Raw genomic sequence first — 56,569 nt, 5'->3', positions numbered from 1 at the left:
GCAATTACCTGCTGAATGTAGGCCCTACTGCGGAAGGGGAATTTCCCCAGGAAAGCATTCATGCGCTAAAGGAAATCGGCGCCTGGATGAAGGTAAACGGTGAAGCCATTTACGGCACCCAAAGCAGCCCGCTGCCGCCCCTGGCCTGGGGACGCTGCACCCGCAAAGAAGGAAAGAACGGCACTATATTGTACCTCTCCGTATTTGACTGGCCGGCCAATGGAAAGCTAACCGTACCCGGCGTGGAAGGCAAGGTAAAAAGTGCGCGCCTGCTGGTCGGGAATGTTTTGTTGAAGACTATGATGGGTAAGGACGGGCTGGTAATAGATCTGCCGGCGGAAGCGCCGGAGAAGATTGCATCGGTGGTAAAGGTGGAGGTGGAGTGAGGGAGGTGGAATGCTTTGGATCTTAAAGAGCAGGGGTTAGAGCGGCTAAACAATTTTTGTCTTTTCCTTATTTGTTCAATAAATTTGAATGTTCACTGCTGGTGAACATGCTTAAAAAATGAACATATCGGAAAAAAATATTGTTGCTGACATACTAACGCGGTTGCAAAACATAGCCGGGATCGAGGGTATCTATAGGAGCGGGGAACCAACTCGTAACAGAGAAATTGACGGAGAGATAGATTTTCTATTTAGGGATAGTAGCTTTCATGTTTTTGTTGAGATCAAAAAAGAGCTCAAACCTTACCATTTGCCAAAAATACAGGAATATGCCAAGAAATATAAACCATTCATGGTAGTGGCCGAACACATTTATCCAGCGCAGAAAAAAATATTGAAAGAAAACGGCATTGGCTACCTAGATGGAGCAGGTAATATTTTTTTGGAACAAGCCGACGGTATTCTTTGGCTAGAGGGTAATAAGCCGGTGAAAGAGCACAGGCCTGTAACTAATAGAGCCTTTACAAAAGCAGGATTAACACTGGTTTTTCATTTTCTATTATATGAAGAAACGCTGAATTTGCCATATCGTTCCCTGGCACTGGCGGCAAATGTTTCGCTGGGGAATATTAAGAACATCATTGAAGGATTAAAAGAAGCAGGATTTATCCTACAGGTTGGGAAAGGGAAAAAAGTGCTTCAGAATAAAAGGGCACTACTGCACAGATGGATAACCGCTTATCAGGAAACGCTAAAGCCTACACTTCATTTGGGTAATTTTAATTTTTGGGAACAAGAACGTTCCAGACATTGGGAATCACTAATTAAAGAAAGTGGCCTAATGGTTTGGGGCGGGGAGGCCGCGGCAAAACTACTTATTAACCACCTGGAGCCGGAATTTCTCACATTATATATAGAGAGTGACAACAGGACACCGAAAGGGGATTGGATGCTGATACCCAATAAAAATGGACGATTGAAATTGTATAAGAAATTCTGGACCGATACAAACTGGGATTTCAAAAAATTGACCCCGCCTTTATTAATTTATGCAGACCTTATGATAACAGGAGACCCCAGGTGTATAGAAGCAGCGATGATTATTTATGATAAATTTTTGAAGGATGAATTTGATCAACGTTAGAGAGGAGGAGCTTAAAGACATATTTGATGTATTGGAAGAAGTGTTTAGAGAATTGAAGATCGACTATTATTTAATCGGAGCTGTCGCCCGGGATATCTGGTATTCGCGAGGCAACAAACAGTTCAGAAGAACGAAAGATGTTGACTTTGCGGTAATGGTTGGCAGTCAGAGGGAATATGAGGTGTTAAGGGGTTATCTAAAGATGCATAAAGGATTTATAGGTACCAGGGAAAATTCATTTGTACTGATCTCATCCACAGGTATCCAGGTGGATATTTTACCCTTTGGTGATATTGCTGGCGACACTGCTGTTAGAATTGAGGGAATGGGCCTTACCAATATTCAGGTAGACGGATTCGTTGAAGTATACAAGTCTGGTATAGCGGGCGTTGAGCTGACAACAGGACACCACTTTAAAGTGGCAACCTTGCCGGCTATTATATTATTAAAGTTGATCGCTTTTGATGACCGTCCGGAAATACGATTTAAGGATGCACGTGATATAGCCAATATTCTTGAACATTATTTCGAATTACAGGCTGATTTTATCTATGGTAACCATCTGGATCTATTTGACGACAACAGACCGAGCTTCAACGCTCCGGATCTATCTGAAATTTCCGGAATTGTTATTGGACGGGAGATAAAACGAATCACAGCAGGTAATGAACAGCTTCAGGCACGACTGGTCAAGATACTGCAAACCCAGATTGGAGAGGCGGAGAACAGCTCCTTTGTCAGGAATATGGTAGCAGAAACAGGAAGTACTGTCGAAGAAGCATTAGAGCGGTTAAACAGCTTGCTGACTGGTATGGATTTTTGACCCCTCCGGCGGCCTCCTATGCCACCATGACGCCAGCAACGATCCCGTAATATTCATCACCGGCCCGAAAATAGCCGGCGCCAGGCCTACCGTAGCAATCCGCCCCATTTCCCTGGCGATGGCGGAGGCCAGGCCCCCGTTCTGCATACCCACTTCTATGGCAATGGTACGGCAATCCTGCTCTTTCATGCGTATAAGGCGGCAAAACCAGTATCCCAACGTATATCCCGCCAGGTTATGGATAAGCCCAGCCAGCACCAGCAGCACGCCCACGTTCAGCAGGCTGCTGCGCCCATGGGCGGTAATGATCACGATAATGAAAGCAATAGCGGCCATAGACAGCCTGGGCATCAGCCGGTCCAGCCAGTTAATCCGGCCGCTCAGGAAATGGTTGAACACCAGCCCCCCGGCTACGGGTATCAACACCATTTTCGTGATATCCCACATCATTTGCTGCACGCTGATCTCGATATAATTACCGGCCAGCCACTGCATCAGCAGCGGCGTTACAAAAGGAGCCAGCAGGGTGGATACGGCCGTTAGCGTAACGGACAGTGCCAGGTTGGCTTTGGCCAGGTAGGAGATCACGTTGGAGGCCATGCCGCAGGGAGCGGAACCGATCAGTATCACCCCCGCGCTGATCTCCGGCGGCAGGTGCAGCACCGTAGCCAGCGCCAGCCCTACCAGCGGCATAATGGTAAACTGGCAGGCCAGCCCTACAAACACCCCGGCGGGCATTTTCACCACGCCATAAAAATCACGCAGGCTCATGGAAGTGCCCATACCGAACATGATCACCTGTATGAGCGGGGTAATGAGCACGGAAAGGTCCCGGCCATTGGGCCTGGTAAAGGGTTGCGGGTAATAAAGGGCGGCCGTTACGGCGGCAAAGATCATAGTCGTATATACATATCCTTTAGTGGCGGTATAACGGCTGAAGAACAGCGCCAGCGCCGCCCAGAAAGCGATCATGTAGGGACCGGCCTGCGAGATCCTGCCGGTACAAAAGAGTATGATATTAACGATCAGCAACAGGCCGGACGCTATGCCCGCCGCCAGCCCAGGTTTATTGGATACTGACATGTGGAATTTCTTTTTTTTTAGCTTTACCAGGTCCTTCCCTGCAGGTACTGGTCCAGTGCCTGGCGGTTCAGTTGTATGGGACCGGGATGCTGCTGCAGCCATTGCAGGAAATCTTCTTTTATCTGGTCCGTCCACTGGTTGTCAATCTCACCGGGCGTGTATTTCCCGGATTTGAGCATGGCATGGCCAAACTGGTCCTTCATACCAATGAAGATGGCCGTATTGATCACCTTTTCCGCCATGTGGGCCGGTATGAACAGGATGCCCTCCTTTTGCGCCAGCACCAGGTCGCCGGGCAGCACTATGGCCTTGCCTATACGAATGGGCGTATTCAGCCCGGTCAGCACCACGTTCCTGAGGTAGGAAGGGTCCCAGTCCCGCACAAAGGCATTAAAGCCGGGTATATCTTCCAGGCCTTCCAAGTCGCGGGCGGAGGCGTCAAACACTACGCCGTTGCCGCTCCGGGTATAGATCGCATTGCCCAGGTTGTCGCCTATCAGCGTGCCTTCCGCTATTTTGCCGAAGCCATCCGCCACGTATACATCGCCGCGGGTCAGTTGCTGTATGGGCCAGGAATTGGTATTCCCCTTAAACCCCTTTGCATGGCCTCTTTCCAGGATATGCTGCGCTATGTCCGGGCGGGAGGGCATGTATTGCGCTGTTACCGCGCGGCCTACAATAGGCGTATCCGGGTGCAGGATCTTCCAGTTGCCTTCAAACTGGCAGTGGTAGCCTTCATTATCCAGTATGGTCCATGCTTCCTCGATACCGATGTGCCGGGCCTTCTCCACCAGGCTGTCCGGTATTTTAGGCCGCCCGTCTGCAAAGCGCTCTCCTTTCCAGGCGGAAGTAAGAAAGATCAGCTCTTCTTTAGGAATGGTTTGTGCCGGCAGCAGCAAGGGCAGGCAGGCCAATAACAATAGCAATAACGTAAAAGGATGTATGTTCTTCATTGCAGTCAATCAGGTTGTATCAGTTAATGGAATGGGTAAGCCCCTGGTAGGGCCTGCTGGCCAGGCCGTTCAGGTCGTATACGATTTCCCCCGCACGCAGGGTCAGTTCGCATTCCAGCTTCTCCTTGCCCTCCACGCGGGAGCCGGCGGCATCTATAAAACCAAAGCTTCCTTTTACCACGCGCAGGATCGCCACATCCGCCACGGCGCCTGCGGACAGGTGCCCCAGCTCCTCGCGCCGAATAGCCCGGGCGGGTTCCCAGGTGGATGCCCTGATCACCTCCGCCAGCCGCATGCCCATGCTCAGGAACTTGGACATCACGTTCAGCATGTCTTTCATACCGCCATTCATGCTGTGTGTATGGATATCCGTGCTGATGGTGGAAGGATAGAAACCGGCCTTCAATGCCGGCACGGCCTGCGAAAAGGAAAAGCTGGAACCGCCATGCCCTACGTCAAAAATGATCCCCTTTTTGCGGGCGGCGGGTGCAAAAGGCTCCAGCACGCCATTTTTTACCACCGCCATGCGGCCTCTCAACTGCGCATAGGTATGCGTAAAAATATCGCCGGGGCGCAGGTGCTGCATGAACAGGGTTTCCAGGGAAAGCGGCGGGCGCTGCTCCCCGAAGTCCACCATTACCGGCACGCCGGCTATCTTACCGGCTTCCACGGCGCGGTCTACCGGTGTCCAGTCCGCGCCTACATAGTGGGCCAGCTTGATGCCTACCAGGTATTCCTTGTTATGCAGGATCGTGAGCGCGGTCATTTTCGGGTCCATATCCGGCAGGTTCTGCTCATACACGCCGCCGCGCATGCCTTCCCCTACAATGTTCAGGAAAGCCAGCACCCGCGTTTGCGAGTGCTGGATGGTCTGTGTTTTAAACCGCTCAAAGCTCTTCCAGCCGGCGCTGCCGGCATCCACTACCGTGGTAACACCGCAGCGGAAAGTAAAGCCGTCCGGTGCAATGGCGGTATAGCTGTTGCTGAGATAACGGTTCTCCTCCGTACCCGCAAAATTGTGGGTATGGATATCTATCAGTCCGGGCATTACGTACAGGCCGTCCGCCTGTATCACCTTCGCTGCCTTTGCGGGATCAATGCCGGGCGCCACTGCGGCAATGGTATCGCCGGCAATGGCCACATCCATGACGCGGTCAATATTATTCTTAGGATCGATGACGTGACCGCCTTTGATCAGCAGGCGGTATTGCTGGGCCAGGCACAGGCCGGGCCCCAGCAGTAACCACACAAAAAGCAGGCTTCCGTTTATCGCCGTTCGTTTCATCATTGCATACTTGTTTACAAAGCACATTACACGTTGGATAGCGCTTCCTTCAAGCGCGCCGCCACTATCTTTTCCTGTCCGGGCACCATCATCCAGGTAGTGATGCTGATGGCATGCGGCTTCCCTTCCGGGCTGCCGGCCACCTCGATGGAAGGCGTACCCTTGCGTAGCTTCTCCTGCAGCGCTGCTGCGCTCAGGGGCAGCTTTGCCGGGTCCCAGGACACATGCAGGGTGGGAATGTGGTTGGCGATGGGCGGCACTTTCGTTGCTGTGTGCACACCCGGTACCGATGCGGCGGCATTGCCGATGAGGGCTACCTGCGCTTCCCACTGCTTCCATTCCTTTGCATGATCTTTCTGCAGGTAAAGCTCCAGCGCTACCAGCATGCCCAGTATCTCTTCCTTATTCACCTTCATGCCGCGGCCCACGGTATTGCCCCTGGGCGGCATGCTGAGCCGGGCGGCTTTGATGTACTTTTCTTTTCCCAGCAGCAGCCCGGCGCTCTGTGGCCCGCGGATGCCTTTACCACCGGAAAAGCAGACCATGTCGTAGCCCATGGCGGTGTACTTCCACAGGTTCTCTACCGGCGGCACATCAGCCGCGCAGTCTATCATGGCGGGTAAGCGGTGCGCTTTGGCTACCTGCAGGAATTCTTCTACCTGTACCTGTCCGTCAAAATTGTTGGCGTTCACAAAAAAGAGCATGGCCGTCTGGTCGTTGATCGCCTTTTCCAGCTCCGCTTTGGTCTCTACCAGGATCACTTTCACGCCGGTGTTCTTCAGGGCATGCGCATAGGGAATATCATGCGCTTTCTGCATCACCACTTCCGTTTTCATGCCGGTGCCGGCCAGGTGCGGCACCAGTTCGGCTTTCTTCTCGTCCATGCCGGTAAGCACGCCGGTAAGTCCCAGGGTAATGGCAGATGCAGCGCCGGAGGTCACTACGGCATATTCGCATTTCGCCAGGGAAGCGATGCGCTGCCCCACCTTATCCTGCAGGTCGTCCAGTATCACATACTCTTTGGAAGCATATTGTATGGCGGACAGCACTTCCGGCAGCATCAGGGAGCCGGTCATGGAAGTGTAGGTGCCTGCAGCATTAATGAAGGTGCGGATGCCCAGGTCCCTGAAATAGTCTTTGGCCGGGGCCGCTGCTGCGTCCAGGAAGGGCAGCAGGTTGGTAGTACCTGCCAGTCCACCCAATAGGGGGACGGCAGAAAAATTCTTTATTAAATTTCTCCGTGAGATCATAATATGAAGTATGAAGTAAGAAATAAGAGGTCAAATTGCAGCGATGCAATCCATCTCCACCAGCGAGTCGCCCGGCACGCCGCCATATACGGCTACCGTGGTGCGCACGGGGGGCTTGCTGCCGAAACGGCCGCGGAATACTTCGTTCATGGCTTTATAGTCATTCAGGTCGTGCAGGAACACGCTTACCTTTAATACTTTGTCCATAGAGCTGCCGGCCTTTTTCAACTGCGCTTCCATTTCTTTCAGCACATGATCCGTATGCGCTTTGATGTCGCCTTCAAAATGCGCGCCGATACCAGCCAGGAAAATAAGGTTGCCGTGCCGGGTAACACTGGAAAAAAGCGGCACTTCCTGGTCATACACCACTCCCTGCACCTGCTTGTCTGCGCCGGCAGGGGCGGCTGCTTTGGCCACTGCGCTAAAACCAACAACGCCTGCCAGGGAGGTAAAAAGCTTTTTGAGTACGTTTCTTCTTTCGTTTATCATACATTATCAATTTGAAAAATTATTTATCCCACCACACACGTGTCGTAAAATCATTCGGGCCCTGCCGCTGCAAAGCCGCCTGCAGGTTGGCGCTGTTCACGCTTTCTTCCGAAGGCGGGTAGATGAGGCGGCGGGGAATAACACCGTTGGTAATATTACCGGGCACGTTCACCGGTGTCAGTACCGGGTAGCCGCTACGGCGCCAGTCTGACCAGGCTTCCTGCTCATCCAGCAGCAGGGTCACCCATAGCTGGGTATGTATCTGCTCCATCTGCTGCTCAAAGGTGCCGGCGCTGTTGAAAGCATGGGCGGCCAGGTACGCACTGATCCGCTCACTGCTGATAACGCCCCCGCTCCCGAACAGGGACCAGTTGCGCATGGATGCGCTGATGCCGTCCTGGTAAGCGGTGGCCGCATCGCCGGCATACCAGCCCCGGATGGCCGCTTCCGCCAGCAGCAGGTTCACCTCGCCGGCGCTCATGACAATGTAGGGCGCGGATTTCAGCAGCACGGTATTCGGGTTCGGCTCGGAGTAGGTCACAAAGTCCGCCGGCTTGCCCAGCAGCCCGTTGGGCATGCCCTTCTGCAGGGCGGCCGAGGTATCTGCCTTGCCGCTTACCCACACTACGGATATCACGCCCAGCCGGGGATCATTGTTATTCTTCAGGTAGTCAATAAAGGTCTTTGCATATTTACCGCCCTCCGTATTGCCATCGCCGTTAGCCACGGCAAAGTTATTGGCCAGCATATCGTAGGAGGCGGGGTTCTGGTTGTAGGTTTGCGGCCCGTCGGCATATTTCATGTAGGCGCGGTCTGCATCCTCCATGATCACACCGCCGGCAATGGCTTTCTGCACCCAGGTTTGAGCCTGTGCGGCATCCACTTTGCTGAGGCGCATGCCCAGCCGCAGCATCAGGGAGTACGCAAATTTCTTCCAGCGGGCAACATCGCCATTATAAATGAAATCCCCTGCGCCAAAAGTAGGCTGTCCTTCACTAAAGGCGGCAGCAGCTTCCTCCAGCTCCCTGAGCATGTCCGCGTAGATGGCGGATTGCTGGTCGTAGGCCGGCGTAAAATTATTGTCCGTATATCCATTCACGGCATCGGTATAGGGCACATCTCCAAAGAGGTCCGTAATGCGGTGCATAATATATACGCGCCAGATGCGGGCGATGGACAGCTTGTTTACATTCGTTGCCGGCTCCTCCTGCAGGGCGTTGATCACGGTGGCGATCTCGTTCACGGCGCCGGGGTAGGTGTTCTCAAAGAATGCGTAGGGATAGGTGCCCTGCTGCCAGTAATATTTATCGCCCAGGCCCGGTACATCCTTGTAGGTGGCGTAGTGTTGTATGGCCCCGCCGGCGCACACCATGCTGGTGGAATACCAGGTGGTAATGGTGGTGCCATAGCCGCCGCTCACGCCGTCCAGCAACGCTTTGCTGAACATATATTCCGGTTCCACGGCAGGGGACGCATCGGGGTTGACGTTCATTTCTTCAAACCCTTTGTCACAGGCGGATAATGCCAGCAGGCCCGTTACAGCAACGCATATCAGTTTATGAAAGCTCTTTAACATAGTTCATTTTTGATGTAAGCGTAAATAGATCAGAATTTCACCATCAGGTTAAAGCCGTAGCTCCTGGTGCGCGGCACGCCAAATGCTTCAAAGCCCTGCGCATTGCCGTTGGTATAGCTGGACTCCGGATCAAAATTGTCGGTCTGTTTATATAGTATCGCCAGGTTGCGCGCCACAAAGGACAGCGAAGCGGATTCCATTTTCAGCTTCCAGATATGGTCCAGCGGCAACTGGTAGCTCAGTATCACCTGGCGCAGCTTTACAAAGCTGCCATCCTGCACAAACAGGTCCGTATAATTTTTCAGGTTGTCATAATACAGGCGCAGGTCGGATACGGGGATGGTGTGCGGGTAAGGATTGCCGTCCGCATCCACGCCATCCAGGCTCAGGCCCGCTTCCCTGCCGGGCAGCGTTTGCTTGTGCAGGCCGAACCGGGTGGCATATACGTCCATAGTAGAGAATACCTTGTTACCAAACTTGCCGTCCACCAGCAGCTCCAGCGACAGGCGCTTGTAATTGAAGGTGTTGGTAAGGCCCATGGTCAGCGGCGGCACGCCCTGCCCCAGCTCCACCAGCTCGCTCTTCAGCGGGTAGCCGTTGGAACCGTAGATCACCTGGCCCTTTTCATTGCGCTGCATGGTATAGCCTTTAATGATGCCGTAAGGGCGGCCCACCGTGTTGTGCACAAAAGCCCAGGAGCCCACGCTGGCGGCCATCTGTATGGTGTTCAGTCCTTCTGCCAGCCTTACCACTTCATTCTTGTTATAGGCCACGTTGTAGCTGACGTCCCAGGAAAAGCTGCCGCGCTTTACCGGGGTGCCGGTCAGCAACAGCTCCACGCCCCTGTTATTCAGCTCCCCTACATTCAGCAGGGCGTCATTATAGCCGGAGGCGCGGGAAATGGCCGTGCGCACAATATCATTCGTGGTTTTCCGGTTGTAGAAAGTAAGGTCTATGCCCAGGCGGTTGTTCAGGAACTGCGCTTCCAGGCCGGCCTCGTAGGTGGTGGAAGTCAGCGGCTTCAGGTTGGAATTGGTCACCAGGTTCACATCCTGCGAGGTGGTTACCTGCTGCACCGGCTGCCCCAGGTGGCCGCCCTGTACACTGCTGTAGGTCTGGTTCAGGATGTAAGGGTCCGGGGTGGCGCCGCCCACCTGCGCCCAGGAAGCGCGCAGCTTGGCATAACTAACCCAGGCGGGCAGTTGCACGGCGTCGGACAGGATAAAGCTGGTACCGATGGCCGGGTAAAATATGCTGTTGTTCTGCGGGCTGAGGGTGGAGAACCAGTCCTCGCGCCCGGTGAGGGTCAGGAAGATGATGGACTTATAATCCAGGTCGATAGACCCGAACACGGAATTGGTGCCGGTACGGTTGCGTATAGGCCTGGTAGTGACCGTGGCCAGGTTGGTGTAACTGTAAAAGAACGGTATCACGAACTGGGAACCGTCTATGTCCGTTTCATCGCTGTTGTACCGGCGCCGGTTAGCCCCTGCCAGTACGTTCAGCCCTACGTTATTGAACAGCCGGCCATTGTAGTTCACGGTAAGCATGGCATTGGTTTCCGCCACGGATACTTTTTTACTGCTGTAGGAACCGGCGGCGCCCAGCGTATATACGGTACCGGTAGGAATGATGCCCACAAAATCATAGTTAAAGAAATCGCGGCTCACGGTGCCTTTTACGAACAGGTTCTTCAGCACATCGTATTTAATGCTGGCCTGGCCGATGAAGCGGTTCTTGGTATCATTGTTCTGGAACCGGTTCACCACAAAATAGGCGTTGGAAGCATAGGGCGTTTCGTTCCACTGTGTTTCCCTGCCGGCGGAGTCGTATCCAGGCGCCATTTGCCGGATGTCCACGGTATTGGCTACCATGTACACCGCCCAGTTCGGGTTACCGGGCGCATCGCCGGCGCTGGGCCTGTTTGTTGCATTCTCCACGTTATATTGCGCCACCGCCTCAATGCTGATCTTCTTGCCCAGCCAGGCATTCACTCTCAGGTTGGCGATCTTCTTGTTCAGGGAAGAGTTAGGCAAAATGCTTTTGCTGTCTGTATTGGACAGGGAAAAGCGGTAATTAATACTTTCGGAGCCGCCGGTAAAGGCAATGGTATTGATGAAGGTGGTGCCCGTTTCGTAGAAGTTTTTGATATTGTCTTTCTGGGGGGAGTAAGGATGCATAAGGCCGTCAAATGCAATGTAGGGCTGGCCATCCATGGGGGGGCCGAAAGAACGGCGCCCCCAGTCGATAGCCTGCTGCTGCGTGGCCGGCTTTACACCCCCGTCGCCCTGCCCGTATTCATACTGCCAGTCGGGGATCACCGCAGGGGTTTCCAGTGTCAACGTAGTGTTGTAGTCCACCCCTATGCCCTTTCTTGCTTTTCCTTTTTTGGTGGTGATGAGTATAACGCCGTTGGCGGCACGGGAGCCGTACAGGGCCGCCGCAGGTCCCCCTTTCAATACGCTGATGGTCTCAATATCGTCCGGGTTGATGCCGGCAATGCCGTCGCCCCGGTCCACGTTCAGCCCGCCGCCGCCCGTGGTAGGACTGCCGCCGGGACTGGTGTTGTCAATAGGCATACCATTCACTACGTACAGGGGCTGGTTGTCGCCGTTCAGGGAGCCGTTGCCGCGGATGATCACACGGCTGGAACTGCCCGGGCCGCTGGCCAGGCTGGTAGCGTTCACGCCGGCTACCTTGCCGCTGAGCGCATTGGCCACGTTGATCTCCCTGGCGCGGGTAAACTCGCTGCCGCTTACTTCCGTTACCGCAAAGGGTACCGCCTTTTTCTCTTTTCGTATGCCCAATGCCGTTACTACCACTTCCGACAGCGATTTGTTGGCATCCTCCAGTTGCACCAGTACGGGCGCGTCCGGGTCGGAGATGATAACCTCCTGTTGCCTGAACCCGATGGAGGATATGACCAGCACCAGGGGACCGGCTTTGCCGCCATCCCTGATGGTGAGCTCAAAGTTCCCGTCGCCGTCCGCCATGGTAGCGGTAGAGGGGTCTCCTTTAAGGTACACTGTGGCGCCGGGTATGGCGCTGCTGTCCTTCGAGGACACCACCCTTCCCTTTATCTTGTCCGCCATCCGTAAAAAGCTGACGAGGTTGGAAATGCTATCGGTATTGGACGTGTTGCTGAATATAGAGAATTGCTGTGCGTTGATGCGTTTGTATTCCAGGCGCTGATCCGTGAGCAGTTGCTTCAGCGCAGCTTCCGGCTCCATCCGCTCCACCTTCTCCAGCATTTCCGCGGGAATGGTCTTGCCGGTCAGCAGGCCTTCACGGTAGGCAATGCGTACATTATGGAACTTGCGGATGCGGTCCAGGCCCTCTTTCAGCGACACGGTGGCCCGGCCGGACTTTCCTCCCTGGGAGGATACATAAAATGGAGTGGTTGGTCTGGAAGCATACACTTTTTCCACTTGCGCTGTTACCGGTTTTCCCATGCCAAACGTACAGGCACACCAAAGGAGGCCCAAAAACAGATTTTGGTCTTTTCGTAACATGTCTTTTTTTTTAGCAGATAATTCCCGCTACCTACCTGAATAAAACACCAGATGTTTTTCTGAAGATTTGTCCACTTTTACGTTAAGCGTGGTCGAGATGACGGTCAGGAGCTCGTCTACGTTGGCAACATTGATCTCTCCTTCAATTTTCATTTGCCGGATGCTGTCATCCCTGGTCTCGACCGTGTAGCCATAGCTGTCTTGCAGTGTTTCAATGATTTCAGCTAATGCAGCATTGGTGAAGATAATTTCCTTCCTGGTCCAGTCTTTTAGTTTCTCCGGTTTTGCCAGTTTTTGGTTGCTTAGCAGCTTTTCGCCGCCGTATTCTACATAATCGCCCGGTAACATTACGATAGCCGGTTGCTTTTGATGGGCGTTCCCGCCGGTATGTGCTACTTTAATTTTGCCTGTTATCAGGCCGATGTTGGTTTTCCCGTGCCGGTTCTTCACGTTAAAGGAGGTGCCCAGCACTTCAATGGTGATCCCGTCGCTATGCACCAGGAACCGCTCATGCGGGGAGATATGCTGCGTATCCCGGTTCACATGCCGCACATCGAAGAAGGCTTCCCCTTCTATCCATACTTCCCGGGGCGCGGTGCTATCCCATTTGGCGGCATAGTGCAGCCGGGAATTGGCGTTCAGTATCACCACGGATTGATCGGGCAAAGTAATGGTCCTTTTCTCGCCATAGTCCGTATCTATTACCTGGTTGCGATGCAGGTACTGTATCGCCAGGTACCCGGTGGCAATGACCAGCAGCAGGGAAGCGGCGATCTTCATCCAGGAGCGTCCCCGTTTCATTTTCTCTTTATGCCCGTTCGCAGCCTCCTCCTGTATGGTAGCGCTGATCCGGGACCAGAGCTGCGCCTTTTGCGCCGCATCGCTACGCACGTCCTGCGTACGGTAAGATCGGATGAACTGTAATGCCTGCCTGTAAGTGTCCGCATGATCCGGGTAGCGGTCCGGGAATGCTTCCCAGAATGCATCCGCCTCAGTGTTGGCCTGATCCTCCTGTACAGCCCACCTGACAAAATCATCATCATCCAGGAAATCCTGCAATGTATATGTTATGTATTTGTCATTTTGCATGCAATGAATGGGCTGTTTAATACTAATAGACGAAACGCGCGAAAATTATCCCTCCCGGACAGGAAAAAATTTAAAAAAAATTTCACCCTGCAGCAAAAGGCAGCACAGGAGCGTAAAAGAGCGCTTGCTTAAGATACGCTGCAAACTGTCCAGCGCTTTATATAACAGCTTATAGGCAGAGGCGGTGCTGATACCCATAATATCGGCGATCTCGTCGTAGGAGATGCCTTCATAGAAGCGTAGAAAGATAATTTCCTGCTGCCGGTCCGACAGGCGGCCTACCAGCGCCGCCACCTGCCGGCGCAGCTCCTGCTCCTCCACTTTCAGGGGCAGTTCCTGTGCAAAGCTCACATGAAAGCTGCCGCTGCTCACCACCCCATCCAGCCCCACTACTTTTGACTGCGCCTGCATTTTGCGGAACAGCATGGTACGAAGGGACTTGTACAGGTAATGCTTTACAGAGGCCGGCGTTCCCAGCCTGCTGCGGGAGGTCCATAGCTGCACAAAAAGGTCATGGATGGCGTCCTGCACCAGGTCGGCATCGGTTGTGAACTTGGCGCCATAGTTATTCAACGGCGTGTAAAACTCCTCGTACAAAGACGTATAAGCATTCCAGTCGCCCTGTTTAAACGCATTCCACCATATTATATGGCTGTCAGACTGCATGTACCGGCTATTAAAGATTAAAAAGTGTTTGAATAAGGAGGATGGCTAATAATACAAAAAATTTCCGTATTTCCTGCGCAGTTCGCCCGGCCCATGCGCGGCAACGGCGCTTTTTTTAACGTTTTTTAAAGCGCAAATGCTTCATTAATACTGCAAAAAGCGTTATTATTGAAAGAGCAAAAAGGTATGTGATTGATGAACACTCCCGGAAACAGTGCTTTTACACGATCTGTGAAGGGGAAGGTAGTGATTGCCTTCCTCGCTGGCTGCGTGGCCCTGGGCCTGGCCTGGATCGTAAGCCGCACCGCTTTCCGGGAAATGCTGCATACCGTAAAAAGCCTGTCGGAGCCCAACCAAAAGCTGCGGATCGTAAATACCCTCTTCCGCGATATCACCCAACTGGACCAGCTCCAGAAAAGACAGGCCCTGCTCAAAGCCAATTCCTACAAGACCTTCCTGAACGAATCCAAAGCCCTGCGCCTGTCCCTGGACAGCCTGCGGATGCTGTACGCCGACAACCCGGCGCAGCAGCAGCGCCTGGACTCCATGAAGCGCCTGCTGCTGGAACGCGACAAACTGTTCCTCAACTACCTGAAAGTACGGCAGGGGCTGGTAAACAACAGCGACCTTACCCGGCAGGTGCAGATACTGTCAGAACTGATCCTGAACTACACGCCGCAGATAGACAGTACGGTGATCACCACGGAAAAGAAAGTGTCCACCACCTTCATTTATCCTTCGGACTCCGCCGCCATAGCAGATGATGATGACAAAGAAGCGGCGCCGCCGGTAAAGAGCAGCTTCTTCAGCCGGCTTTTCGGCAAAAAGAAACCGGAAAACCCGCAAACCGAAGAGCAGGACAGCGGGCAGGGCAAACGGCAGCCCGCCAGGATGGTAAAGGAAGAGGTGAACATTAAAATAGACACCCTGGCCCTGGCCAAGCAGGACAGCATTATGTGGGAAGTGGAAAAGGCCATGCAGGAATATGAAAAGGAACGCCGCCTGCAAAGCAGCCGCTTTGTAAACCGGGAGATAGAGCTGGCCAACGCCAGTAACGTGCTCACCAGCCAGATGCTGTCCATCCTGCAGGAAGTGGAGCGCGAAGTGGTAAAGCAGGAGGAGGAGAACAACCGGCTGGCCCGCAACGTGGTAAGCACCAGCGTGCTGCGCATCAGCATCATTATGGGCGTGTTCCTCCTGCTGATGGCCATACTGGTATACCTGATACTGACAGACATTGCCCGGAGCAATGCCTACCGGCAGGCGCTGGAAGTAGCCAAGGAGGAAGCGGAATATCACAGCATGGCCAAGCAACGGTTCCTGGCCAATATGAGCCACGAGATCCGCACCCCCCTGCAATCCATTATCGGCTATGCGGACCTGCTGCGGCAGCAGGACAAACCCTCGCGCAAACACCTGGACGCCATCTACCACTCCTCGGAGCACCTGCTGCATATCGTGAACGAGGTGCTGGATTACAGCCGCATCATTTCCGGCAAGTTCACCTTTGCCCAGCTCGACTTTGACCTGCGGCAACTGCTGGAAGAAGTGATGTCCGTGATGCGGCCCCAGGCGGAAAAGAAAGCACTGGACCTTTCCCTGCACGATCATATCCGGGGCAACGCCTTCCTGAACGGCGATCCTTTCCGGCTCAAACAACTGCTGTACAACCTGATCGGCAACGCTATCAAGTTCACGGAACAGGGCGGGGTAAGCCTTAGCGTGGAAGACGCCGTGGCGGAAGATACCGGCCATCCCCTGCTGACCTTTACCGTGACCGATACCGGCAAAGGCATAGCGCCCAAAGATGTACGGCGCATCTTCAACCAGTTTGAACAGGCCGGCGATACTTACCATCATAACGGCACCGGGCTGGGACTGAGCATTGTAAAAGCGCTCACAGAAGCGCAGCACGGCAGCATAGAGGTGACCAGCGAGCCGGGCAAGGGCTCCAGCTTTGCGGTGCAGCTTCCCTTTGCTACCGCCAGGCAGGCGCCGGTGCAGCCCCGTGCAGAAGCGGTACGGCCGGCAGGCACCTTTAGCGGCAAAGTATGGGTGGTAGACGATGATCCTTTCATCCTGCACCTGTGCGCCTCCATTTTTGAGAAGCATGGCGTGGACCATACCTGCTTCCAGTCGCCGGAAGAGCTGCTGGATACACCCTGGAATGACGCCGTAAGGCTGGTGCTGGCAGACATGCGCATGCCCGGTATGAACGGGGCCGAGCTTTGCCGGCAGTTACGCGGGCGGGTACCGGAGCATGTAAAGATATTCGCCCTCACGGCGCAGGCGCTGCCCGAAGAAAGGGAAGCCGTGTTGCAGGAAGGTTTTGACGGGCTGGTGATGAAGCCCTTCCGCGAACCGGAAATACTGGCCCTGCTGGATGAAAATGCCGCAGCCGCCGCATTGGAAGCCTATGATGAAACAGGTACAGACCAGGAAGACGATGAAATAGACCTGTCCGCGCTGGAAAAGCTGACCTTTGGCGACAAGGCGCAACTGCAGAAGATACTGGAACGCTTTGTAACGGACAACCAGCATGATGTGGACCTGCTGTGCAGCGCGGCGCAGGGAGTGGACATGGAACAAATGGTGCTGGTGCTGCACCGGATGGCCGGCAGAACGGCCCAGGTAGGAGCCGGTGAGCTGGCGGCGCGGCTGCGCATGCTGGAAATAGCGCTGCAGCAGCATACCGTGCTGCCCGGCGAAGCCATAGAAGAGATCGACCTGCTGGCGGCAGATGTACGGGCGCTGCTGCAGAAAGTAGCGGCCCTGCTCACACCCGCTTACCCCTCAATCTGATATTTCTCCATTTTTTTATACAGTGTCTTGCGGTCTATGTTCAATAGCCGGGCGGCTTTGCTTTTGTTGTTCCTTACCTGGCGCAGTATCTCCTGTATCAGTTCCTTTTCATTCACCTCGTTCAGCGCTTTCAGGTCCGTGCCCTGGGCTTTGGGCAGTTGGTTTACGGAGAAGGTCATTTCATCCGGGAGGGATTCCATGCCGGCGGTCTCCCCTTCGGTCAGCAGCACCATGCGCCGGATCACGTTCTTCAGCTCCCGCAGGTTGCCCGGCCAGTCGTACTGCCGGAACACCGTCATGGCGCCGGAAGAGATGCGCTTGATGTGGCGGCCCAGCTCCTGGTTGGCCAGCTTCATGAAGTGCTGGGTGAATATCTCCAGGTCCTCCTCCCGCTCCCGCAGGGCAGGCACCTCCATCTTGAACTCGTTGAGGCGGTGGTACAGGTCTTCCCGGAAATTGCCCTTGCCGGGCTGCAGGTCTTCGTTAGTAGCGGTAATGATGCGCACGTCCACTTTCACCTGCTGGGTGCTGCCAATAGGCTGTATCACTCTTTCCTGCAGGGCGCGCAGCAGCTTTATCTGCACTTCATAACTCAGGTTGCCCACCTCGTCCAGGAAAAGGGTGCCGCCGTTGGCCGCCTCAAACAATCCCTTCTTGTTCTGCAGCGCCCCGGTAAAGGCGCCTTTGATATGCCCGAACAGCTCGCTGGCGGCCAGCTCCTTTGACAATGCGCCACAGTCTACCGCGATAAAGGGTTTGCCGGCACGCTTGCTCAGGCTGTGGATGGAGCGTGCTACATATTCCTTGCCGGTGCCGCTTTCCCCGAGTATGATCACGGACATATCGGTAGGCGCTACCAGCTTGATGTATTCGTATAATTTTTTGGATACCTCGCTGTTGCCTTCTATAAAACCGGACAGCACCTGCTGGGGGGCGGCAGGCTCCACCGCCTTGCGTTTCAGGGCTTCGTTCAGCACCAGCAGCAGCTCATCGGCATTTACCGGCTTGGTGATATAGTCAAAGGCGCCGGAGCGCATGGCTTGTACCGCAGTACGCACATCATTAAAGCTGGTCATGATAATGGCAGGGGCCTGCATATCCCGCTCCCTGGCCGTGGCCAGCACTTCCAGCCCGTTGCCGTCTGTAAGCCGGTAGTCCAGCAGCAGCAGGTCATACTCCTTTTTTTCCAGCGAACGCACGCCGTTCTTTACGTTATAGACCGCATCCACCTCATGGCCATGCTTTTTCAGGAAACCTTCCAGTATCTGCGAAAATGTAGTGTCATCCTCGACAAGTAATATATTGGGCATAACGTATAATAATTCTGGTACTCCGTTTAACTGTAATATTAGTCAACTAATGCCGATAAAACAAAAATAGAGGAGTCCTCCCGGCGGGAGGACTCCTCGTGTATTCTACTGCATGTCCAGGGCTCTAAAGTCAGGCAACTACTTTACCGTCCTTGTCCAGCTTAACGGTTTTGCTCTCTTCACCTTTCTTCAGCTCTACTTCAAAATATTCGTTGCCGGAGGCCGGTTTAACATGGAAGGCTTTTTCAGGCATCCATTCCTTGTAGTCGTCAGCAGCCAGTGCAGTTTTTACCGCATCCGGCAGCTCTTCTACCTTAACAGGTACTTTTTCGTCCTGCTGTTGTACGATAGCAACATCTTGCTGGTTGCTGTTGGCATTAACGGTTACTACACCCGCAAGTGCAAGTACCATCAGAGATAGCACGATCTTTTTCATTGTCCCCTGTGTTTTTTAAGTAAGCAAAAAGTTTAACACCCTTTATGTAATGAAAAACATGCCAGCAATCTCCGCAAAATGTAGTGACCTGATTATGAATACTTTCAGCCGGTTTTACTGCGTACCCTGTACACATTAGTGTTGAGGACGTATTCCCGTACCTGAGGACAAAGTCTACACATTTGCCGCCACTCCCACCTCCTGCACGATCTGTATGTTCATGTGCAGCTTTACTTCATCCCCCAGTATCAGTCCGCCGGTATCGGTAGTGGCGCTCCAGCGCAGGCCGTAATCCGAGCGGTGCAGCCGGCCGTCCAGCTCAAAGCCTGCACGGGCATGCCCCTGCGCATCGTGGGTAGTGCCGTTATAAGTAACAGACAACTCTATTGTATGCGTTTCATCGCGTATGGTCAGGTCGCCTATCAGCCTGTAATGTTCGCCGCTTACTTTCTTTACCTGCCGGGATACAAAGCGTATCCGGGGAAACTGCGCACTGTCAAAGAAATCCGCGGATCTTAAATGTTCATCGCGCTGTTGGTTGTTGGTGGTCACGCTGCTTACGTCCGCCTCAAACGTAATGCGGGCATCATGAAAATCTTCACTCTCTGTGCGCACCGTTCCTTCAAAGCGGGTAAATACGCCGCTTACGTTTGTGATCATCAGGTGCTTTACTTTAAATCCTACTTCGCTGTGTGATGCATCAATTTTCCAGTTAGCCATATATTTTAATTTTTAGGTCCGTTGTCCTTACTTGGTGTATGAAGTACATATATAAAAGTAACGGTTGCAACATCTATCCGGGGTGCACAAAATTTTGGAAAGGGTGTACTTTTTTAGTGAAAAGACAGTTTTAACATTTCCTTATAAAACGCTGTTTAAAACAAGGAGCTGCGGACGCCGCAGAATTTGGTATTTTCATCCTTTCAAATAAAAACGGAGTAACAGAACAGCATGAAGATCTTGTTAGTGGAAGACGAACCCAACGTGGTATCACTGATCAAAAGAGGACTGGCGGAAAACGGGTACGAGATCAGCGTGGCGCCGGATGGCCTGTCCGGCCTGCAAATGGCCACTACCCACGATTTTGACCTGATCATACTGGATATCATGCTGCCCGGCGTCAACGGGATCGAGATCTGCAGGAGCATCCGCCGGCAGAATGAGCAGGTGCCCATTATGATGCTGACCGCACTGGGTACCACAGAAAATATTGTGACGGGCCTTGACAGCGGTGCGGACGACTACCTGGTAAAGCCCTTCAAGCTGGCGGAGCTGAGCGCCCGGGTGCGCCGCCTTTCCAGGAGAATGCAGCATGCCGGCCCGGTGACCAGCATCCTGCAGATAGCGGACCTGGAGCTGGACACCGTCTCCAAATCCGTGCGCCGCGCCGGCAGGCAGCTAAACCTCACCGCCACCGAATACCGGCTGCTGGAATTCCTGCTCAGGCACCAGCGCAGGGTGCTGTCCCGCATAGAGATACTGGAGCATGTATGGGACATCGACTTTAACCTGGGCACCAACGTGGTGGACGTGTATGTGAACTATCTCCGGAAAAAAATAGACAAGGATTTTACGCCCAGGCTGATACACACCGTAGTAGGTATGGGCTATGTAATGCGCGAACAACATGAAGATACAGAATAAGATAGCCATCCTCTTTACCGCGCTTACCGCCGCTATTATACTGCTGCTCAGCCTTTTCATCTATTACTTTGCCTCCCGCAATACCTTCCAGAATTTTTACCACCGCCTGGAAGTGCGGGCCCGGATCGTAGCCCAGGCCAGCCTGGCAACGGATACCAACAGCACCAACATTTATTACCGCGTAAAGGAAGAGCAATTGGAAGACCTGCCCTTCGAGAAGGACTATTTCCTGCCGCTGAAAGCCGATACACCGGAGCTGGCGCAAAAATCGCCCCTGCCCCTGCCTGCCTATTTCTACCGGAGAGCGCTTACCGAGGGGATTGCCCATTACGTGCGGGACAACCAGTTCTATGTAGGCTATTACCCGGGCAACAATCATCGCTTTATAATAGTTACTTCCGCACAGGACGTGTATGGCATGGAAGAGCTGAAAGGGCTGAAAAAGGTGCTGTTCACGGGTTTCCTGGTGTTCTCCGTGCTGGTGTTCACCACCGGCATTTATTTCAGCCGGCAGATATTCCGCCCCGTGCGTAACATTGTGCATAATGTAAAAAGGATCAGCGCCAATAACCTGCACCTGCGCCTGGAAACAGGCAGCGGCAGGGACGAGCTGTCTGAGCTGGCCGTTACCTTTAACGACATGCTGAGCCGCCTGGAAGCCACTTTTGAATCGCAGAATAACTTTATCAGCAATGCCTCCCATGAGTTCCGCACCCCGCTCACCATTATATCCGGCGAGGCGGAACTGGGCATGCAAAAGGCCGCCCCCTCCCCGGAACTGGCCGCTTCCTTTGCGCTGATCCTGCGCGAGGCCGAGCGGCTGGACCAGTTGGTGAGCAGCCTCCTGAGCCTGGCCCAGACCGGCTTTGACGGCAAGAAAATGCAGTGGGAAAAGATCAGGCTCGACGAGCTGCTGTGGTCCGTAAAAACCATGGCGGACCAGATCTATCCCGGCAACAAAGTGATGCTGGACTTCAGCCAGTTGCCCGAAGAGGCGGACAACCTCAGCACGGAAGGCAGCCTGCCCCTGCTGCGGCTGGCCTTCAGCAACGTGGTGCTGAACGCCTGCAAATATTCCAATAACCAGCCGGTGGTGGTGCAACTGGCCGCCGTTCGCCGCGTGATCACCGTTACCATTATGGACCAGGGCATCGGCATTCCCCAGGCCGAGCTGTCGCAGGTATTTGTACCCTTTTTCCGTGCGTCCAATACCGGTAACTATGAAGGGCACGGCATCGGGCTGCCCCTGACCCTCAACATCATCCGCCTGCACAAAGGCTCTATCGAGATAGAGGCCAAAGAGATGAAAGGAACCGTAGTGAGAATACATTTGCCGGTGGCGCTCTAATCTCATTCTAATCTCGCCCTCATCACCTTCTAATTTCCTTCTTAGTTCCCCCTAACCCCCGCGCCGTTACTTTGCTTTCAACAAATCATTACACGCAAAAAAAACGGCTATGAAGAATATTTTAATTCCTACTGATTTTAGTATCCGGTCCCTGGAACTGGTAAAGGCAGCAGTGCATGCCAACATTAATGAGCGCATGAACATCCTGCTGTTCCACTGCTTTAAAATGTCCGACAACATACAGGAGCTGATGATGCTGTCCCGCCGCATGAAAGACTACGAGCACATCAGCGACGAGTTCCGGGCCGTATGCGCACAGTTGCAGGACCGCTACCCCGCCCGCATCAACAGTATTAAGGTAGAGTGCTTCTATGGCAGCACCCTGGCGGTTTTCAAGAACTACCTGTACGGCAACGACATTTCCCTGATCGTGTACGACGAGCAATACCGCTTTGAGAAAGTGAACAAAAGCAGTATCGACCCGCTGAACATTATCAAAAAGTCCGGCTGCGAGCTGCTGCCGCTCACCATCAATACCGAGAAGGTGACCGTAGGCAACCTGCTGCAGTCAGAGCTGTACAAACCCACCCGGCTCACTGCACACTGCCCATTACCAACTGCCAACTAAAAACTTTGCCATATGTTGCTAAAAGAGAATATTCCTTTTGGATATGTGTTTGGAAAGATCAAGTCCGAGATCATATGGATATCGCTGTATGCCATCGGCATCGCCATCTTTCACCAGAGCTTTCCGGTAACCAGGATCTCCATACCCATTGCCATACCAGCCATACTGGGCACCGTCATCTCCCTGTTGCTGGGCTTCCGTTCCAACCAGGCTTACGAGCGCTGGTGGGAAGCCCGCATCATCTGGGGGGCTATTGTGAACGACTCCCGCACGCTTACGCGGCAACTGCTCACTTTCACCACCTACCCGGATGAAATGCCGGAAGAGGTGCTGCGCTTCCGCGAAGTGTTCGTAAGGCGGCAGATCGCCTGGTGCTATGCACTGGGGCAGGCGCTGCGCAGGCTGAACCCGATGAACGGCCTGGACCGGCTCCTGACCAAACGGGAGCTGGACTATATAGACCGGTATGACAACAAGCACGTGGCCCTGCTGGACCTCCACGCCCGGGACCTGGACCACGCGCTGAAGCAGGGGTGGATCAACCGCTATCAGCAGGTAGAGCTGGACCGGACCCTCACCCGCCTCTGCGATGCCATGGGCAAATGCGAGCGTATCAAGAACACCGTTTTCCCGGCCACCTACAGCCTGTATATACACCTGGCGCTGAACCTGTTCATCGTACTGCTGCCCTTCGGGCTGGTGGAGTATTTCGGGATCATTGAGATACCGCTGGTAGCGGCTATTGCGGCCTCCTTCCTCCTGATAGAGAAAATGGCCATCCACCTGCAGGATCCATTTGAGAACAAGCCTACGGATACACCGGTAACGGCCATCTCCCGGAATATAGAAAAGGACCTGAAACAAATGCTGCACGACTGGCAGATGCCGGAAACACAACAGAAAGCGGAGCCGGCGGCGTTCTACATATTATAACCGTGCGGCCGGGGCGTACCCGGCGTTATGCCGGCCGCGCGCTTTTCCGGTACGCCAGGGGGCTTACACCGCTGTACTTGCGGAACTGCCGGCCCAGGTGGCTCTCGTCTGTAAAGCCCAGCTCAGCGGCTATCTGGCTCACAGTAAGGGAGCTGTGGGCCAGGCGCTGCTGCACCAGCCGTATGCGGTACCGGGTAATGTACTGCTGCAGGCTTTCGCCGGTGAACTTGCGGAAATATTCGCCTACGTAATTGGCAGAGAGGTTAAAAAGCGCGGCCAGGTGCTCCACCCGCAACTGGTCCGGCTGACTGATGTGCTGGCGGATATGCAGCAGCATCCGGTTAATGAGCGGCTCCGCCTCCACCGTGGCGGTGGCGCCGGCGTTGCCGGCTACATTGCGGGCCAGGATGTTAAGAACGACGGTTACCAGGTGCTGCAGGTTCTCCTCGTGGTAGGACTGCTGCTGCTCGTACTCCTCCACCATATTGCTCATCAGCGTGGCGATCATCTGGCAGTCTCCCGGCCTTGTGATCAGCAGCTCCTGGAAGCGGTTATGATGGTAGAAGATATGTTCTAACTGCCGGAGCCACTGTTCTATCCTTTCGCGCTCCCGGGCGCTCCTGCACTGGCCGAGGAATACCTCCGAGAAACGGATGGAGCAGAAGCGGGTGGGCTGTGCAATGTCAAATCCCCGGCAATCCAGCGGCGTAAAAAGGAAGATGCTGCCCTTGTGATAAGGGAACCGGTTGTTGTTCACCTCGCGGGTGCCCTCTCCTTCCAGCACCCGCACGATCTCGAAGAAATGATAGACCAGCGGGCGTTCCCGCCAGCACGCCATATCCGACACGTACAGCTCAAAAGGCTGGTGTAGCTCCTGGTGTTCCATAACCTGTAAATTTACAAAACAAACCCTGCTTTGTCACTGTTCCGCCATAGCGCCGGCCGGTAATTTTGCTATCAAAAACAAGCAGTTATGCATTTGAAAGAAAAGTTACTGACGCCTTTGGCCACTCCTTCCATTACGTTTAAGAACCGGGTAGTGATGGCGCCGATGAGCAGGCGCCGGTCCAGGCAGGGCATCCCGGCCCCCACAGCTCCGCTCTATTACGGGCAAAGGGCCGGCGCAGGTTTGATCATTGCGGAGAACAGCGCCGTAGCGGCCAACGGCGTGGGCTACCTGGATGCGCCGGGCATTTATAACGAGGCCCAGCAGGCAGCCTGGAAAAAGGTGGTGGATGCCGTGCATGCCCGGCAGGGAAAGATATTTGTGCAACTGGTGCATACCGGCCGCATCGGGCACCCGCTGAACCATGAAGGCCGGGCGCCGCTGGTGGCCCCCTCCGCCGTGCAGGCAGCAGGCCTGATGCGCACCCCCGGGGATATACACCTGCCCATGCCCGAGCCGGAAGCGCTCAGCACCGCCGGCGCAAAGGCCCTGGTGGATGCGCATATACAGGCGGCGATCAGCGCCATAGAGACAGGGTTTGACGGCGTGGAAATTCACGGGGCGCACGGCTTCCTGCCGGAACAGTTCCTGCACCCGCACACCAACCGCAGAACGGACCGTTACGGCGGCGGCATTGCCAACCGCAGCCGCTTCCTGCTGGAGATCATGGAAGGCGTAAGCGCCGCCATCGGCAGGGAACGCACCGGCATCCGCCTCTCTCCTTTCGCCGTCCTGAACGACCTCCCCGCCTATGCCGAAGAAGCGGCCACCCACCGGTATATTACCAATGCCCTGCGGGAGCTGGACACCCTGTACATCCACCTTTCCAGCCAACCGCTCAACGGGCAGCCATCCATCTCCACGGAATACATACAGGAAGTGCGCCGGCGCTTTCCCAACCTGCTGATACTGGCAGGCGGGTATACCGCCGGCTCCGCCGAAGCAGCCCTGCAGGCCGGCTTGGCCGACCTGGTGGCTTTTGGCCGGCCCTTTATCGCCAACCCGGACCTGGTGGAGCGCTTCCGGCATCATGCGCCGCTGAACGAAGGCAACCCGGATACCTATTACCAGGGAGGGGATGTGGGATATATTGATTACCCCCTGCTTTCTTTATGAGATCAGGGCATATTCCCTCTACGGATAGCGGTAAACCTTTGGTCAGGTCCCGGTGAGGTCCCGGTTTTCAATTCCGGGATATCTTTTATATTTTAATGCCCTCAACAGATCCACGTACATCATGCAGCGCATACTCCTTTCCGTTCTGGCCATCGCCGCCGCTATCCTTTCTTCCGGTTTCCGGGAAAAACCGCCCGCCAAAAAGCCCAACGTGGTCATCATTTTTATGGATGACATGGGCTACGGCGACCTGGAATGCTATGCCGGCACTCCCTGGCATACGCCCAATATTAACCGGCTGGCAGCGCAGGGCATGCGCTTCACCTATTTCTATGTGCCGCAGGCGGTATGCTCCGCTTCCAGGGCGGCCCTGCTCACCGGCTGCTACTCCAACCGGGTGGGCATTCACGGCGCCCTGATGCCCAACAGCCCCATTGCGCTGGACACCGCGGAGCAGACCATCGCGGAAATACTGAAGGCGCAGGGCTACCATACCGGCATGGCGGGCAAGTGGCACCTGGGCAGCCGGCAGCCTTTCCTGCCCCTGCAGCAGGGCTTTGATGAATACCTGGGATTGCCTTATTCCAACGATATGTGGCCGGTGAACTTCGACGGCAAGCCCTACCCGGACACCTCGCACGGCTGGCGCGCAAAATTTCCTCCCCTGCCGCTGATAGAGGGTAATGAACCGGTGCAGATCATTAAAACGCTGGATGACCAGGCTACCCTCACCACCCGTTATACCGAACGGGCCTGCAACTTCATCCGGAAGAACAGGGACCAGCCCTTTTTCCTGTACCTGGCCCACAGCATGCCGCATGTGCCTATCGCTGTTTCCGGCAGGCATGCCGGCAAAAGCGGGGACGGGCTGTTTGGAGATGTGATCACGGAAATAGACTGGTCGGTAGGGCAGATCCTGCAAACACTGGATGAAACAGGGCTGAGCAAAAACACCCTGGTGATATTTACCAGCGACAACGGGCCCTGGCTCTCTTACGGCAACCATGCCGGCAGCACCGGCGGCCTGCGCGAAGGCAAAGGCACCTCCTGGGAGGGCGGTATCCGCGTACCCTGCATCATGCGCTGGCCCGGCCAGATACCAGCCGGCTCTATCTGCAACAAAATGGCCTCCACTATAGACCTGCTGCCCACCATCGCGCACTTTTGCGGTGCGGATCTGCCCCGGCGCAAAATTGACGGCGTAGACCTGCATACCCTCCTGTTCAATGCCAATACAAATGCCAGCCCGCGGAACGAGCTGGCAGTATATTACGGGGTAAACAGCCTGCAGGCCATCCGCAAAGGCCCCTGGAAACTGGTACTTCCCCACCGCTCCCGCACCTACAAGCTGAACCTGCCGGGCTATGACGGCTGGCCGGGGAAGCAGCCGGATGTAGATGTACCGGAAGCCCTGTACGATCTTCGCCATGACCCGGGAGAGACCCTGGATGTGCAGGCGCAGTTTCCCGAAGTAGTAAAGGAGCTGAGAGCACTGGCGGAAAAATACCGGCAGGACCTGGGCGATGCCCTTACCCACCGGGAAGGCACCGGCCGGCGCCCGGCGGCAAAAGTGGCCCCGGCGGCGCAGTAGCGACGACCCGTGATGATCTTATTTACGCCGTTTCTCCACATCCGGCAGGAAACCGGTAAGCAGCCCTATCAGCGGCAGCCAGGCGCACACCTGGAACACGTAGTTGATGCTGGTATGATCGGCCAGGCGGCCCAGCACGGCCGAGCCGATGCCCGCCATACCAAAGGCCAGGCCAAAGAACAGGCCGGCTATCATACCTACCTTGCCCGGCACCAGCTCCTGCGCATACACCAGTATGGCGGAGAAGGCGGACGACAGTATCACGCCGATGAATACACTCAGCAAGGCGGTCCAGAACAATCCCACATGCGGCAGCAGTAACGTGAACGGTGCTACGCCCAGTATGGAGATCCAGATCACGTATTTGCGGCCGATGCGGTCGCCTACCGGTCCGCCGATGAAAGTGCCGGCGGCAATGGAGAACAGGAAGATGAACAGGTATACCTGCGCGCTCTGCACCGATACATGAAATTTGTCTATCAGGTAAAAGGTATAGTAGTTGGTCATGCTCGCCATGTAGAAATACTTGGAGAAGATCAGCACCAGCAATACCAGCAGGGCAAATACCACCCGGGCCTTCGGAAGCGCCGGCAGCGTATCGTCCACAGCCCGGCGCCTGGGTTTTACCCGGTGCCGGTTCACCTTGTACCAGCCTGCAATTTTCAGCATCACCATAATGGCCAGCAGGGCGGCCAGGGAGAACCAGATCACGTTGAACTGCCCGAAGGGCACAATGATCATGGCGGCCAGCAAAGGGCCCAGGGAGCTGCCGGCATTACCGCCCAACTGGAAAAGCGACTGCGCCATGCCATGCCGCCCCCCGGAAGCCATATAGGCCAGCCGGGAAGACTCCGGGTGAAAGACCGCTGAGCCGATGCCTACCAGCCCTACGGCTATCAATACAATATAAAAGCTGTGCGCCAGCGACAGGCAGATCAGCCCCGTGAGGGTAAAGCCCATGCCAATGGCCAGAGAGTAGGGCTGCGGATGCCGGTCCGTATACAACCCCACCAGGGGTTGCAGGATGGAGGCGGTCATCTGGAAAGTAAGCGTGATCAGTCCCACCTGCGTAAAGCTGATGTGCAGGGAATCCTTTACCACCGGGTAGATAGCCGGTATCAGGGACTGGATGGTATCATTCAGCAAATGTGAAAAGCTGAGGGCCAGTAATACGGAGAAAACCGTTTTTTCTGCAGCTTCCCGTGCCGGGGCCGGTATGGCTGCTGCTGTGTCTTTTGTTCCCGTTTCCATAATATTAAGCGGTTATGCTATATTGGTTATTGATGCTTTTGGGCCTGGTATTCCGTAATGCGGGTGGCGGACTGCCAGGCTTTTTCCGGTTGCCGGTCTATGATGCTCTGCAGCAGTTGCTGGTGCAGGTGCTGTGTTTCCAGGAAGGCCCGGGTGCTGGTATGCAGCGTGGTGAACTGCTTTTTCAGGTGGCGGGCCACCGTGCTGTACAGGTCTGCCAGGATCGCGTTCTGCGCCGCCGCCGCAATGCTGATGTGAAAGTCGATGTCGGCCTGTATGCAGCCTTCCACATCATTGGCCTGCGCCCGTTCGCTGCGCTGCTGCAGGAAGCCTCGCATCTTTTCAATATCGGCGCCGGTACGGTGCATGGCCGCTTTCTGCGCGATCTTCAGCTCCAGTAGCTGGCGCACTTCCACCAGGTCGTTCAGTTCCGCGCGCTTCAGGCGTTGCGCCAAAGGTTCGGCAGCATCCGAAGGGGTCTCCACGAAAGTGCCCAGCCCCTGCTGCACCCGCAGTACGCCGGCATTGGCCAGTATGCGCACCGCTTCCCGGATGGTGGAGCGGCCTACGCCAAACTCCTGCATCAGCGCCGGTTCCGGCGGCAGCTTGTCATCCGGCTGGTACTGCCCCAGGGATATCTGCTGCTGCAGGCGTTGCGCCACGGCATCGGCCAGGCTGTGTCTTTTGATAGTAGGTAGTCTGCTCATCATATCATCTGATGTTTCAAAGGTAAGGAATTATATTATCTTTGCCCCCTCTGTGGATATTTTAATATGAAACCGAGCACGATACCCTTTCATTACGAAGGATGTTATGCGAGGTTCCATCCGACCCTTAAAAAAATCATGTAGTACGGATGAAAGCATTTAACTTCTTTATTCTATACCGTTTACCGATCGGTATCTTGTTATTGTTAGGCGGCATTGCGCTGGGATTTACCGTAGGCTGGTGGGAAGCCACCATTCCCCTGCTGCTGGCCGTGATATGCCTGGTTACCCACTTCATGTTCGGCCCCATGCGGCTGGTGCAGGAAGCGGTGGAAGCCGGCGATGTGGAAAAAGCCATGGCCCTCATGAACAAGGTGCAGTTTCCCAAGCTGTTATATAAGCCCATCCGTTCCGTATATTATTTCATGCAGAGCAACCTGGCCATGTATGACCAGGACCTGGATAAAGCGGAAGCCACCATCCGCCAGAGCATTAAAAGCGGCAGCCCGATGAAGGAGTACGAGAGCATGCAGTATTTCCAACTGGGCACCATCGCCTACCAGAAGAATGACCTGAAAACAGCGGACCAGAACCTGAAGAAAGCCGTGAGAATGGGCCTGCCGGACAAAGAGAACACCGCCGCTGCGCTGCTCACCCTGGCCTCTATTGCCATGAGCCGCCGCGACTTCAGGTCCGCCAAGGATTTCTTCCGCCGCGCCAAAGCGCAGAAACCTACTACCGCGCAGATCGTAAGCCAGATAAAAGAAATGGACAGGTACATCTCCAGGATGCCTGGATGATGTGCCCATTAGCACATTCGCACATTATTTCTTAGGTTTGCCCCGCATTTGGTTCCGCCCCCCGGCGGATTAAAATGGGAATCCGGTGAGAATCCGGAACTATCCCCGTAGCTGTAATCCTGCATCCGTACCGGCCCTCGCCGCACGGAGCGTTTTCCAGGCCACTCATGCCACTGTTTGTACCGGTACCTACCGGTGCGGATGGGAAGGCGGCCCGGGAGCAGGAAAGTCAGAAGACCTGCCAGGTGCATTATTGTCATTCAAGCGCTTTCGGGTGAAAGGCCAGGGAATGTAAGCACCTGCACAGGTGCCTGTATTCTTTTCTTCGTACAATCTCCCGCAGCGCATATTTTATCATCTTTAAGTCCTTTATCGGAATTTTATGCGCAGGAAATTTTACATTTTTCTTCCAGTCCTTGCCATCCTGGCGGGCGGCACGATTGCCAATGCCCAGGATACCTCCCATGCCAACCAGCTTAACGAGATCGTGGTGACCGCCACCAAGTTCGCCCGCAAGGCCGGGGAATCCGGCAAAGTAGTAACCGTGATCCCGCAGGAGTACCTGCAAAGGAACAGCGGCAAACCGCTCTCCGCCATCCTGAACAACCAGGCCGGGCTGGTGGTGAACGGCGCCGAGAACGCCCCGGGCACTAACCAGGACGTATATATGCGGGGCGCCGCTACCGGCAATACGCTGATACTGGTAGACGGTATCCCGGTGAACGACGCCTCCCAGATATCCAATGCCTTTGACCTGAATTTCATTCCCGTTACCCAGATAGAGCGTATTGAAATACTGCGGGGCAGCCAGTCCACCCTCTACGGCTCCGACGCGGTGGCCGGCGTGATCAACATCATCACTAAAAAGCCGGGCAATAAAAAGATCGGCGTCAGCGCCAACGGCGCCTATGGCAGCTACGATACCTGGCAGGGCGGCGCCGGCGTGAACGGCAGCGCCGGGAAGTTCTCCTACCTGGCCGGCTACCAGTACAAGCGCTCCGAAGGATTTTCCACCGCCTATGACAGCACCGGCAGCGCGGGCTTTGACAAGGACGGCTTTAAACGTCACAGCGTATTTGCCAAGGCCGGCCTGCAGGTAACGGACCGCTGGCAACTGCAATACCTGGTGAACTGGAGCGATTACCGCGCAGACCTGGATGAAGCCGCCTTTACCGACGACGAGGACTACCACCTGCATAACAGGTACCTGCTGAACGCCTTCAGCAGCCGGTATAACTTTAACAAGGGCGCCTGGACCCTGGTGTACAGCTACCAGCGCAACAAACGGCAGCTTACTAACGATTCCGGCTATATTCCAAAATCATCCTTTCCTACCAAATATTCCGATGGCCGTTTTGAGTCCGGTACGCACCAGGTGGAAACCTATGTAAACTGGGACGTGACCCGCGAGCTGCAACTGGTGACCGGCGCGGAGTTCCGCACTTCCAATACCGACCAGTACAGCCTGTACATGGATGAATATGCCGCCTACCCGCCTTCCGAAATATCACCGGACAGCGCGCATACCCGCCAGTTCAGCCACTATGCATCCCTGCTGCTGCACAACGTAGGCGGGTTTAACCTGGAAGTGGGCGGCCGTTTCAACTATCACAATATTTACGGGAATAACCAGACCATTTCCTTCAACCCCTCCTACCTGCTCAATGACCGGCACAAGCTGTTCATCAATATCTCTTCCGCTTACAAGGTGCCTACCCTGTACCAGTTGTATTCTGAATATGGCAATAAAGACCTGCTGCCCGAGTCTTCCATCAACTATGAAGCAGGCTACCAGGGCGCGCTGTGGCAGAACCGGGTAAACCTGCGCGTAGTGGGCTTCCAGCGCGAGACCCGCGACCTGATCATCTTCTACACCGATCCCACTACCTTCAGAAGCCAGTATGCCAATGCCGACAAACAGAAAGCCTATGGCGGCGAGCTGGAAGCCGGCTGGAACATTACCCGGGCGCTGAGCCTGAATGTAAATTACACCTACGTGAACGGGAAGGTGGAACAACAGGACACCAGCTACTACAACCTGTACCGCCGGCCCAAACATGCGCTGAATGCCGAACTGGGCTACCAGCTTACACCGGCCCTGTATGTAAGCGCACAGTACAAATACATCAGCCGCAGGTGGGAAAGCGTTTTCGGGGCCGCGCCGTTTGTGCTGGGCGATTACTATACCCTGGGCGCCTACGCGGAGTACAGGCCCATCCGGCAGTTGAAGATATTTGCGGATTTCCGGAACATCACCGACCAGCAATATTTTGATGTGCGGGGATACAATGCCCGGAAATTTAATTTTATGACAGGAGTGACAATTAATTTATAAATTACGGAACGCTCATAAAACCATTGTATCATGTCTCTAAAAAATCTGAACCCTCGTTTCAGCCTATTGCTGCTCTTCATCCTGGCAGGCGGTATGCTGCGCATACTGGGCGAAGGACAGGTGACGCCCTATTCCAATGTTACTCCTATCGGCGCCATGGCGCTGTTTGCCGGCGCTTATTTTAACAGTAGCTGGAAATCCTATGTTTTTCCGCTGCTCACGCTTTTTATCAGCGATGTGATCGTGCAGCAGGTTTTTTATCCTGAATTTGCGCAGGGCCAGTTGCTGTACCAGGGCTGGGCCTGGACCTACCTGGGCTTTGCGGCCATGGTGCTGGCCGGGCAGTTGATCATTAAAAAAGTGAACATCGGGAATATCGTAATAGCAGCAGCCGTTGCCGCAGTGGCGCACTGGCTGATCACGGATTTTGGCGTGTGGCTGGGCGGCTGTACAGACCCTTCTACCGGTCAACTGTATACGAAAGACGCGAACGGCCTGCTCCGCTGCTACGCCATGGCCGTTCCCTATATGAAATATATGTTCATCGGCAACGTGGTATACGGCGCCATCTTCTTTGGAGGCTTTGAGTTAATAGGAAGCAGGATATATGAAGTAAGAAGTATGAAGTAAGAGGCATGAAATCATACTTCAATCTTCCTTCATCATACTTCATACCTCTTACTTCTTACCTCCTACTTTCCATGATCTATTTAATAACAGGCGGCGCCCGTTCCGGTAAAAGCAGCTATGCACAGGAACTGGCGCTGTCACTATCACCTGAACCGATATACGTAGCTACCGCCAGCATCTGGGACGATGATTTTGAAGAACGGGTGCGCCGCCACCGGCAGGACCGCGGACCTGAATGGACCAATTACGAAGAGCAACTGTATGTAAGCCTGCTGCCGCTGGAGGGCCGGGTAGCCGTTATAGACTGCATCACCCTGTGGCTCACCAATTTTTTTATGCAGCACAAGCAGGACGTGAACGCCGCCCTTTACAGCATCCAGCAGGAAATAAACACTTTGGTAAATAAAAACGCCACCCTGATCATGGTGACCAATGAGATTGGCATGGGCGTACATGCGGAAACGGAAGCGGGCCGCAAATTTACCGACCTGCAGGGATGGACCAACCAATACATTGCCCGGCACGCAGAAAAAGTGGTACTGATGGTGTCCGGTATACCGGTAACAATTAAATGATATGCAGATCTCTCCTCTCTCCCGCACGCTCACGGCTGCATTGCAGGAGAAAATAGACCAGAAGACCAAGCCGCCCGGCTCGCTGGGACGGCTGGAAGCGATTGCCTTACAGGCCGGGCTGATACAGCAAACGCTGGAGCCGGCCATTGTTCAGCCTACCATTGCCGTATTTGCCGGGGACCATGGCATTGCGGCAGAAGGGCTGGTCAATCCCTACCCGCAGGCAGTCACCGCGCAGATGGTGTACAATTTCCTGCAGGGCGGCGCCGCCATCAATGCCATGTGCCGGCAACTGCAGGTAGAGTTGGTGATCGTGGACGCCGGCGTAAACCACTCCTTTCCGGCTCATGCCCGGCTCAACGACCGTAAAATAGGTTATGGCACCCGCAACTATCTCCATGAACCGGCCATGAGCCCGGAGCAATGTGAAAAAGCCATGGAAGCCGGCGCGGAAATAGTACAGTATATTCATCAGCAGGGCTGCAACACCATTGGCTTTGGCGAAATGGGCATCGGCAATACCGCGTCCGCTTCCCTGCTAATGAGCTGTTTTACCGGCCTGCCCATAACCGATTGCACCGGCGCAGGCACCGGCGGCACGCCGCAGCAGGTAGCCCGTAAAACGGTGATCCTGCAGGAGGCGCTGAACCGCCATGGTATGCCCGCAGATGCAATGACAACACTGGCCACTTACGGCGGCTTTGAAATAGCCATGCTTTGCGGCGCCATCCTGCAGGCTGCCGCCCTGGGCATGATCGTGGTGATAGACGGGTTCATTGTTACCGCTGCCCTGCTGGCCGCTCACCGGCTGCAGCCCGCTGTTACGGACTATTGCATTTTCTCGCACTGCTCACATGAAAAGGGGCACCGGGCCATGCTGCAGCACCTGCAGGTAGCTCCCCTGCTGCAACTGGACATGCGCCTGGGCGAAGGTACCGGCGCCGCCATGGCCATGCCGGTGATACAATGCGCTACCGCCTTCCTGCAACATATGGCCAGCTTTGCCGATGCACAGGTGAGTACGAAGAATGAGGTATGAAGTAGGAAGTAAGAAGTAAGATATAGGAATTATGCAACAACAATGGCGATTGCTGCTCACCGCCGTAATGTTCTACACCCGCATACCGGTGGGCCGTAACATGCACCATGCTACCGGCCTGCTAAGCAAGGCCACCCGCTACCTGCCTTTCATTGGCTGGATCACCGGCGCTGTTATGTGCGGGGTGCTGTACGGCGCGCATTTTGTTGCGCCCTGGACCGTCAGCATCCTGCTATGCCTGACGGCGGGCATCTGGACCACCGGCGCTTTTCACGAGGACGGATTTGCCGATATGTGCGACGGCTTTGGCGGCGGCTGGACTAAAGAAAAGATACTGCTGATCATGAAGGACAGCCGCATCGGCACTTTTGGCATGCTGGGGCTGCTACTGCTCATGCTCCTGAAATTTTACGCCCTGCAGTCCCTCCCCTTGCTGCCCGCGCTGGCCGCCATCGCGGTGGCCCAGCCCCTTAGCCGCTTTACGGCGGTCACCATTATTTACACCCATCCTTATGTGCGGGAGAACGAGGACAGCAAGGCCAAACCGGTGTCCAAAGGCATTACCGGGCCGGAACTGGCCCTGGCCGGCATATTCGGGTTGCTGCCCTTGCTGGCCGCCCTTATCCTGCTACAGGAGTACCGGCTGCTGTTGCTGCTGCCCGCCCTCTGGCTGGCGCGCGCTTATATGAGCCGCCTGATACGGCGCTGGATAGGCGGCTATACCGGCGACTGCCTGGGCGCCGTTCAGCAGGTTGCAGAAACAGTTGTATATTTGTGCTTTTGCATTGTGGAATGGAAATATACCTGATCCGGCATACCACGCCGGCTATTGAAAGAGGCACCTGTTACGGATTTTCTGACCTGGACGTGGCCCATACCTTTACTGAAGAAGCCGCCCGCATCAAGCAACTGCTGCCGGCCAAACCGCTGACCGTATATGCCAGCCCCTTACAACGCTGCAGCAAGCTGGCCCGTTTCCTGTTTGAAGACAACTTTACCACAGACCACCGGCTGAAGGAGCTGAATTTCGGCGACTGGGAAATGCAGCGCTGGGACGACCTGGGCCCCGACGCCCTGCAGGCCTGGATGGACAATTACGTATACACCCGCGTGCCCGGCGGCGAAAGCTATGCAGACCTGTATGCCCGCAGCCTGGAGATATTCCGGGAGATCACGGCCCGGCAAACGGATGTGGCGCTGGTCACCCATCACGGCGTGATCCGCTCCCTGCTGGCGCATGCGGGCAACATCCCGCTGGAAAGATCATTCGACCTGCGGGTGGAATACGGGCGCATGGCGCGCCTGCATGTAAAGGACGGAAAAGTGGAGGTATTGGGAATGAACGAATAATTTATATATCAGCTCTCGCTTTCCAGGAAAAAGTACACCACCAGTATTTTGGCGTCATCATCCCCGATGTTGGCCGGTTTGTGGCCCAGGCGGCCGTCAAAAAAGATGGAGTCTCCCGTGTGCAGCACATGCTTTTCATCCTCGATCTGGTATTCTACCGTTCCCTGCAGGACATACTTGTATTCATAGGCATCTGTTTTGACCATGCTGTTGCGCCGGGCGCCCTTTTTCAGCTCCAGTATCACAATGTCCACGGGATAGTGCTTTACACTTTTGGTCAGCACCCGCTTGTACAGGAATCCTTTGGCCGCTTCTTTTTCTATAGGTTCGTAGGCCGCCGCCTCTTTAATAATGATCTTGCTGCTTTGCTGCTGCTGGCCGATCTCATGAAAGAACTCGTTCATGTCCAGGTTAAGGGCCTTGATAATATTGATTAACACCAGCAGGGAGGGTACGGTACGGTTATTTTCTATCTGGGAGATCAGCCCTTTGCTAACATCCGCCCGGTCTGCCAGTTCCTGTATCGTAATGCCTCTCGATTTCCGCTTTTCCTTTATCTTATTACTGATCTGGATGATAATATCTTCAGTCATACGCTAAGCAATTATCATGTGACGTGCTATACTTACTGAACAAAGAAAGCGAATAGCAGGGCAATAAGCAACTTTTTAACATACTATAAGCAATCATATAATAAATTATATTTGTATAAAATATATCGTTCCGCATGTTCAGCATTGATCAGATCCTGGCCATTACCTTTACCCTGTTTGCCGTTATTGATATTGTTGGCTCCATACCGGTACTGATATCCCTGAAGGAGAAGCTAGGGCATATAGATGCCGGCAAGGCTACACTGGCATCCGGCTTCCTGATGGTGGGTTTCCTGCTGGTAGGCGAGCCTTTCCTGAAACTGATGAGCGTGGACGTGCATTCCTTTGCTGTGGCCGGTTCCATCGTGATATTCGTGATAGGGCTGGAAATGATCCTGGGCATCGAGTTCTTCAAAAGCACTGAAGGTGATACCAAAACGGGCAGCGTGGTGCCTATTGCCTTCCCGCTGATAGCCGGTTCCGGTACGCTTACCACCATTATGTCCCTGAAGGCCAACTTCGGGGAGTACAACATCCTGGCGGGCATCCTGCTGAACCTGGTGATCATCTTCATTGTGCTGCGCTCCCTGCACTGGATAGAGCGCATCCTGGGCAAAGCGGGGCTGATGGTGGTGCGTAAGTTCTTCGGGGTGATCCTGCTGGCCATTGCCGTGAAGATCTTCAAGAGTAACCTGGGCATGTAGAAATGGTTTTGTAATTCTGCGCTAAAACCTTAGCTTTGCCTTCCTTTCCCACCCGGGCACGGGTGATTTGGGAGGGAAAACCTGGCCTCGTAGTACAATGGATAGTATAAGAGTTTCCGAAGCTCCAGATACAGGTTCGATTCCTGTCGAGGCTACTAAAAAATTGACAATCAACCACTTGCAAAACAACCCCCACCCTTATTCAGGCGAACCGTTTTTGATAATACCGGCCATGTCATCAAAATGCTTTTGAATTAGTTTTTTAACCTCCTTTAGCTGATCATTATCTACCCTTGGCGGGTCACTAATCAGGGCATTGAACTCCTGAAAACACCGGTTTGATGTTTCAATATCACTTTCCCCTGGTTCAGGGTAAATCGAAACGATCCGGTTTTCCAGTTTAAAAGGCTTCAATAAATGGGTGATTCTCGAACTAATAGGTGGCTCCGTATTAATGCAAACAAACGGTATGTTTTGAATGAGGGCGGCAATAGTTCCATGATAGGTATCATTAACCGAGATATCAAAACCAGCGATCATTTCAAATGTCTCTACCGGGTCTTTATACTCTAAAATATATGAAAATTTATCGCCAAAAACACTTCTCATTTTCATTACCGTGATATGGTTGTCATATTGACGGCTGTAGGGATAAAAACAAACATCGAATTTAGATAAATCGGAATGCTTTAGTACTGAAATAAGGGGGTCACACAATTTGAGGGAAACCGAAATACCGATCAATGGCTTTTTACTTACTTTTTTATTTACTTTTTTTAACTCAAGATCCAGTACCGGGTCAGGGATAGCTTTGACATTACTAACCCCTATTTTATTTAATTCGTTTTTAAAGAAATCAGTTCTTACAGCAATGTATCTGGATCTTTTCTCTATATTGATAAATAAGTTTTCTTTTGTCTTTACTGAATTGAACCTGTGTACGCAATTAAATAATACTAATGGTTTTTCTGTGGCTAAAAAAGATCCAGAATCCAGGAAAAAAATTTTTCCTTCTTTTTCATAGTATTCACTCCAAACCACATCTCCTCCAATAACCAGGGCATCGTATTTAGAAAAAATTGAATTTAGAAGTGACACTCCCGCCCTGGCAGGAAAAAAATTGATGTTAAGGCCATTTTTATGCTCCTTAACAATTTCATCGTTTTGGGTTTTATTATCAATAGCAAAAATATCTATTTCACAATTTTCTATACGTTTTTCTAGCTCCTGGTAGGTTTTTAAGCAAATCATGATACAACCGGGATTATAATCACCGCGGTAATACCCACCATACATGCCGATCAGTGCAATTTTTTTTATACTGTTATTCATAGGTATTAAAGTAACAAAATTTTTTGAGTGGCTCCATCCCGGTTTTTTATTTTATTTTTAATGTACGATCATTTGTTAATCTAACACCTATATCCATGAAAACCAGATCTTTATTTTCCCTCATCACAGCGTGGTGTACACGCCTGGCTTTACTGCTATTCTTAACCCTGCTGGTAAACAGCAATACGCAGGCACAGCCCATCGTCCCGTTTACATTAAGCAACAACTCACAGTATGCAGACGCCAATATATATGTGGCGGTAGTGGGTATCATCAATGACAATCACGTGTGGATTGATACCAGGACCGGCGCAGTGCATCTGATGAATGTAGCTGACAACACCGTACCCGGACCGGTATATAACGGCGATTTAGGACCAGGCGGTAATGGTAGGTATGCCAACTGTTTTGCCCGGCTCAGTGAGATACCGAATAAAACCATCAACATACCGGGTATTGAAGGATGCCGCATGCTGATCTCCTTTAACTCGCAACTCTATCTCTATTTCTTCGGCGCATCCGGCGCGCCAAGCGGCTATGCAGCGCCCAATCTCGCCAATCCCAATGATCCCAACCAGGGCATCCGGTTTGAAATGATAGAGCTTACCAATGCCGCAAACGGGCTTTGGGCCAACACTACCCGCGTGGATGGATACCAGTTCCCGATGGGGTTGGAAGTATGGGGCAACAACGCTTTTTACCAGAAAGTGGGAGAATTTATCCCCCATGACCAGGTACTTTCCCTGTGGCAGGCTACCGCGCCGGCTGATTTTGCGGGCTGCTATGATGCTGCCAACGGCATTATCAAATTCCCTTCAAAAACCCCGGCTTTCCAGGGTAACGGCGCACAGGCCGGTTACTTCAACGCTTATATAGATGCGATCTGGTCCAGGTACCGGAACGATAACCTCGTTTTCAATTCCGGTGATGCGGGCACCTGGAGCGGCCGTGTGTCCGGGGATGCATTTATATTCACCAGGGCTTCCGATGGGCAGGTAGGAACCATTACCCGCAAACCTACCAATACGGAAGCCATGGAAGGCAGTGGCGTGCTGGCCGCCGGCGGGGAGTGGGACAAAGTAGTGCAGGCCCAGGTATGCGCCGCCATTAACCGCCACGCCATCGATCTTTCGTTGCCCGCCGGTGCTGTACAGGATCTTTCCAATGCATCCGGATATTACCAGGCCTCGCCTTACAACTGGTATTGCAAATTCTGGCACCGCAGCGATATCAGCCTCAATGGCCTCACGTACGCCTTCTGCTACGATGATGTTTTTAATCACTCCTCTACTATCAATGCGCCTTCCCCATTGCGGGCCACCGTTACCATAGGTGGCTTTGCCGGATCCACTCCTGCTGCCATCGTTATCCAGGCGGAAGATTATGAGTATATGTCCGGCATTGACGTGGAGGCAACCACCGATGCCGGCGGCGGCCGGAATGTGGGCTGGATAGACGCCGGGGACTGGATGTCCTACCAGGTCACCATTCCCGTAAGCGGGGCCTACCGCGTGGAGTACCGCGTGGCCAGCCCCAATGCCAATACCGCCCTCCGGCTGGAAAAAGATGCCGGCGCCACGCAACTGGGCAGCGTTGCCATACCCAATACCGGTGGCTGGCAGCAGTGGAGCAATGTTTCACATACCGTCACATTGCCTGCCGGTACTTACAGCATTGGCATCGCCACCGCTACCGGCGGGTTCAATCTCAACTACCTGACCATTACCAGCGCAGCATCGTCATCTGCCAGGCTGGCCGTGGAGGCGCCGGCAGCAAAACCTGCGGACGGCGCCATTACCCTGTGGCCCAATCCCGCGGGGGAACAGCTCTATCTCCGTAATAACAACCAGGTAAGAACGCTTGATGTGTATGACATAAACGGCCGCCGGCTCCTGCATTTTAAAGACCCTGGCAGCACCCTTTCCCTGTCATCGCTGGCGCCCGGTATCTATGTTATTGCTATCGGCAGTAAAAACGGGAAACAGCAGCGGGTAAAGATCGTGAAGCAATAGCTTGCCCTGCCAGATCAATGATTTTTTACAATTTCACCTTTTACCTCCGTGCTATTTTTGTGGAAAATAAAGGCCATGAGATCCACAAACACGGTGTTATACCTGCTGCTGACGGCAATACTGCTGCCAGGTATCACCGCCGCACAGGAAACATCGCACATTAACAACCGCACAAAAATCAAGGAGGATAAAATGACGACCGCTCAACAGAACAAGGAAATAGTACGCGCTGTGTACGAGCAGTGCCTGAACAAAAGAAACACCGCCTTATTACAGGATTACGTGTCCCCGGATTATACCGGCGCACAAGGGGAAAAAGGTCCGGAAGGATTTATGACCCAGGTAGCCCCGATACTGCAAGGCCTTCCGGACATACAATGGCAAATTGATGAGCTCATTGCGGAAGATGATAAAGTGGCCGTTAAATGGCATATTGAAGCCACCCATACAGGGCAGCTCCGGAACTATGCCCCCACGGGCAAAAAGGTCAGCAACACCGGCATGGCCGTGTATGACATGAAAGATGGCAAGGTCGTAAAAACACAGTTGCTCACCGATGCGCTGGGCTTCTTACAACAACTGGAAGTATTGCCGGAAAACCTGGCTTCGCTGGCTGCTAAAAAACCGCAGCCGGATGCGGTGTACTTCATTGACAAATTCTTTGTGCCGGCGGCAGGAAAGAGCGAGTTCCTCGAAAGGACAGGCATTAACCGGCGCTTCATTAAACAATTGCCCGGCTTCGTAGAAGATGCAGTGTATGAATACACCGATGAAGAAGGCAACCTGGTTTGCATAACCGTAGCCCAATGGGAAAGCCAGGAAGCGCTGGACCAGGCCAAAGCAGCCGTACAGGAAGCTTATAAGAAAGAAGGCTTTGATGCGTCTGCCATGATGAAAAGACTGCACATCCGGGCAGACAGGGGCGTGTACACGGCAGCAGATGCCCGCCAATGAATTGCTATAACCGCAGGGATGCCATGCCTCACCGCATGGCATCCCTGCTTGTTTAAAAGTTCTGTATCAACCGTATGCCGGGTGTTACGCCCTTCAGGAAATCATGGAAATACAGCACCGGCTCCAGTTTGGTCTTGCCCTCAAATAATGACAGGCGGCCGGCTCCCAGGCGAAATGTGTTTTTCTCAAAATAATCGCCTTCACGGTGTATAAGATAGCCCAGGGAAACGACGAACCGCAGGTACGGCTCCTTCCCCTTATCCTTGTCCCTGGCCGGGCCCTGCCCATACACCACCGTCAGGAAATCGTTCCGGTAAGTTTTGAGCCTGCCCTCGCTGTTGCGGGCAAAGAAAAAATTAGGCTCCCAGTAAACGCCCAGCTCATGCCGGATAAAAACATTGGTAAATATGGAGCTGAAGAAAGCAGTGGCGCCCAGGCTGAAAGACGGCACAAAATAATTTTTATAATTCTGGATGCTAACGGACTGGTTCAGGCTCAGGAAATCGTCTGGCGCCCGGAAGTAGCCTTTGGTCTGCTTTCCTGAAATACTTTGATCTGCTTTCAGGTACATGCGCCCTTCTTTTCCCTTCACCCAGGGGCTGCTCTCCTTTTCCCGGATAATGCGGGCCTTCTCCTGCAGCCGCCCGTCTGCATAGCCGGCCAGCTCATCAAACCGGTTCATAAAAAAGCTGATACGGAAATAATGTTTGCTGCCTTTCTTGTCACCGGCCGTCCAGGTGCCCAGCAGGTGAATGGAATCCTGCTCCAGCCGCAGCGCGGCCGCGTCTCCCTGCGTTACCACGTAGCTTTGGCTGTAGGGGGTGAACTGCCGGATGCGCACCTTTTTCCTGTCTGCTGCATCCACTACATAATCAATACGCTTATAGGAAAGCTCGTCGGAAAGGGAGTCCCGGAAAGGCAGCATGTCCCGCAGGAACACCTTTACCAGGGAGTCGATATTCCCTACCCGGTCCAGGTCCGTTATATCCGTCAGCTCTATCTGCATCTTGTTGCCCTTGTCCAGTTCAACCAGGAAACGCCTGTTCACCGCCTTGTCCGGCAGCTCAAATGTTTGCCCTTCATTAGTAGGGGTACGCTCATCCTGGGCACAGGCCGGCCCGCTGATGCCTGCAGCAAGCACCAGTAAGTAGATCATTCTTTTTTTCATCTGTTAATTTTTGGAAGGTCGCTCCGGTTGCGCGGTACTGCCGACGATCGTCTGGCTGGCAAACCCGGAAGGGTTGTTGAATTTTATTTTAAATGGCTTGTATTCCTCATCTATGGCTGCCTGGCTGGCGGCATCGTTCAGCTCATTGATATGCACTACCCGTATCTTTTTCTTCACCGGCGCGGTGGTAACGCGGGCCAGCATGGAGTCAAAAGAAGGTATGGGCCGGCTGCTCACAGACCGAGCTGTATCAGCAGCAGGGGGAATGGCAGCCAATGCCTCCCCTGTTGCCGTATCAGGATGCGGAAGGAGTGCAGGTTGTTTTCTTCCAGGTACTTCAGGTGCTGCCGGTGTTACCGGTGGTGTTTTCACCACTACATTCTTAACTGGCGCAGGAAGCGGCGGCGAAGGCGGCGTCACTACCAACGACCCTTTTTGCGGATGCCTCCACATCAAAGCCGGCAGCAGCACGGCCAGCAATACTACTGCGGCGGCAGACCAGTACCAGGCGGCATACCGCCTGCGTTGCTTCCCGTGCAGCCGCCTGCCGAGCTTTTCCCATGCAGCCGCTTTATCTATCCCCGCCTCGCCCGGCAGGCTTTCCAGCCCATCCAGCCGGTCCCTCCAGGGATACGCGTCATTGTGTGCTTCGTTTGACATACGTAATATTTTTATGCGCCAGCATTTTCTGTAATAAGGCTTTGGCCTTGCTTAGCTGGGATTTGGAGGTGCCCTCCGAAATGCCCAGCAGCTCCGCTATCTGCCCGTGATGCATGCCCTCTATCACATGCAGGTTGAACACGGTGCGGTAACCGGCCGGCAACTGCACCACCAGGTTAAAGATATCCGCCGCGGATAGCTGGTCCAGGATATCCGTTTCCAGCGGGATGTCCTCCGCCACGGTTTCCGACACGATCACAAATGCGTTCTTCCTGCGCAGGAACATCAGGCATTCGTTGATCATGATCCTTTTGAGCCAGGCGTACAGCGCCGCATCTCCCTGGTACCGGAAAGCCGGCAGCGCTTTAAAGAACTTGTAAAAACCATCCAGCATCAGCTCCTCCGCATCCTCCCGGGTTTTTACATAGCGCCGGCACACCATCAGCATGCCGTCCGCCAGGCGGTCAAACATACCTTGCTGCGCAGCAGCGCTGCCCCGTTTTGCTTGCTTAACTAATTCCGATAACTGCATGAACTGTTAACTGGCTGTTCAATGGTTTATATCAATATAAATGCGGTGTACAGGTAAAGGGTTGCCTGACCCAAAATAATCATTTATAACATATGGTTATCCGGCATAAAAAGTGGTCATTTCCCTCGCACTGCGCCGCGTTCTACTTTTACACCGCAATCATTCTACTACACCACCAACCAACCATTAAAAAGATGAAAGAACACTGGTTCCCTGTAATGTTACTCGCCATTATCGCCGTGGTAGTTGCCGGCAAAAGCATCCGCGCTTACAAAAGACGACGCGAAGCAGACCGGCAGTTCGCCGCCTGGCTGGCGGCCCAGCCCGTGGATACCGTATGGCGCGGTACAAACGCTTCCCAGATACCGGCGTACAGCGACAGCGGACAACTGATCGCCTACGGGCATGCGCTGATCACCAATACCGCCCGCTACCTGGGGCCGCGGGGCGCCGTAGCGCGCATCACCAACGGCATGAACTGCCAGAACTGCCACCTGGACGGCGGCACCCGGCCTTTCGGCAACAACTTCGGCAGGGTGTACGCCACCTACCCACAGTTCCGCGCCCGCAATAACGGCGTGCAAAGCATCTACGCCCGCATCAACGACTGCCTGCAGCGCAGCCTCAACGGTCAGCCGCTGGACAGCAGCAGCCGCGAAATGCAGGCCATCTATGCCTATATGCAATGGCTGGGCGGCGATGTGCCCAAAGGCGTGAAAAGAGGCGGCACGGGTATTAAGAAACCGCCATACCTGGACCGCGCGGCAGATCCTGCTGCGGGCAGGATTGTGTACAATGCCCAATGCCGGTCCTGCCACGGCAGCAAGGGCCAGGGACAACGCAATGCGGAAGACTACGGGTACACCTATCCGCCGCTGTGGGGGCCGCACAGCTATAACGATGGTGCGGGCCTGTACCGCCTGGGCAACTTTGCGGGCTTTGTAAAGTATAACATGCCTTTCGGCACGGACTATCATCACCCGCAGCTCACGGACGAGGAAGCCTGGGACGTGGCGGCCTTTGTGAACAGCCAGCCCCGCCCGCACAAAGATCAAAGCATGGACTGGAAGAACGTGCAAAAGAAACCCGTAGATTTTCCTTTTGGCCCCTACGCGGATACCTTCCCCGCCAGCCAGCACAAGTACGGACCTTTTATACCCATTTTAAAAACAAAAACCAACGAATGAAACCGAGCAGGCAACATTACCCAATGCGGAACATGTTTCATGCGAGGTTCCATGAGACCTTAAAAAAACAAAAACCAACGAATGAAACACTTATCACTCGCGCTGCTCTGCCTGGCGTTCAGCTTCGGCGCACATGCGCAAACCACGGAGAAAGCACTGGAAAGGAACCGTGCATTCAGCGGCGCTACCGCCACGCAGGCGGCTTACCATGCCATTTACCAGTTGGACACGAATAACCCGAAAATTATTGAGAAGGCCATCCGCAATATCAATAATGCGCTTACCGATCCGCGCCTGGCAGGCAAAGTCACCCTGGAGCTGGTAGCTTTCAGCGGCGGTACGGATGCTTTCCTCAAAGGCAGCCCCTATGAGGCGGCGCTGAAAGCGCTGGTAGAAAAAGGGGTGATCGTGGCGCAGTGCAACAACACGCTGAAGGAAAGAAAGCTGTCCCGCGAACAACTATATGATTTCATTGCCATTGTACCCAGCGGCAACGGGGAGCTGATCATCCGCCAGGCACAGGGCTGGTCTGTTATTAAACCTTAAACCAACTATATATTACCATGAAAAGAACATGTTGCTACGGCATCATTATCATGATGCTCACCACCGCTATTGCCCATGCGCAGGATCACCGTTTTGATCCGCCCTGGAACACACCCCCGCACAGCGGGGTCATGTTCACCATCCCGGGCGTGGACAATGTGCCGGACCTGTACGGCGATATCAATGACCCGCAACTGGTGGTGTTCTTTGCGGGCAACCAGTTCATGTGCATCGACGAGCTGCTGGCGGCTTTCAAAAAAGCGCACCCGCAATACCGGCGGATATTCGTGGAAACCCTGCCGCCGGGCATCCTGGCCCAACAAATAAGCGGCGGCGCCATTACCATCGGCAACCTGCACATTACCCTGCGGCCGGATGTATATACAGCCGGTAAAGGGCGCATTGCGCAAATGCAATCCCTGTTCAGTGATACGGCCACCTATGCTTACAACAAGCTGGCCATCCTGGTGCAGAAAGGCAACCCGCTGCACATCCGCGGGCTGGTGGACCTGGGCGGCGGGGCCGTGCGGGTAAGCATGCCTAACCCGGCCTGGGAAGGCATTGGCCGGCAGATCACCGCGGCCTATGTTAAGGCGGGCGGCGAAGCGCTGCAAACAAAGATCATGGATACCAAGGTGAAGGACGGCAGCACCTTCCTAACCCAGATCCATCACCGGCAAACGCCTATGCGCATCCTCTACCGCCAGTCCGATGCCGGGCCGGTATGGTACTCCGAAGCGCGCTACCAGCAGTTGCTGGGCCACCCGGTGGAGGTAGTGCCCATCCCGGAGCAGGAAAACATACGGGCCACCTACGTGGCCGGGCGGCTTCAGCAAGCGCCCCACCCGCAGGCGGCCCGTGATTTTATGGATTTCCTGGTAAGCCCGGCTGCAAAAGCGGTATACCGGAAGTATGGGTTTGAAACGGAATAAGGCATCTTAAAGCCTTGTTCCCTTCCCTTTGGCCTGTTCCGCTATATTTTTAAGCTTTGCCGGGTCCACTACGGTATTGATCTGGAAGATCCGGCCGCTGGCCGCTTCAATACCCAGCACCTGGCAGGAGAGCAGCCGCCCTTTCACGAAAAAGAGCAGCGCGGGCTGGTAATTTACTTCTGTAGCGATGATGGTGGCAGATTGTTCATATTTCTCGAATACATATACCAGCAGGTCCGCCACTTCCTGCGCGCCGGTGCAGATCTTTCTTACCACGTTCACCTTGCCGCCGCCATCTGCATAGAAGGTAATGTCTTCTGCCAGCATGTTCTCCAGCCGGCTGGTATCCCGGCCGCGGATCATGTTCACATACTTTTCCAGCGTCTCCGTGGGCACCCGTTCGCGGCGCCGCACCTTTACCTCCTCCCGGGCGGCGCCCAGCTTGTTTTTGGCGCGGCTCAGCAGCTTGCGCGACAGCTCCTCCGTGCCGGAGAGCACTTCGGCTATTTCCTGGTGGGAATAGCCGAAGCCCTCTTTCAGTATGAACACGGCCCGTTCTTTCGGGTTCAACTGCTCCAGCAGCACCAGCATGGAGTAGGATACAATATCCTTCAGGTTAATGTCGGTATCTGCCGCTTCCGTAGCGACGGGCTCCGGCAGCCATACTTCGCCCAGGTTCACCTTCTTCCGGCGGTTGCGGAGGTTAATGGCATGGTTGATCACGGAACGGATCAGGTAATTGCGCTCGTTCTCCACCTCCTCCCGGGGCTTCGCCACGTAGTTGGAAAGCACGTCCTGTATGGCGTCCTTCGCATCTTCGGCAGAGCCGAGAATATTGTATGCGTAAGGAAATAGTGCCTGGTGATAATCTTTCATGAGCAAGACGCGGCCGTTTTAAACTCTTTTCTCAAAACATTGAAGTTGATCAGTACAATAGCGGTGATGATCAGTACGATCCCCAGCCATTGCGATGCCAGCACGGTTTCATGCAGCAACAAGTACGCCATGCTCACAGATACCGGTATCTCTGCGGAGATCAGGATGGAGCCCAGCCCGATGCCCGTTTTGGGCATCCCGGTATTGAACAGCACCGGCGGCAGGATGGTGCCGAACAAGGACAGCAGCAGGCCCCATTTCCAGAAAATGGATACATTAAACCCGCCGCCGAACTGCCCGGCGCCTATCAGCAGCACCAGCGCGGTAGCGCCTGCCAGCGTCCAGCAGCCCTTTTCATAGGGGGACATGTTCAGCGCAACGCGGTTGGATACAAACAGCATGATGGTATAGGTAACCGCTGCCGCCAGTCCCCAGGCAATGCCCCGGGCGTCCAGCGCATGGCCATTGCGGATGGCGTTAGTAGCCAGCAGCGTGCCTGCCAGTACCGTCAGCACGGCCAGGCACCTGCCCCAGCCGGGAAACTGCCGGCGCAGCAGCGCTTCCAGCACAATGCCCATCCAGATGGTCTGCATCAGCAGCACCACGCATATGGATACGGGGATGTATTTTACGGCCATGTAATAACATACGCCGGTGAGCCCGTAAGCTACCCCGCCGGCGGCCAGTTGCCAGCGCACATACCTGCCGGCAGGCGTAGCGGCAGGCCCGGGCGCTTTGCGCTTCAGCAGCGTAACCGCGCCCAGCACCGCCAACCCCAGCGTATACTGGGAGGTGATCACTTCAATGGTAGTATAGCCTTCATTATAGGCAAACCTGACAATGATGGCCAGCACCGCGTAGCTCACAGCCCCGGCCACCACCAGCAATATGCCTTTTAATAATCCCGTGTTCATATGGACCCTACTTCATATCCGCCCGGTATGGTGCAGAAAGTTACGTTCAAACGGTTCCAGGCATTGATCTGCGCAATGGCCACCACCAGGTCCGCAATTTCCGCTTTGGTAAAGAAGGCGGCCACATTGTTATACACTTCATCGCTCACCCCATCCTGGCTGATGTGGGTAACGGCTTCCGCCAGGGCCAGCACCGCTCTTTCCTTGTCCGTATAGTAAGGCGTTTCTCTCCAGGCTACGAGGGAGTACAGGCGTTGCTCCGTTTCGCCGAGGTGAACGGCCTCCTTGTGATGCATGTCCAGGCAGTAGGCGCAATGATTGATCTGTGATACCCGGTATTTTACCAGTTCCTGCAGCTTAAGGTCCAGGCCGGATTTTTTCAGGTAGAACTCGGTTTTCATCATACCATCCAACAAACCTTTGTTCGCGTCCTGCAATGCAATTCTCTGTGTCATTTTCTGTTACTTTTTTGCGTTTAAAAAATTAAATACACAGATAAGACAAGCAGGGGTATCGAAACGTGACAGGTTTTAAAGAATTTTTTTTTTGCGGGTCTATTCCGTCCACAAAGTGCCGATGGCATAGGTCCTGGCCTGCCCGGCTATCAGCACCCGGTCGCCGTTATCCACGCAGTGCAGGCGGCCTGTTCTTTCAGACAGTTGCACGGCCTCCATTTCCTTTTTGCCGAGCTGTGCCGCCCAATAAGGAATTAAGGAACAGTGTGCAGAGCCGGTCACCGGGTCTTCGAACATTACGGTCTGCGGGGTGAAGAAGCGGGACACAAAATCGCAGTGCTCGCCTTTGGCGGTTATGATCATGCCGCCGGGGTCCAGGTTGATCTGGTCAAAGATGGAACGGTTGATCTGTATATCGCGCACATCCGCTTCCGAATCGTACACCAGCACGTAATCACGCGCTTTGAGTACGGCCCGGGGCTGCCGGTCCAGCGCCTGGCGGATAATGTCCGGCAGCGGCGCAGGCACGGGATTGCGGGAGGGAAAGTTGAGGGTGTACAGCCCGTTGTGCACGCTTACTTCCAGCGGGCCGCTCCGGGAGGTGAACACAATGGTCTCCTCCGGGTGGTGCAGGATGGTTTTCAGCGCATGCGCGGTAGCCAGGGTGGCATGGCCGCAGAGGTCCATTTCCAGGTCGGGCGTAAACCAGCGCAGGGCAAAACGGTTGCCATCGGGAATGAAAAAAGCGGTCTCCGGTACGGCATTCTCCCTGGCAATCTGCTGCAGCAGCGCGTCTTCCAGCCACTCCTGCAGGGGCACCACACAGGCGGGATTGCCGCCAAACAGCCGGTCGGTAAATGCATCGATCTTATACAATGGTAACTGCATGGTATTATATATTTAACGTGTACATGCCTTTGATCACCGTAACGGCCTGCCCGGACAGCAGGGTGCGGTCTCCTTCCAGCCTCAGCTTTAATACCCCGCCACGGGCGGATGCCTGGTACGCCAGCATCTCCGTTTTCCCCAGCTTCCCGCCCCAGTAGGGCGCCAGGCAGCAGTGCGCGGAACCGGTTACCGGGTCTTCATCAATGCCTATGCAGGGCGCAAAAAAGCGGGATACAAAATCATAGGGGGAGCCTGCCTCGCCTTTTGCAGTGATGATCACTTTCGGGTGGCGGGCCAGCTTCCCGAAATCCGGCGCTGCGGCCACTACTTCCGCGGCCGTGGCCACTTCCACCAGGTAGCGGTTAAATACGTCTATGGTATGCAGCGGCTCCACGCCCAGTATCTCTTTTATTTCCGCGGGTAACTGCGCGGGCATGCCGGTAAGGGCGGGAAAATTCAGCGTGATCCAATCCTCTTCCTTCACGGCGCTGAGCGTGCCGCTCAGGGTCTCAAAATGTATGGCGGCCCCCGGCTGCGCCAGCCCTTCCTGCCAGAGTATGTGCGCCGTGGCCAGGGTAGCGTGGCCGCAAAGCGGCACCTCTACCACCGGAGTAAACCAGCGCAGGTGAAACTGCCCGCCGGCGGGCCTTACAAAAGCCGTTTCCGCCAGGTTGTTCTCCGCAGCTATCTGCTGCATCAGCGTTTCGGGCAGCTCGTCATCCAGGATACACACCGCTGCCATATTGCCTTTAAAGGGTACGCTGGTAAAGGCATCTGCCTGGAAAAAGGGAATATTCATGCTGTTCATTTTTTAACCAGCACAATATTCGGTAAAATCCGCCGGACAATACAGATTCAGTTTTGTGAATTTTGACCATATCAGATAGGCGCCAGACATTTTGTAATTTTGGCCCATTGCAGCATCATGACTATGGAAGCTCAACATCAACGCACACATGACAAGGGCGAAACACAGGCCACGCACTGGCATTGCAACGGTATCCTGATCGGGCACGCCGTCTCCACCTTCCGGGAGCTTAGCAGCTTTGGCGGCAGCAGCCAGGAGGATGTGGTGCGGTTCCATTTCGGGCTGAAGGGCGATTACCGCTTCTACTACAAACAGCTTGATAAGCACTACGACCTGGTAGGCGGGCATCATAATATTATGTACTCCCGTGGGTTCGATATCACGGTATACAACAAAACGCTGCGGCTGGAAACCTTTGGCATACAGTTTCCCCGGGATCTGTTCGTACAGTTCACGCAAAATGCCAGCGAGCCGCTGCAACGCTTTGCGGCCGATATTATGGCAGGCAGGCACGTGATGCTGTCCGAACAGTGGGGCGCTATTGATACGCCTATCCAGCAGGTGATACAGCAGATCCTGCATTGCAGGTACGCCGGCGATCTCAGGCAACTGTTCCTGCTCTCCAAAAGCATTGAGCTGCTGGTGCTGTGCGCAGAATCTTATCAACTAGCCAACAGCCGGAAAGATGCATTTATCAGGAACAAAACAGACAAGGAAAAGATCATTGCCGCGCGGGACCTGGTGAATGAGCGGCTGCACTGCCCGCCCAACCTTTCCGAGATAGCCCGGGCGGTAGGCCTCAATGAGTACAAGCTGAAACGGGGCTTCAAGGAAACCTTTCACAATACCGTGTTCGGCTACCTTACCGAACAGCGCCTGCAACTGGCGCACCAGTACCTGCGGGATACACAAAAGAGCGCGGCGGAAATATCCGCAGAGCTGGGCTATGCCACTCCGCAACATTTCAACAACGCTTTTAAAAAGAAATTCGGCGTCACTCCCTTTTTGGTTAGAAATAATCCGTAAAACGCAACGCGCCCCCGTGCAAACTTTCTAATATTGTGGCGTAATAAAAACGCAATATTATGAGCACGCCATTAATTGTAGCCAACAGCATTGTGATCCATGCAACAGCCGCCAAAGTATGGGACGCCCTGGTAAATCCCGTGCAGACCAAAAAATATATGTTCGGCTGTGAGCCGGTCACCAACTGGCAACCTGGCAGTACGCTGCTGTGGAAAGGTAATTTCAAAGGGGTGGAAATGACGGCAGTGAAAGGCCATATCAAAGCAATAGAGCCGGAAAAATTCCTGTCCTATACGGTGATCGACCCCAATGACCCGAAGATACCGGACATCCCGGAAAACTATTTGACCGTTACCTATACGCTGACCGCGGAAAACGGGCATACCTCCCTGCACGTTACACAGGGCGACTACGCCAATGTAGCCAACGGGCAGGAGCGCTACCAACATACTATTGCCGATGGCGGCTGGGCGTCCATCCTGGAGCAGGTCAAAAAACTGGTAGAGGAAGGGCAATAAAAAGATCACTACTGAATTTTTATCGCATGCGGCTGTTTTATTTTTATACAGCCATCAGCGCGCTGCTGCCGGCGCGCTGTATTTTTTAACCATTCCTTGAAAACCTCGCTATGACCATTATGACACCTGCAGCGTTACCCGCTTTGCAATACCCTTTTGATGTGCAGGAGGGCGCCCACCGGAATCCGTATGAGCAGGAAATTGAAGCGGCCATCAGTGGATGGATCGACCATGAATATCTATTCCTGTCTGAAGCACAGCGGGCCTATTATAAAAAGTGCCGCTTTGGTATGCTCAGTTCCTGCTTTTACCCGGAGGCCAGCTATGAGGCACTGGAGGTAGGCGCCCGGCTGGTGCTATTGTTGTTTATTCACGATGATTATACAGACAAATTTTCTTACGATGAATTACAATCTTACCTGCTGAAAAGTGGATCCATTATGGCCGGGAATCATGTCCCCCATGATAAAGGAGATATGCTACACCAGTTTGTGCTGTTCAGGAAAGCATTGCAGCCGCTGGTACCGGCTACCTGGATGCAGCGCTGGAACAGTGACCTCAGCTATTTTTATGAAGGGATGCTCATGGAACGGCTTTTTACAGCACAGCAATATCCTTCCATTCAGCAGTATATATTTTTGCGCGAGCATTTAATTGGCATGCATATCTACCAGGATATCACAGAGCTTTACATGCCGTCATTTATGCCCCATGAATTACTGTTCCATCCCCATGTCAGGGAGCTGCGGCAGTCCGCTGTGCGTATCATTGCCTGGTGCCATGATTATTATTCTGTAGAAAAGGAGCTGGATGCCGGTCAGATCATGAACCTGGTACTGGTGATCCAACAGGAACGCCGGTGCAGCCTGGAAGACGCTTTTGTAGAAATGGCGCATGTCCATGATGAGGAGGTCAATACCTTCCTGCGCCTGAAGGAGCATGCGCCGGATTTTGGCCCCTATAATGAGCTGTTCCGGGAATATGCGCATCACCTGCAGCTTATGTTCAAGGGTAATTACTTATGGCACCTGGAATCCGGGCGGTATAACAAATTTTAGGAGGGCTTCCCGGCAATCTTTTCCTGGTGAAAGCTGATAGCATTTTGTCCAGGGAGGATAAAGTTAGCAAACCCACCGCTAATGGCCCCTGTTCAGCAAAAGGTCCGCCAGCTCCAGCAGGGGCTTTTTATTTGCTTCCGGTGCCGCTACATTCTCCAGGTGCTGCAGCGCTATCTGCTGAAAGCGCTGTTTTTCCGCAAGGGCCCATTCATCCACCTTACAATCTTTATAGAGCTGCAGTACGCCGGGCACTTTAGCGGCATCGTCGCCGGGCAGGGCCAGCAGTTCCTGCAGTTGCGCCTGCTGCGCCGGGCTGCACAGCTCCCGCGCTTTCAGCAGCAGGAATGTTTTCTTGTTGGTGATAATATCCCCGCCTACCTGCTTGCCAAACTTGCCGGGATCGCCAAAGGCGTCCAGGTAATCGTCCTGTACCTGGAAAGCGATCCCGATATTCTTGCCAAAAGCGTAGAGGTGCTGCTGGTCTTCCTCGCCGGCGCCGCCGATCATGGCACCCATCTGCAGGCTGGCCGCCAGCAGCACGGAGGTTTTCATGGTGATCATGACCAGGTAGTCCGGGTAGGATACGGCTTCCAGCGGCATGTTTTCCATGTCCAGGTCCATTTGCTGCCCTTCGCAAACACCCAGGGCGGCCTCCAGGAATACGGCGGCCACTTTTTGCCGGTACCGGCCCTGCATGCAGTTGAGGTACTCAAAAGCGTACAGTTGCAGGGTATCGCCGGCCAGTATGGCGGTAGATGTATTGTACCGGATATGAACGGTGGGCCTGCCCCGGCGAAGCGGCGCGCGGTCCATGATATCATCATGCACCAGGGTGAAGTTATGGTACAGCTCTACCGCGTGGGCAGCCAGGAAAGCATCCGGCTCCAGCGGCCCCACCAGGGTATTGCCCATCAGGCAGAGCACAGGGCGTACCCGCTTGCCGCCGTTGCTCAGCGCATAATCAATGGCATCGTACAGGATGGCGGGAGTATCGGGGAACAGGCGATCGTTGAACTGGTCTTCGAACGCCGCCAGCAGGGCTTTGAAGGAATAATCACTTTGGCCGGCAGGCATGGTTTGCGGAGGGGAGAAACGGGTCTGCATAGTCTTCACACTTTTTACCAAGTTAACCCGCTTCTCCTGAAATTACACAGCAGTAAACAGCTATTTCTGCAATACCATTACATCGTTCATCATAAAAGTGCTGCCGCCGTCTGTCACCATGTTGTACACCTTTTGCACGCCGCCGGCAGCGGCTGTTTTACTGAATACGGTAAAGGCCCGGTAAGTCTGCGTAGCCTCGTCCAGGCACAGCACCTGCTCGCCGGTGCGGATCTCCCCGATCGGCTTTTTGCCGGCCGTGGTCAGCATCGGGTGGTTGGGCGTAGCCTGCAACACCCTGCTGCTCAGCCTCACCTCGGCGCCGGCAGCGGAGGACTGTTCCTGCGCCGCTACTACCAGCAGGCTGGTAATGGCATAGTTTTCCGCCGCGTGGGCTACCAGCTCTTTTACGGTCACGGTAGTGGCTGTACGTGTTTCCGGGTCAATGCTCAGCACCCGGTCGCCGGGCTGTATGTCGCGCAGCGCCTTTTTGCGGCCGTCGGCCATCGCTACTTCCTGGCTGCCGGGGAAGCAGATGTTATTGCTGTAGGTGGCTTCCTCATCCTTCAGGTTGCGGCCCTGGTTGGCCGCTTTGTACTGCTGGAAGCCAAACTCCTTTGAGAGCACGTAAGAGAGCTTGAGCACAAAGTTCTTTTCCTGCTTGTCAATAGCATGGATGTCCTCGAAGTATTTTTCCCATATCTCCGGGGCGGCGCGAAAGCCGGGCAGCACGGCGGCGTATTGGGCGCCTTTCTCGTTGGTGTAATAGATCAGGGTGCCCAGCTCTTTCATACCTTCCTTGGCCAGCAGTTTGTAGAGGTCCACCCGTTTCTTCAGCCCGTCGTCGCCGGTAATGAAATAGGGCTTGCGCATTTCGTAGCGGTCCAGCACGTAGGTGTTTTCAAACTTTACATAGGTATCGTTGTCCAGGTCCTTTACTTTGAAGGTCTTTGCTTTTTCATACTCCTCCATGCTAAGGGTGCGGGGCGCGGCCTCCGCAGCAGGAGCGGCGCCCTGTGCGCGCACCGCGCAGGCACTGCCCAGCAGCAGCATTGATAAAATGATGGTTCGCATAAGCAATATTGTTGTACGGTTATGATATTTCTTTGAACGCGGTGGCAAACGCCTCCATCTCGTCCATGCGGCCGATGCTGATCCGGCACCATTCCTTTTCATTGAATTCCCAGTTGCGCACTCCTACGCCGCGTTTCATCATTTCCTCCACGAAGCGGGCGCCGTCCATTTTAAGGGGAAACATCACGAAGTTGGCGGCAGAAGGAATGTATTCATAGCCTTCCTCCTTCAGCACTTTGTACAGGTATTCCTTGCTGGCGCTGGTCTTCTGCAGGGCGTCCTGCAGGTAGGGCGTATCCTGGTAGCTGGCGATGGCCGCCCCCAGGGCCGGCGCGGAAATAGACCAGGGGCCTTTGGTCACCTTCCCTATCTTTTCCAGCAGGGCCGGTTGCGCAATAATATACCCTACGCGCAGGCCGGCAAATCCATAGAGTTTGGAGAAGGTACGGGCGACAATAATGTTCTGTCCTTTCTTCACGCCGTCCACCATTGTGGCGGCCAGCGGGTCCGGCAGGTAATCGATATAGGCTTCGTCCACGAACACGGTTGTTTTCTGAGATACGCGCTCGCAGAAGGCCCTCAGCCTGTCCGTATCCACGGTGGTGGCGGTGGGGTTGTTAGGATTGCAGACGTACACCAGTTTGGTATCCGCATTCACAGCGGCTTCCATGGCGTCCAGGTCCAGCTTGTAATCCGCCGTTAATGGCACCTTTATCCACTGGGCGCCTACTTTTTCGGCGCTTTCCGGCATATCGTCATAAGACGGGTCTCCGCTGATCACGTTGCCGCCGCTGCTGCCAAAGCATACGCCGGCCGCTGTGAGCAATGGTGAGGAGCCGGCTCCCAGCAATATCATATCTTTTCCCAGCCCTTCATGGGCGGAGATCTTTTCCTCCAGCTCTTTCAGGTGCATGAAGGGATATTGGTAACTGCTGGCAATACTGTCCATGATAGCCTGTTTGGCTTTGGCGGAGGGACCAAAGGGGTTCTCGTTGGCAAACAGGCGGGCTTTCAGCTCGCGGGGCGCCAGTGCGCCAAATTCAGCGTCTGTAAGCCTCCGGGGCGCACGGCCCTTCAGGGAGTGTTCGGACATGGCGGCTACGCCATTCCACGCACCTGCCAGGAAAGGCAGGCTGCCTGTAAAAAGAGCGCTGGTCCTCAGCCAGTCTCTGCGATTCATAGCGGACATAATGGTTGATATTACAGGTTATAGAAAATGTAAAATCTTAAATGTAAAATGATAAATGTAAAAGTTGGTGGCAGTGTGCAATTGAAACCGTAAAGTTATATTAAGGCATGTCCGCTAACTTTTACATTTTACATTTGATATTTTACATTTTACATTCTAACTAACTAATTCGTTGCGTGCGCCGGCGGGTACGCCAGCCTTTGTTCCGCCACCCGGGCGTGCACCGCCGCTACCACGCTCCTGGCCGATTCAAATGCGCCGGCCATCCAGGCGTTGAGGTGGGTCATATGCTCCCCGGCAAAGTATACCTGCTTCTCCGGCTGCAGCAGCGCCTTATAGAACGTC

General features: G+C 54.2%; 55 protein-coding genes, 1 tRNA gene and 1 riboswitch (2 of these 57 cut by a window edge). Of the genes, 27 read left to right on the top strand and 29 right to left on the bottom strand.

Features of this window, described 5'->3' with window-relative positions; genetic code table 11:
* From LX66_RS07450 to LX66_RS07440, 3 genes are all read left to right on the top strand, one after another.
* Positions 1-386, top strand: the end of a protein-coding gene (locus LX66_RS07450) for an alpha-L-fucosidase (RefSeq protein WP_145711397.1). Its footprint begins 982 nt before the window's first position; the window shows 386 of its 1,368 coding nt (coding positions 983-1,368); its start codon lies beyond the left edge, outside the window; its stop codon occupies positions 384-386.
* A gap of 118 nt (positions 387-504) precedes the next feature.
* Entirely contained in the window at positions 505-1,530 is a 1,026-nt protein-coding gene (locus LX66_RS07445; protein WP_145711395.1) for a type IV toxin-antitoxin system AbiEi family antitoxin, read from the top strand.
* The gene (locus tag LX66_RS07440; RefSeq protein WP_145711393.1) at positions 1,511-2,353 is read left to right on the top strand and encodes a nucleotidyl transferase AbiEii/AbiGii toxin family protein; all 843 of its coding nucleotides are present in this window, start codon (positions 1,511-1,513) and stop codon (positions 2,351-2,353) included. The genes LX66_RS07445 and LX66_RS07440 overlap by 20 nt, the downstream gene beginning before the upstream one ends.
* On the opposite strand, the gene LX66_RS07435 is transcribed toward LX66_RS07440, so the two are convergent.
* From LX66_RS07435 to LX66_RS07395, 9 genes are all read right to left on the bottom strand, one after another.
* The gene (locus tag LX66_RS07435) at positions 2,321-3,436 is read right to left on the bottom strand and encodes a bile acid:sodium symporter family protein (protein ID WP_145711391.1); all 1,116 of its coding nucleotides are present in this window, start codon (positions 3,434-3,436) and stop codon (positions 2,321-2,323) included. The two genes, LX66_RS07440 and LX66_RS07435, sit on opposite strands and share 33 nt — an antisense overlap.
* Before the next feature lie 23 nt (positions 3,437-3,459).
* Complete coding sequence (locus LX66_RS07430) at positions 3,460-4,389, bottom strand: RraA family protein (RefSeq protein WP_145711389.1); 930 nt, start codon at positions 4,387-4,389, stop codon at positions 3,460-3,462.
* A 19-nt stretch (positions 4,390-4,408) separates the two neighbouring features.
* The gene (locus LX66_RS07425) at positions 4,409-5,677 is read right to left on the bottom strand and encodes an amidohydrolase/deacetylase family metallohydrolase (protein ID WP_145711387.1); all 1,269 of its coding nucleotides are present in this window, start codon (positions 5,675-5,677) and stop codon (positions 4,409-4,411) included.
* A gap of 23 nt (positions 5,678-5,700) precedes the next feature.
* Positions 5,701-6,924 (bottom strand): aminotransferase class V-fold PLP-dependent enzyme, encoded by a 1,224-nt coding sequence (locus LX66_RS07420; protein ID WP_145711385.1) that lies wholly within the window; start codon positions 6,922-6,924, stop codon positions 5,701-5,703.
* 30 nt (positions 6,925-6,954) lie between these two features.
* On the bottom strand, positions 6,955-7,413 hold the full coding sequence (locus tag LX66_RS07415; protein WP_145711383.1) for a RidA family protein: 459 nt from the start codon (positions 7,411-7,413) through the stop codon (positions 6,955-6,957).
* 19 nt (positions 7,414-7,432) lie between these two features.
* A complete protein-coding gene (locus tag LX66_RS07410; protein WP_145711381.1) occupies positions 7,433-8,989 on the bottom strand; it encodes a SusD/RagB family nutrient-binding outer membrane lipoprotein in 1,557 nt (518 codons plus the stop codon).
* 29 nt (positions 8,990-9,018) lie between these two features.
* Positions 9,019-12,417 carry a SusC/RagA family TonB-linked outer membrane protein gene (locus tag LX66_RS07405; protein ID WP_244620324.1) on the bottom strand — a complete coding sequence of 1,133 codons (3,399 nt, stop codon included), beginning with the start codon at positions 12,415-12,417 and terminating at the stop codon, positions 9,019-9,021.
* Between the two features lie 111 nt (positions 12,418-12,528).
* A complete protein-coding gene (locus LX66_RS07400) occupies positions 12,529-13,590 on the bottom strand; it encodes a FecR family protein (RefSeq protein ID WP_145711377.1) in 1,062 nt (353 codons plus the stop codon).
* Between the two features lie 45 nt (positions 13,591-13,635).
* Positions 13,636-14,256, bottom strand: coding sequence for an RNA polymerase sigma factor (locus LX66_RS07395; protein WP_145711375.1), 621 nt, complete (start codon positions 14,254-14,256; stop codon positions 13,636-13,638).
* A gap of 195 nt (positions 14,257-14,451) precedes the next feature.
* Between LX66_RS07395 and LX66_RS07390 the strand changes: the two genes are divergently transcribed.
* Entirely contained in the window at positions 14,452-17,058 is a 2,607-nt protein-coding gene (locus LX66_RS07390) for an ATP-binding protein (protein ID WP_145711373.1), read from the top strand.
* Here LX66_RS07390 and LX66_RS07385 read toward each other — a convergent pair.
* The 3 genes from LX66_RS07385 to LX66_RS07375 form a co-directional block, all read right to left on the bottom strand.
* Entirely contained in the window at positions 17,043-18,368 is a 1,326-nt protein-coding gene (locus LX66_RS07385; protein WP_145711371.1) for a sigma-54-dependent transcriptional regulator, read from the bottom strand. The genes LX66_RS07390 and LX66_RS07385 overlap by 16 nt on opposite strands.
* A 130-nt stretch (positions 18,369-18,498) precedes the next feature.
* The gene (locus LX66_RS07380) at positions 18,499-18,804 is read right to left on the bottom strand and encodes a hypothetical protein (RefSeq protein WP_145711369.1); all 306 of its coding nucleotides are present in this window, start codon (positions 18,802-18,804) and stop codon (positions 18,499-18,501) included.
* 174 nt (positions 18,805-18,978) lie between these two features.
* Positions 18,979-19,524, bottom strand: a complete 546-nt coding sequence (locus tag LX66_RS07375) for a YceI family protein (protein WP_145711367.1) — start codon at positions 19,522-19,524, stop codon at positions 18,979-18,981.
* 231 nt (positions 19,525-19,755) lie between these two features.
* On the opposite strand from LX66_RS07375, the gene LX66_RS07370 reads away from it, so the two are divergent.
* The 4 genes from LX66_RS07370 (at position 19,756) to LX66_RS07355 (ending at position 23,357) form a co-directional block, all read left to right on the top strand.
* Entirely contained in the window at positions 19,756-20,448 is a 693-nt protein-coding gene (locus tag LX66_RS07370; RefSeq protein ID WP_145711365.1) for a response regulator transcription factor, read from the top strand.
* Positions 20,432-21,796 carry a HAMP domain-containing sensor histidine kinase gene (locus tag LX66_RS07365; protein ID WP_145711363.1) on the top strand — a complete coding sequence of 455 codons (1,365 nt, stop codon included), beginning with the start codon at positions 20,432-20,434 and terminating at the stop codon, positions 21,794-21,796. The genes LX66_RS07370 and LX66_RS07365 overlap by 17 nt, the downstream gene beginning before the upstream one ends.
* Positions 21,797-21,905: 109 nt before the next feature.
* A complete protein-coding gene (locus tag LX66_RS07360) occupies positions 21,906-22,424 on the top strand; it encodes a hypothetical protein (protein ID WP_145711361.1) in 519 nt (172 codons plus the stop codon).
* 12 nt (positions 22,425-22,436) lie between these two features.
* On the top strand, positions 22,437-23,357 hold the full coding sequence (locus tag LX66_RS07355; RefSeq protein ID WP_145711359.1) for a bestrophin family protein: 921 nt from the start codon (positions 22,437-22,439) through the stop codon (positions 23,355-23,357).
* 25 nt (positions 23,358-23,382) lie between these two features.
* Here the strand turns inward: LX66_RS07355 and LX66_RS07350 are convergent, their stop codons facing one another.
* Positions 23,383-24,243 carry an AraC family transcriptional regulator gene (locus LX66_RS07350; RefSeq protein ID WP_145711357.1) on the bottom strand — a complete coding sequence of 287 codons (861 nt, stop codon included), beginning with the start codon at positions 24,241-24,243 and terminating at the stop codon, positions 23,383-23,385.
* 87 nt (positions 24,244-24,330) lie between these two features.
* On the opposite strand from LX66_RS07350, the gene LX66_RS07345 reads away from it, so the two are divergent.
* Complete coding sequence (locus tag LX66_RS07345; protein WP_145711355.1) at positions 24,331-25,419, top strand: alkene reductase; 1,089 nt, start codon at positions 24,331-24,333, stop codon at positions 25,417-25,419.
* 121 nt (positions 25,420-25,540) lie between these two features.
* The gene (locus tag LX66_RS07340) at positions 25,541-27,010 is read left to right on the top strand and encodes a sulfatase family protein (protein ID WP_145711353.1); all 1,470 of its coding nucleotides are present in this window, start codon (positions 25,541-25,543) and stop codon (positions 27,008-27,010) included.
* Positions 27,011-27,028: 18 nt separating this feature from the next.
* Here LX66_RS07340 and LX66_RS07335 read toward each other — a convergent pair whose 3' ends face one another.
* Together LX66_RS07335 and LX66_RS07330 are read right to left on the bottom strand one after the other, a co-directional pair.
* Positions 27,029-28,261 (bottom strand): MFS transporter, encoded by a 1,233-nt coding sequence (locus LX66_RS07335; protein WP_145711351.1) that lies wholly within the window; start codon positions 28,259-28,261, stop codon positions 27,029-27,031.
* Between the two features lie 26 nt (positions 28,262-28,287).
* Positions 28,288-28,971, bottom strand: a complete 684-nt coding sequence (locus LX66_RS07330; protein WP_211366049.1) for a FadR/GntR family transcriptional regulator — start codon at positions 28,969-28,971, stop codon at positions 28,288-28,290.
* 146 nt (positions 28,972-29,117) lie between these two features.
* Here LX66_RS07330 and LX66_RS07325 point away from each other — a divergent pair, with 146 nt between their 5' ends.
* The 7 genes from LX66_RS07325 (at position 29,118) to cobC (ending at position 35,697) form a co-directional block, all read left to right on the top strand.
* Entirely contained in the window at positions 29,118-29,768 is a 651-nt protein-coding gene (locus LX66_RS07325) for a tetratricopeptide repeat protein (RefSeq protein ID WP_145711349.1), read from the top strand.
* Between the two features lie 32 nt (positions 29,769-29,800).
* Positions 29,801-30,028: riboswitch (cobalamin riboswitch) on the top strand.
* A gap of 122 nt (positions 30,029-30,150) precedes the next feature.
* Positions 30,151-32,103, top strand: coding sequence for a TonB-dependent receptor plug domain-containing protein (locus LX66_RS07320; protein ID WP_145711347.1), 1,953 nt, complete (start codon positions 30,151-30,153; stop codon positions 32,101-32,103).
* Positions 32,104-32,133: 30 nt separating this feature from the next.
* The gene (locus LX66_RS07315) at positions 32,134-32,733 is read left to right on the top strand and encodes a DUF6580 family putative transport protein (protein WP_145711345.1); all 600 of its coding nucleotides are present in this window, start codon (positions 32,134-32,136) and stop codon (positions 32,731-32,733) included.
* Between the two features lie 71 nt (positions 32,734-32,804).
* On the top strand, positions 32,805-33,308 hold the full coding sequence (gene cobU / locus LX66_RS07310; RefSeq protein ID WP_145711343.1) for a bifunctional adenosylcobinamide kinase/adenosylcobinamide-phosphate guanylyltransferase: 504 nt from the start codon (positions 32,805-32,807) through the stop codon (positions 33,306-33,308).
* 1 nt (position 33,309) lies between these two features.
* Entirely contained in the window at positions 33,310-34,347 is a 1,038-nt protein-coding gene (gene cobT / locus LX66_RS07305; protein WP_145711341.1) for a nicotinate-nucleotide--dimethylbenzimidazole phosphoribosyltransferase, read from the top strand.
* A gap of 31 nt (positions 34,348-34,378) precedes the next feature.
* On the top strand, positions 34,379-35,155 hold the full coding sequence (locus LX66_RS07300) for an adenosylcobinamide-GDP ribazoletransferase (RefSeq protein ID WP_145711339.1): 777 nt from the start codon (positions 34,379-34,381) through the stop codon (positions 35,153-35,155).
* Positions 35,140-35,697, top strand: a complete 558-nt coding sequence (cobC, locus tag LX66_RS07295) for an alpha-ribazole phosphatase (protein ID WP_145711337.1) — start codon at positions 35,140-35,142, stop codon at positions 35,695-35,697. Before LX66_RS07300 ends, cobC begins: the two co-directional genes overlap by 16 nt.
* Before the next feature lie 8 nt (positions 35,698-35,705).
* On the opposite strand, the gene LX66_RS07290 is transcribed toward cobC, so the two are convergent.
* The gene (locus tag LX66_RS07290) at positions 35,706-36,290 is read right to left on the bottom strand and encodes a helix-turn-helix domain-containing protein (protein WP_145711335.1); all 585 of its coding nucleotides are present in this window, start codon (positions 36,288-36,290) and stop codon (positions 35,706-35,708) included.
* Positions 36,291-36,424: 134 nt separating this feature from the next.
* Here LX66_RS07290 and LX66_RS07285 point away from each other — a divergent pair, with 134 nt between their 5' ends.
* Together LX66_RS07285 and LX66_RS07280 are read left to right on the top strand one after the other, a co-directional pair.
* Complete coding sequence (locus LX66_RS07285; RefSeq protein ID WP_145711333.1) at positions 36,425-36,994, top strand: MarC family protein; 570 nt, start codon at positions 36,425-36,427, stop codon at positions 36,992-36,994.
* A gap of 83 nt (positions 36,995-37,077) precedes the next feature.
* Positions 37,078-37,149: transfer RNA gene (locus LX66_RS07280), tRNA-Arg, on the top strand.
* Positions 37,150-37,192: 43 nt separating this feature from the next.
* On the opposite strand, the gene LX66_RS07275 is transcribed toward LX66_RS07280, so the two are convergent.
* Positions 37,193-38,326: a polysaccharide pyruvyl transferase family protein gene (locus LX66_RS07275; RefSeq protein WP_145711331.1), complete on the bottom strand. Its 1,134-nt coding sequence runs from the start codon at positions 38,324-38,326 to the stop codon at positions 37,193-37,195.
* Positions 38,327-38,421: 95 nt separating this feature from the next.
* On the opposite strand from LX66_RS07275, the gene LX66_RS07270 reads away from it, so the two are divergent.
* Complete coding sequence (locus LX66_RS07270; RefSeq protein ID WP_145711329.1) at positions 38,422-40,338, top strand: beta-1,3-glucanase family protein; 1,917 nt, start codon at positions 38,422-38,424, stop codon at positions 40,336-40,338.
* Positions 40,339-40,413: 75 nt separating this feature from the next.
* Positions 40,414-41,292 (top strand): ester cyclase, encoded by an 879-nt coding sequence (locus LX66_RS07265; protein ID WP_145711327.1) that lies wholly within the window; start codon positions 40,414-40,416, stop codon positions 41,290-41,292.
* A gap of 52 nt (positions 41,293-41,344) precedes the next feature.
* On the opposite strand, the gene LX66_RS07260 is transcribed toward LX66_RS07265, so the two are convergent.
* From LX66_RS07260 to LX66_RS07250, 3 genes are read right to left on the bottom strand one after another with little or no spacing between them, the layout of a single operon-like run.
* Complete coding sequence (locus LX66_RS07260; RefSeq protein WP_145711325.1) at positions 41,345-42,460, bottom strand: hypothetical protein; 1,116 nt, start codon at positions 42,458-42,460, stop codon at positions 41,345-41,347.
* Between the two features lie 3 nt (positions 42,461-42,463).
* A complete protein-coding gene (locus LX66_RS07255) occupies positions 42,464-43,120 on the bottom strand; it encodes a hypothetical protein (RefSeq protein ID WP_145711323.1) in 657 nt (218 codons plus the stop codon).
* Complete coding sequence (locus tag LX66_RS07250) at positions 43,098-43,652, bottom strand: RNA polymerase sigma factor (protein ID WP_145711321.1); 555 nt, start codon at positions 43,650-43,652, stop codon at positions 43,098-43,100. Before LX66_RS07250 ends, LX66_RS07255 begins: the two co-directional genes overlap by 23 nt.
* A gap of 194 nt (positions 43,653-43,846) precedes the next feature.
* On the opposite strand from LX66_RS07250, the gene LX66_RS07245 reads away from it, so the two are divergent.
* The 3 genes from LX66_RS07245 to LX66_RS07235 all read left to right on the top strand — a co-directional run bounded on the left by LX66_RS07245 (position 43,847) and on the right by LX66_RS07235 (position 46,317).
* Positions 43,847-44,839 carry a c-type cytochrome gene (locus LX66_RS07245; protein ID WP_211366046.1) on the top strand — a complete coding sequence of 331 codons (993 nt, stop codon included), beginning with the start codon at positions 43,847-43,849 and terminating at the stop codon, positions 44,837-44,839.
* A gap of 81 nt (positions 44,840-44,920) precedes the next feature.
* Positions 44,921-45,385, top strand: a complete 465-nt coding sequence (locus tag LX66_RS07240; RefSeq protein WP_145711318.1) for a DsrE family protein — start codon at positions 44,921-44,923, stop codon at positions 45,383-45,385.
* A 17-nt stretch (positions 45,386-45,402) separates the two neighbouring features.
* Entirely contained in the window at positions 45,403-46,317 is a 915-nt protein-coding gene (locus LX66_RS07235) for a molybdate ABC transporter substrate-binding protein (protein ID WP_145711317.1), read from the top strand.
* Between the two features lie 6 nt (positions 46,318-46,323).
* Here the strand turns inward: LX66_RS07235 and LX66_RS07230 are convergent, their stop codons facing one another.
* The 5 genes from LX66_RS07230 to LX66_RS07210 form a co-directional block, all read right to left on the bottom strand.
* Positions 46,324-47,193: a sigma-70 family RNA polymerase sigma factor gene (locus LX66_RS07230; protein WP_145711315.1), complete on the bottom strand. Its 870-nt coding sequence runs from the start codon at positions 47,191-47,193 to the stop codon at positions 46,324-46,326.
* A complete protein-coding gene (locus tag LX66_RS07225; RefSeq protein ID WP_145711313.1) occupies positions 47,190-48,107 on the bottom strand; it encodes an EamA family transporter in 918 nt (305 codons plus the stop codon). Before LX66_RS07225 ends, LX66_RS07230 begins: the two co-directional genes overlap by 4 nt.
* Positions 48,104-48,562 carry a carboxymuconolactone decarboxylase family protein gene (locus LX66_RS07220; RefSeq protein WP_145711311.1) on the bottom strand — a complete coding sequence of 153 codons (459 nt, stop codon included), beginning with the start codon at positions 48,560-48,562 and terminating at the stop codon, positions 48,104-48,106. The genes LX66_RS07225 and LX66_RS07220 overlap by 4 nt, the downstream gene beginning before the upstream one ends.
* A gap of 99 nt (positions 48,563-48,661) precedes the next feature.
* Entirely contained in the window at positions 48,662-49,450 is a 789-nt protein-coding gene (locus tag LX66_RS07215) for a PhzF family phenazine biosynthesis protein (protein ID WP_145711309.1), read from the bottom strand.
* A 4-nt stretch (positions 49,451-49,454) separates the two neighbouring features.
* Positions 49,455-50,249, bottom strand: coding sequence for a PhzF family phenazine biosynthesis protein (locus tag LX66_RS07210; RefSeq protein ID WP_145711307.1), 795 nt, complete (start codon positions 50,247-50,249; stop codon positions 49,455-49,457).
* Positions 50,250-50,381: 132 nt separating this feature from the next.
* Here LX66_RS07210 and LX66_RS07205 point away from each other — a divergent pair, with 132 nt between their 5' ends.
* The 3 genes from LX66_RS07205 (at position 50,382) to LX66_RS07195 (ending at position 52,860) form a co-directional block, all read left to right on the top strand.
* Positions 50,382-51,284, top strand: coding sequence for a helix-turn-helix transcriptional regulator (locus LX66_RS07205; RefSeq protein WP_158642564.1), 903 nt, complete (start codon positions 50,382-50,384; stop codon positions 51,282-51,284).
* 59 nt (positions 51,285-51,343) lie between these two features.
* Positions 51,344-51,802, top strand: coding sequence for an SRPBCC family protein (locus tag LX66_RS07200; RefSeq protein WP_145711303.1), 459 nt, complete (start codon positions 51,344-51,346; stop codon positions 51,800-51,802).
* Positions 51,803-51,912: 110 nt separating this feature from the next.
* Positions 51,913-52,860: a terpene synthase family protein gene (locus tag LX66_RS07195; RefSeq protein WP_145711301.1), complete on the top strand. Its 948-nt coding sequence runs from the start codon at positions 51,913-51,915 to the stop codon at positions 52,858-52,860.
* A 78-nt stretch (positions 52,861-52,938) separates the two neighbouring features.
* Here the strand turns inward: LX66_RS07195 and LX66_RS07190 are convergent, their stop codons facing one another.
* The 4 genes from LX66_RS07190 to LX66_RS07175 all read right to left on the bottom strand — a co-directional run.
* Positions 52,939-53,964, bottom strand: coding sequence for a polyprenyl synthetase family protein (locus LX66_RS07190; RefSeq protein ID WP_244620323.1), 1,026 nt, complete (start codon positions 53,962-53,964; stop codon positions 52,939-52,941).
* A gap of 60 nt (positions 53,965-54,024) precedes the next feature.
* Entirely contained in the window at positions 54,025-55,035 is a 1,011-nt protein-coding gene (locus LX66_RS07185) for a Hint domain-containing protein (protein ID WP_158642563.1), read from the bottom strand.
* Between the two features lie 19 nt (positions 55,036-55,054).
* Positions 55,055-56,215: a pyridoxal phosphate-dependent aminotransferase gene (locus tag LX66_RS07180; RefSeq protein ID WP_158642562.1), complete on the bottom strand. Its 1,161-nt coding sequence runs from the start codon at positions 56,213-56,215 to the stop codon at positions 55,055-55,057.
* A gap of 173 nt (positions 56,216-56,388) precedes the next feature.
* Positions 56,389-56,569, bottom strand: partial view of a flavin monoamine oxidase family protein gene (locus tag LX66_RS07175; RefSeq protein ID WP_145711295.1) — the final stretch only. 1,409 nt of this gene lie beyond the right edge of the window; 181 of the gene's 1,590 nt are visible here — the last part of the coding sequence; its start codon lies off the right edge, out of view; the stop codon is at positions 56,389-56,391.

The sequence above is a fragment of the Chitinophaga japonensis genome (assembly GCF_007830125.1).
Taxonomy (GTDB): domain Bacteria; phylum Bacteroidota; class Bacteroidia; order Chitinophagales; family Chitinophagaceae; genus Chitinophaga; species Chitinophaga japonensis.
The sequence above is the reverse complement of the archived record's forward strand: the minus strand, read 5'-3'. Positions and strand labels throughout refer to the sequence as shown.

What these genes read in the sequence shown, in the direction of transcription:
- LX66_RS07445 (WP_145711395.1), top strand. Translation starts at nt 505, where the DNA reads ATGAACATATCGGAAAAAAATATTGTTGCTGACATACTAACGCGGTTG.
- LX66_RS07440 (WP_145711393.1), top strand. Translation starts at nt 1,511, where the DNA reads ATGAATTTGATCAACGTTAGAGAGGAGGAGCTTAAAGACATATTTGAT.
- LX66_RS07435 (WP_145711391.1), bottom strand. Translation starts at nt 3,436, where the DNA reads ATGTCAGTATCCAATAAACCTGGGCTGGCGGCGGGCATAGCGTCCGGC.
- LX66_RS07430 (WP_145711389.1), bottom strand. Translation starts at nt 4,389, where the DNA reads ATGAAGAACATACATCCTTTTACGTTATTGCTATTGTTATTGGCCTGC.
- LX66_RS07425 (WP_145711387.1), bottom strand. Translation starts at nt 5,677, where the DNA reads ATGATGAAACGAACGGCGATAAACGGAAGCCTGCTTTTTGTGTGGTTA.
- LX66_RS07420 (WP_145711385.1), bottom strand. Translation starts at nt 6,924, where the DNA reads ATGATCTCACGGAGAAATTTAATAAAGAATTTTTCTGCCGTCCCCCTA.
- LX66_RS07415 (WP_145711383.1), bottom strand. Translation starts at nt 7,413, where the DNA reads ATGATAAACGAAAGAAGAAACGTACTCAAAAAGCTTTTTACCTCCCTG.
- LX66_RS07410 (WP_145711381.1), bottom strand. Translation starts at nt 8,989, where the DNA reads ATGTTAAAGAGCTTTCATAAACTGATATGCGTTGCTGTAACGGGCCTG.
- LX66_RS07400 (WP_145711377.1), bottom strand. Translation starts at nt 13,590, where the DNA reads ATGCAAAATGACAAATACATAACATATACATTGCAGGATTTCCTGGAT.
- LX66_RS07395 (WP_145711375.1), bottom strand. Translation starts at nt 14,256, where the DNA reads ATGCAGTCTGACAGCCATATAATATGGTGGAATGCGTTTAAACAGGGC.
- LX66_RS07390 (WP_145711373.1), top strand. Translation starts at nt 14,452, where the DNA reads ATGAACACTCCCGGAAACAGTGCTTTTACACGATCTGTGAAGGGGAAG.
- LX66_RS07385 (WP_145711371.1), bottom strand. Translation starts at nt 18,368, where the DNA reads ATGCCCAATATATTACTTGTCGAGGATGACACTACATTTTCGCAGATA.
- LX66_RS07380 (WP_145711369.1), bottom strand. Translation starts at nt 18,804, where the DNA reads ATGAAAAAGATCGTGCTATCTCTGATGGTACTTGCACTTGCGGGTGTA.
- LX66_RS07375 (WP_145711367.1), bottom strand. Translation starts at nt 19,524, where the DNA reads ATGGCTAACTGGAAAATTGATGCATCACACAGCGAAGTAGGATTTAAA.
- LX66_RS07370 (WP_145711365.1), top strand. Translation starts at nt 19,756, where the DNA reads ATGAAGATCTTGTTAGTGGAAGACGAACCCAACGTGGTATCACTGATC.
- LX66_RS07365 (WP_145711363.1), top strand. Translation starts at nt 20,432, where the DNA reads ATGAAGATACAGAATAAGATAGCCATCCTCTTTACCGCGCTTACCGCC.
- LX66_RS07360 (WP_145711361.1), top strand. Translation starts at nt 21,906, where the DNA reads ATGAAGAATATTTTAATTCCTACTGATTTTAGTATCCGGTCCCTGGAA.
- LX66_RS07355 (WP_145711359.1), top strand. Translation starts at nt 22,437, where the DNA reads ATGTTGCTAAAAGAGAATATTCCTTTTGGATATGTGTTTGGAAAGATC.
- LX66_RS07350 (WP_145711357.1), bottom strand. Translation starts at nt 24,243, where the DNA reads ATGGAACACCAGGAGCTACACCAGCCTTTTGAGCTGTACGTGTCGGAT.
- LX66_RS07345 (WP_145711355.1), top strand. Translation starts at nt 24,331, where the DNA reads ATGCATTTGAAAGAAAAGTTACTGACGCCTTTGGCCACTCCTTCCATT.
- LX66_RS07340 (WP_145711353.1), top strand. Translation starts at nt 25,541, where the DNA reads ATGCAGCGCATACTCCTTTCCGTTCTGGCCATCGCCGCCGCTATCCTT.
- LX66_RS07335 (WP_145711351.1), bottom strand. Translation starts at nt 28,261, where the DNA reads ATGGAAACGGGAACAAAAGACACAGCAGCAGCCATACCGGCCCCGGCA.
- LX66_RS07330 (WP_211366049.1), bottom strand. Translation starts at nt 28,971, where the DNA reads ATGATGAGCAGACTACCTACTATCAAAAGACACAGCCTGGCCGATGCC.
- LX66_RS07325 (WP_145711349.1), top strand. Translation starts at nt 29,118, where the DNA reads ATGAAAGCATTTAACTTCTTTATTCTATACCGTTTACCGATCGGTATC.
- LX66_RS07320 (WP_145711347.1), top strand. Translation starts at nt 30,151, where the DNA reads ATGCGCAGGAAATTTTACATTTTTCTTCCAGTCCTTGCCATCCTGGCG.
- LX66_RS07315 (WP_145711345.1), top strand. Translation starts at nt 32,134, where the DNA reads ATGTCTCTAAAAAATCTGAACCCTCGTTTCAGCCTATTGCTGCTCTTC.
- cobU (WP_145711343.1), top strand. Translation starts at nt 32,805, where the DNA reads ATGATCTATTTAATAACAGGCGGCGCCCGTTCCGGTAAAAGCAGCTAT.
- cobT (WP_145711341.1), top strand. Translation starts at nt 33,310, where the DNA reads ATGCAGATCTCTCCTCTCTCCCGCACGCTCACGGCTGCATTGCAGGAG.
- LX66_RS07300 (WP_145711339.1), top strand. Translation starts at nt 34,379, where the DNA reads ATGCAACAACAATGGCGATTGCTGCTCACCGCCGTAATGTTCTACACC.
- cobC (WP_145711337.1), top strand. Translation starts at nt 35,140, where the DNA reads ATGGAAATATACCTGATCCGGCATACCACGCCGGCTATTGAAAGAGGC.
- LX66_RS07290 (WP_145711335.1), bottom strand. Translation starts at nt 36,290, where the DNA reads ATGACTGAAGATATTATCATCCAGATCAGTAATAAGATAAAGGAAAAG.
- LX66_RS07285 (WP_145711333.1), top strand. Translation starts at nt 36,425, where the DNA reads ATGTTCAGCATTGATCAGATCCTGGCCATTACCTTTACCCTGTTTGCC.
- LX66_RS07275 (WP_145711331.1), bottom strand. Translation starts at nt 38,326, where the DNA reads ATGAATAACAGTATAAAAAAAATTGCACTGATCGGCATGTATGGTGGG.
- LX66_RS07270 (WP_145711329.1), top strand. Translation starts at nt 38,422, where the DNA reads ATGAAAACCAGATCTTTATTTTCCCTCATCACAGCGTGGTGTACACGC.
- LX66_RS07265 (WP_145711327.1), top strand. Translation starts at nt 40,414, where the DNA reads ATGAGATCCACAAACACGGTGTTATACCTGCTGCTGACGGCAATACTG.
- LX66_RS07260 (WP_145711325.1), bottom strand. Translation starts at nt 42,460, where the DNA reads ATGAAAAAAAGAATGATCTACTTACTGGTGCTTGCTGCAGGCATCAGC.
- LX66_RS07255 (WP_145711323.1), bottom strand. Translation starts at nt 43,120, where the DNA reads ATGTCAAACGAAGCACACAATGACGCGTATCCCTGGAGGGACCGGCTG.
- LX66_RS07250 (WP_145711321.1), bottom strand. Translation starts at nt 43,652, where the DNA reads ATGCAGTTATCGGAATTAGTTAAGCAAGCAAAACGGGGCAGCGCTGCT.
- LX66_RS07245 (WP_211366046.1), top strand. Translation starts at nt 43,847, where the DNA reads ATGAAAGAACACTGGTTCCCTGTAATGTTACTCGCCATTATCGCCGTG.
- LX66_RS07240 (WP_145711318.1), top strand. Translation starts at nt 44,921, where the DNA reads ATGAAACACTTATCACTCGCGCTGCTCTGCCTGGCGTTCAGCTTCGGC.
- LX66_RS07235 (WP_145711317.1), top strand. Translation starts at nt 45,403, where the DNA reads ATGAAAAGAACATGTTGCTACGGCATCATTATCATGATGCTCACCACC.
- LX66_RS07230 (WP_145711315.1), bottom strand. Translation starts at nt 47,193, where the DNA reads ATGAAAGATTATCACCAGGCACTATTTCCTTACGCATACAATATTCTC.
- LX66_RS07225 (WP_145711313.1), bottom strand. Translation starts at nt 48,107, where the DNA reads ATGAACACGGGATTATTAAAAGGCATATTGCTGGTGGTGGCCGGGGCT.
- LX66_RS07220 (WP_145711311.1), bottom strand. Translation starts at nt 48,562, where the DNA reads ATGACACAGAGAATTGCATTGCAGGACGCGAACAAAGGTTTGTTGGAT.
- LX66_RS07215 (WP_145711309.1), bottom strand. Translation starts at nt 49,450, where the DNA reads ATGCAGTTACCATTGTATAAGATCGATGCATTTACCGACCGGCTGTTT.
- LX66_RS07210 (WP_145711307.1), bottom strand. Translation starts at nt 50,249, where the DNA reads ATGAATATTCCCTTTTTCCAGGCAGATGCCTTTACCAGCGTACCCTTT.
- LX66_RS07205 (WP_158642564.1), top strand. Translation starts at nt 50,382, where the DNA reads ATGGAAGCTCAACATCAACGCACACATGACAAGGGCGAAACACAGGCC.
- LX66_RS07200 (WP_145711303.1), top strand. Translation starts at nt 51,344, where the DNA reads ATGAGCACGCCATTAATTGTAGCCAACAGCATTGTGATCCATGCAACA.
- LX66_RS07195 (WP_145711301.1), top strand. Translation starts at nt 51,913, where the DNA reads ATGACCATTATGACACCTGCAGCGTTACCCGCTTTGCAATACCCTTTT.
- LX66_RS07190 (WP_244620323.1), bottom strand. Translation starts at nt 53,964, where the DNA reads ATGCAGACCCGTTTCTCCCCTCCGCAAACCATGCCTGCCGGCCAAAGT.
- LX66_RS07185 (WP_158642563.1), bottom strand. Translation starts at nt 55,035, where the DNA reads ATGCGAACCATCATTTTATCAATGCTGCTGCTGGGCAGTGCCTGCGCG.
- LX66_RS07180 (WP_158642562.1), bottom strand. Translation starts at nt 56,215, where the DNA reads ATGAATCGCAGAGACTGGCTGAGGACCAGCGCTCTTTTTACAGGCAGC.